General features: G+C 41.6%; 33 protein-coding genes, 5 tRNA genes, 5 rRNA genes and 1 riboswitch (2 of these 44 running past the window's edge). Of the genes, 37 read left to right on the top strand and 6 right to left on the bottom strand.

What is annotated here, in order from left to right:
• Together OSJ91_RS01390 and rrf (OSJ91_RS01395) are read left to right on the top strand one after the other, a co-directional pair.
• Positions 1–1,619, top strand: a 23S ribosomal RNA gene (locus OSJ91_RS01390) (it extends 1,314 nt beyond the left edge of the window).
• Positions 1,620–1,685: 66 nt separating this feature from the next.
• A 5S ribosomal RNA gene (gene rrf / locus OSJ91_RS01395) occupies positions 1,686–1,801 on the top strand.
• Positions 1,802–1,917: 116 nt separating this feature from the next.
• Here the strand turns inward: rrf (OSJ91_RS01395) and OSJ91_RS01400 are convergent.
• A complete protein-coding gene (locus tag OSJ91_RS01400) occupies positions 1,918–2,124 on the bottom strand; it encodes a DUF3951 domain-containing protein (protein ID WP_485890869.1) in 207 nt (68 codons plus the stop codon).
• 539 nt (positions 2,125–2,663) lie between these two features.
• Between OSJ91_RS01400 and OSJ91_RS01405 the strand changes: the two genes are divergently transcribed.
• The 4 genes from OSJ91_RS01405 (at position 2,664) to OSJ91_RS01420 (ending at position 8,616) form a co-directional block, all read left to right on the top strand.
• A 16S ribosomal RNA gene (locus tag OSJ91_RS01405) occupies positions 2,664–4,214 on the top strand.
• Positions 4,215–4,389: 175 nt separating this feature from the next.
• A 23S ribosomal RNA gene (locus OSJ91_RS01410) occupies positions 4,390–7,322 on the top strand.
• A 66-nt stretch (positions 7,323–7,388) separates the two neighbouring features.
• Positions 7,389–7,504: ribosomal RNA gene (gene rrf / locus OSJ91_RS01415) — 5S ribosomal RNA — on the top strand.
• The 16S, 23S and 5S rRNA genes sit together here, the layout of an rRNA operon.
• A gap of 272 nt (positions 7,505–7,776) precedes the next feature.
• Entirely contained in the window at positions 7,777–8,616 is an 840-nt protein-coding gene (locus OSJ91_RS01420; protein ID WP_350300942.1) for a tyrosine-type recombinase/integrase, read from the top strand.
• Between the two features lie 198 nt (positions 8,617–8,814).
• On the opposite strand, the gene OSJ91_RS01425 is transcribed toward OSJ91_RS01420, so the two are convergent.
• Positions 8,815–11,943 carry an efflux RND transporter permease subunit gene (locus tag OSJ91_RS01425; RefSeq protein WP_485890870.1) on the bottom strand — a complete coding sequence of 1,043 codons (3,129 nt, stop codon included), beginning with the start codon at positions 11,941–11,943 and terminating at the stop codon, positions 8,815–8,817.
• A gap of 189 nt (positions 11,944–12,132) precedes the next feature.
• On the opposite strand from OSJ91_RS01425, the gene OSJ91_RS01430 reads away from it, so the two are divergent.
• From OSJ91_RS01430 to OSJ91_RS01450, 5 genes are all read left to right on the top strand, one after another.
• Positions 12,133–13,011, top strand: coding sequence for a TetR/AcrR family transcriptional regulator (locus tag OSJ91_RS01430; protein WP_485890871.1), 879 nt, complete (start codon positions 12,133–12,135; stop codon positions 13,009–13,011).
• Positions 13,012–13,140: 129 nt separating this feature from the next.
• Positions 13,141–14,034 carry a diacylglycerol/lipid kinase family protein gene (locus tag OSJ91_RS01435; protein WP_485890872.1) on the top strand — a complete coding sequence of 298 codons (894 nt, stop codon included), beginning with the start codon at positions 13,141–13,143 and terminating at the stop codon, positions 14,032–14,034.
• A 129-nt stretch (positions 14,035–14,163) separates the two neighbouring features.
• A complete protein-coding gene (locus OSJ91_RS01440; RefSeq protein WP_485890873.1) occupies positions 14,164–14,826 on the top strand; it encodes a hypothetical protein in 663 nt (220 codons plus the stop codon).
• Positions 14,827–14,840: 14 nt separating this feature from the next.
• Positions 14,841–16,100 (top strand): efflux RND transporter periplasmic adaptor subunit, encoded by a 1,260-nt coding sequence (locus tag OSJ91_RS01445; protein ID WP_350300947.1) that lies wholly within the window; start codon positions 14,841–14,843, stop codon positions 16,098–16,100.
• Positions 16,101–16,301: 201 nt separating this feature from the next.
• A riboswitch (cyclic di-AMP (ydaO/yuaA leader) is annotated at positions 16,302–16,449 on the top strand.
• Positions 16,450–16,622: 173 nt separating this feature from the next.
• Positions 16,623–17,882, top strand: coding sequence for a cation:dicarboxylate symporter family transporter (locus OSJ91_RS01450; RefSeq protein WP_350300948.1), 1,260 nt, complete (start codon positions 16,623–16,625; stop codon positions 17,880–17,882).
• Between the two features lie 59 nt (positions 17,883–17,941).
• On the opposite strand, the gene OSJ91_RS01455 is transcribed toward OSJ91_RS01450, so the two are convergent.
• Positions 17,942–18,685 carry a class I SAM-dependent methyltransferase gene (locus OSJ91_RS01455; RefSeq protein ID WP_350300949.1) on the bottom strand — a complete coding sequence of 248 codons (744 nt, stop codon included), beginning with the start codon at positions 18,683–18,685 and terminating at the stop codon, positions 17,942–17,944.
• A gap of 214 nt (positions 18,686–18,899) precedes the next feature.
• Here OSJ91_RS01455 and OSJ91_RS01460 point away from each other — a divergent pair, with 214 nt between their 5' ends.
• The 3 genes from OSJ91_RS01460 to OSJ91_RS01470 all read left to right on the top strand — a co-directional run bounded on the left by OSJ91_RS01460 (position 18,900) and on the right by OSJ91_RS01470 (position 22,881).
• Positions 18,900–19,682, top strand: a complete 783-nt coding sequence (locus tag OSJ91_RS01460; RefSeq protein ID WP_485890874.1) for a hypothetical protein — start codon at positions 18,900–18,902, stop codon at positions 19,680–19,682.
• Positions 19,683–20,263: 581 nt separating this feature from the next.
• Positions 20,264–21,346, top strand: a complete 1,083-nt coding sequence (locus OSJ91_RS01465) for a D-alanine--D-alanine ligase (RefSeq protein WP_350300951.1) — start codon at positions 20,264–20,266, stop codon at positions 21,344–21,346.
• Positions 21,347–21,498: 152 nt separating this feature from the next.
• On the top strand, positions 21,499–22,881 hold the full coding sequence (locus OSJ91_RS01470; RefSeq protein WP_485890875.1) for a UDP-N-acetylmuramoyl-tripeptide--D-alanyl-D-alanine ligase: 1,383 nt from the start codon (positions 21,499–21,501) through the stop codon (positions 22,879–22,881).
• 51 nt (positions 22,882–22,932) lie between these two features.
• Here the strand turns inward: OSJ91_RS01470 and OSJ91_RS01475 are convergent, their stop codons facing one another.
• Positions 22,933–24,084: a PP2C family protein-serine/threonine phosphatase gene (locus OSJ91_RS01475; protein ID WP_485890876.1), complete on the bottom strand. Its 1,152-nt coding sequence runs from the start codon at positions 24,082–24,084 to the stop codon at positions 22,933–22,935.
• A gap of 1,341 nt (positions 24,085–25,425) precedes the next feature.
• On the opposite strand from OSJ91_RS01475, the gene cshA reads away from it, so the two are divergent.
• From cshA to OSJ91_RS01490, 3 genes are all read left to right on the top strand, one after another.
• On the top strand, positions 25,426–26,925 hold the full coding sequence (gene cshA / locus OSJ91_RS01480) for a degradosome RNA helicase CshA (protein WP_241594484.1): 1,500 nt from the start codon (positions 25,426–25,428) through the stop codon (positions 26,923–26,925).
• 212 nt (positions 26,926–27,137) lie between these two features.
• On the top strand, positions 27,138–27,611 hold the full coding sequence (locus OSJ91_RS01485) for a PH domain-containing protein (protein ID WP_402843700.1): 474 nt from the start codon (positions 27,138–27,140) through the stop codon (positions 27,609–27,611).
• The gene (locus OSJ91_RS01490; RefSeq protein WP_350300955.1) at positions 27,604–29,067 is read left to right on the top strand and encodes a PH domain-containing protein; all 1,464 of its coding nucleotides are present in this window, start codon (positions 27,604–27,606) and stop codon (positions 29,065–29,067) included. Before OSJ91_RS01485 ends, OSJ91_RS01490 begins: the two co-directional genes overlap by 8 nt.
• A 26-nt stretch (positions 29,068–29,093) precedes the next feature.
• Here OSJ91_RS01490 and OSJ91_RS01495 read toward each other — a convergent pair whose 3' ends face one another.
• A complete protein-coding gene (locus tag OSJ91_RS01495) occupies positions 29,094–29,684 on the bottom strand; it encodes a rhomboid family intramembrane serine protease (protein WP_485890877.1) in 591 nt (196 codons plus the stop codon).
• Between the two features lie 108 nt (positions 29,685–29,792).
• Between OSJ91_RS01495 and acpS the strand changes: the two genes are divergently transcribed.
• From acpS to OSJ91_RS01565, 14 genes are all read left to right on the top strand, one after another.
• Entirely contained in the window at positions 29,793–30,143 is a 351-nt protein-coding gene (gene acpS, locus OSJ91_RS01500) for a holo-ACP synthase (RefSeq protein WP_137020603.1), read from the top strand.
• 243 nt (positions 30,144–30,386) lie between these two features.
• Complete coding sequence (locus OSJ91_RS01505; protein ID WP_350300957.1) at positions 30,387–31,391, top strand: LolA family protein; 1,005 nt, start codon at positions 30,387–30,389, stop codon at positions 31,389–31,391.
• A 242-nt stretch (positions 31,392–31,633) separates the two neighbouring features.
• Positions 31,634–32,797, top strand: a complete 1,164-nt coding sequence (gene alr, locus OSJ91_RS01510; RefSeq protein ID WP_350302763.1) for an alanine racemase — start codon at positions 31,634–31,636, stop codon at positions 32,795–32,797.
• Between the two features lie 162 nt (positions 32,798–32,959).
• A complete protein-coding gene (locus OSJ91_RS01515) occupies positions 32,960–33,241 on the top strand; it encodes a CopG family ribbon-helix-helix protein (protein ID WP_034306380.1) in 282 nt (93 codons plus the stop codon).
• Between the two features lie 7 nt (positions 33,242–33,248).
• A complete protein-coding gene (locus OSJ91_RS01520) occupies positions 33,249–33,599 on the top strand; it encodes a type II toxin-antitoxin system PemK/MazF family toxin (protein WP_034306610.1) in 351 nt (116 codons plus the stop codon).
• A 410-nt stretch (positions 33,600–34,009) separates the two neighbouring features.
• Entirely contained in the window at positions 34,010–34,837 is an 828-nt protein-coding gene (locus OSJ91_RS01525) for an RsbT co-antagonist protein RsbRA (RefSeq protein WP_137020605.1), read from the top strand.
• 2 nt (positions 34,838–34,839) lie between these two features.
• Positions 34,840–35,196 carry an STAS domain-containing protein gene (locus OSJ91_RS01530; protein WP_106028506.1) on the top strand — a complete coding sequence of 119 codons (357 nt, stop codon included), beginning with the start codon at positions 34,840–34,842 and terminating at the stop codon, positions 35,194–35,196.
• A 3-nt stretch (positions 35,197–35,199) separates the two neighbouring features.
• Positions 35,200–35,601: an anti-sigma regulatory factor gene (locus OSJ91_RS01535; protein ID WP_101225983.1), complete on the top strand. Its 402-nt coding sequence runs from the start codon at positions 35,200–35,202 to the stop codon at positions 35,599–35,601.
• A gap of 9 nt (positions 35,602–35,610) precedes the next feature.
• A complete protein-coding gene (locus OSJ91_RS01540; protein WP_350300958.1) occupies positions 35,611–36,621 on the top strand; it encodes a PP2C family protein-serine/threonine phosphatase in 1,011 nt (336 codons plus the stop codon).
• Positions 36,622–36,680: 59 nt separating this feature from the next.
• Positions 36,681–37,013 carry an anti-sigma factor antagonist gene (locus OSJ91_RS01545; protein WP_101225981.1) on the top strand — a complete coding sequence of 111 codons (333 nt, stop codon included), beginning with the start codon at positions 36,681–36,683 and terminating at the stop codon, positions 37,011–37,013.
• Positions 37,010–37,483, top strand: a complete 474-nt coding sequence (gene rsbW, locus OSJ91_RS01550) for an anti-sigma B factor RsbW (protein ID WP_034306366.1) — start codon at positions 37,010–37,012, stop codon at positions 37,481–37,483. Before OSJ91_RS01545 ends, rsbW begins: the two co-directional genes overlap by 4 nt.
• On the top strand, positions 37,461–38,249 hold the full coding sequence (sigB, locus tag OSJ91_RS01555; protein ID WP_101225980.1) for an RNA polymerase sigma factor SigB: 789 nt from the start codon (positions 37,461–37,463) through the stop codon (positions 38,247–38,249). The genes rsbW and sigB overlap by 23 nt, the downstream gene beginning before the upstream one ends.
• The gene (locus OSJ91_RS01560; RefSeq protein ID WP_241663201.1) at positions 38,246–38,857 is read left to right on the top strand and encodes a PP2C family serine/threonine-protein phosphatase; all 612 of its coding nucleotides are present in this window, start codon (positions 38,246–38,248) and stop codon (positions 38,855–38,857) included. The genes sigB and OSJ91_RS01560 overlap by 4 nt, the downstream gene beginning before the upstream one ends.
• 92 nt (positions 38,858–38,949) lie before the next feature.
• On the top strand, positions 38,950–41,133 hold the full coding sequence (locus OSJ91_RS01565) for a Tex family protein (protein ID WP_350300959.1): 2,184 nt from the start codon (positions 38,950–38,952) through the stop codon (positions 41,131–41,133).
• A 58-nt stretch (positions 41,134–41,191) separates the two neighbouring features.
• On the opposite strand, the gene cmpA is transcribed toward OSJ91_RS01565, so the two are convergent.
• Positions 41,192–41,311: a cortex morphogenetic protein CmpA gene (gene cmpA, locus OSJ91_RS01570; RefSeq protein ID WP_089364909.1), complete on the bottom strand. Its 120-nt coding sequence runs from the start codon at positions 41,309–41,311 to the stop codon at positions 41,192–41,194.
• Positions 41,312–41,394: 83 nt separating this feature from the next.
• Here cmpA and OSJ91_RS01575 point away from each other — a divergent pair, with 83 nt between their 5' ends.
• From OSJ91_RS01575 to OSJ91_RS01600, 6 genes are all read left to right on the top strand, one after another.
• A complete protein-coding gene (locus OSJ91_RS01575) occupies positions 41,395–41,859 on the top strand; it encodes a SprT family protein (RefSeq protein WP_101225978.1) in 465 nt (154 codons plus the stop codon).
• A gap of 147 nt (positions 41,860–42,006) precedes the next feature.
• A tRNA-Asn gene (locus tag OSJ91_RS01580) sits at positions 42,007–42,081 on the top strand.
• Positions 42,082–42,088: 7 nt separating this feature from the next.
• Positions 42,089–42,179 (top strand) — tRNA-Ser (locus OSJ91_RS01585).
• A gap of 17 nt (positions 42,180–42,196) precedes the next feature.
• Positions 42,197–42,268 (top strand) — tRNA-Glu (locus tag OSJ91_RS01590).
• Positions 42,269–42,293: 25 nt separating this feature from the next.
• A tRNA-Asp gene (locus OSJ91_RS01595) sits at positions 42,294–42,369 on the top strand.
• A 78-nt stretch (positions 42,370–42,447) separates the two neighbouring features.
• Positions 42,448–42,500 (top strand) — tRNA-Gln (locus OSJ91_RS01600) (it continues 22 nt past the right edge of the window).

Here is a 42,500-nt window from a genome sequence, read left to right on the forward strand (position 1 = left end):
GAAAGAAGGGTGAGAATCCCTTCCACCGAATGCCTAAGGTTTCCTGAGGAAGGCTCGTCCGCTCAGGGTTAGTCGGGACCTAAGCCGAGGCCGAAAGGCGTAGGCGATGGACAACAGGTTGATATTCCTGTACCACCTATACATCGTTTGAACGATGGGGGGACGCAGAAGGATAGGGTAAGCGCGCTGTTGGATATGCGCGTCCAAGCAGTTAGGCCGGAAACGAGGCAAATCCCGTTTCCATTAAGGCGGAGCTGTGATGGCGAGGGAAATATAGTACCGAAGTTCCTGATTCCACGCTGCCAAGAAAAGCCTCTAGTGAGATGTAAGGTGCCCGTACCGCAAACCGACACAGGTAGGCGAGGAGAGAATCCTAAGGTGTGCGAGAGAACTCTCGTTAAGGAACTCGGCAAAATGACCCCGTAACTTCGGGAGAAGGGGTGCTTTTTAGGGTGAATAGCCCAGAAAAGCCGCAGTGAATAGGCCCAGGCGACTGTTTAGCAAAAACACAGGTCTCTGCGAAGCCGCAAGGCGAAGTATAGGGGCTGACACCTGCCCGGTGCTGGAAGGTTAAGGGGAGAGGTTAGCGTAAGCGAAGCTTTGAACCGAAGCCCCAGTAAACGGCGGCCGTAACTATAACGGTCCTAAGGTAGCGAAATTCCTTGTCGGGTAAGTTCCGACCCGCACGAAAGGTGTAACGATCTGGGCACTGTCTCAACGAGAGACTCGGTGAAATTATAGTACCTGTGAAGATGCAGGTTACCCGCGACAGGACGGAAAGACCCCGTGGAGCTTTACTGCAGCCTGATATTGAATTTTGGTACAGCTTGTACAGGATAGGTAGGAGCCTGAGAAGCCGGAGCGCCAGCTTCGGTGGAGGCGTTGGTGGGATACTACCCTGGCTGTATTGAAATTCTAACCCGCGCCCCTTATCGGGGTGGGAGACAGTGTCAGGTGGGCAGTTTGACTGGGGCGGTCGCCTCCTAAAGAGTAACGGAGGCGCCCAAAGGTTCCCTCAGAATGGTTGGAAATCATTCGTAGAGTGTAAAGGCACAAGGGAGCTTGACTGCGAGACCTACAAGTCGAGCAGGGACGAAAGTCGGGCTTAGTGATCCGGTGGTTCCGCATGGAAGGGCCATCGCTCAACGGATAAAAGCTACCCCGGGGATAACAGGCTTATCTCCCCCAAGAGTCCACATCGACGGGGAGGTTTGGCACCTCGATGTCGGCTCATCGCATCCTGGGGCTGTAGTCGGTCCCAAGGGTTGGGCTGTTCGCCCATTAAAGCGGTACGCGAGCTGGGTTCAGAACGTCGTGAGACAGTTCGGTCCCTATCCGTCGCGGGCGCAGGAAATTTGAGAGGAGCTGTCCTTAGTACGAGAGGACCGGGATGGACGCACCGCTGGTGTACCAGTTGTCTTGCCAAAGGCATAGCTGGGTAGCTACGTGCGGACGGGATAAGTGCTGAAAGCATCTAAGCATGAAGCCCCCCTCAAGATGAGATTTCCCATGGCGCAAGCTAGTAAGATCCCTGAAAGATGATCAGGTTGATAGGTCAGAGGTGGAAGCATGGTGACATGTGGAGCTGACTGATACTAATAGATCGAGGACTTAACCAACGCTTTAAAAAAATGAAATACCTTCTTATTATTATCTAGTTTTGAAGGAACAACGTTCCTTTCATGTTTGGTGGCGATAGCGAAGAGGTCACACCCGTTCCCATTCCGAACACGGCAGTTAAGCTCTTCAGCGCCGATGGTAGTTGGGGGTTTCCCCCTGTGAGAGTAGGACGCCGCCAAGCCATTTCAAAAGATCCGCCATCCGGCTGGTCTTTTTTTGTTTTCATAAGGTCACGAAAAAAAGATGGCTGTTTTCGCATACAGTGTTGCTTTCTTGAACACATAATTAAAGACTGCTTTAAACGGTCTTGTCGTTATTTGATTTCTCTTCATATTGAATGTGATGATTTGTATCCTGTATTGGGTTTATATCGTCATGTTTAATTCCCATTGTGATGTCATCATAAGGTGTGTATCTATTTGAAGGTGCTGATTTCTTTTTAATCAGCCGATAACAAACAAAGCATATTACAGAAATAACAAATAAAGTATAAGCATATGCCATTTAATCACTCCTTAAAAAGACTACTTACTACTTTATCTCACTATATCCTCTAATATTCCTTTGTTCAAAACCAACAAACTTTACGAAAACAGCTCAAAAGATAAAAAGCATTAAGGCTTTGTCGGGATGCCTTCAGCTCTGTCCGACTACCTTGAAACCAATCTTGATCTATCTTTGAGAAAAGGAATTATTTATTGTGAAATGTGTTGACTTTATGGTGGGAAAGGATTAATATAAATAAGCACCAACTAAGACAAACGAAAAACTTCATCGCTGATTGCTGAAAGAAATAATAACTATTGACTTCTTACTATGAAAATGATAAGATGAAATGGTCGCTGAAAAACACAGCGATTTAAAATAAGTTAAAAACTTCGCAGAAGTTGACAACTAATCAATAAGATGTTATGATGAATAAACAGCCGTTCGTTAAGAACGATTGTGAAATTGCTCTTTGAAAACTGAACAAAACAAAGCGCCAACGTTAAATTTTAAGTGAGCACACACTATTAAAAAAGCAAATGAGCAAGTCAAACATTTCTTCGGAGAGTTTGATCCTGGCTCAGGACGAACGCTGGCGGCGTGCCTAATACATGCAAGTCGAGCGAATCGACGGGAGCTTGCTCCCTGAGATTAGCGGCGGACGGGTGAGTAACACGTGGGCAACCTGCCTATAAGACTGGGATAACTTCGGGAAACCGGAGCTAATACCGGATACGTTCTTTTCTCGCATGAGAGAAGATGGAAAGACGGTTTACGCTGTCACTTATAGATGGGCCCGCGGCGCATTAGCTAGTTGGTGAGGTAATGGCTCACCAAGGCGACGATGCGTAGCCGACCTGAGAGGGTGATCGGCCACACTGGGACTGAGACACGGCCCAGACTCCTACGGGAGGCAGCAGTAGGGAATCTTCCGCAATGGACGAAAGTCTGACGGAGCAACGCCGCGTGAACGAAGAAGGCCTTCGGGTCGTAAAGTTCTGTTGTTAGGGAAGAACAAGTACCAGAGTAACTGCTGGTACCTTGACGGTACCTAACCAGAAAGCCACGGCTAACTACGTGCCAGCAGCCGCGGTAATACGTAGGTGGCAAGCGTTGTCCGGAATTATTGGGCGTAAAGCGCGCGCAGGTGGTTCCTTAAGTCTGATGTGAAAGCCCACGGCTCAACCGTGGAGGGTCATTGGAAACTGGGGGACTTGAGTGCAGAAGAGGAAAGTGGAATTCCAAGTGTAGCGGTGAAATGCGTAGAGATTTGGAGGAACACCAGTGGCGAAGGCGACTTTCTGGTCTGTAACTGACACTGAGGCGCGAAAGCGTGGGGAGCAAACAGGATTAGATACCCTGGTAGTCCACGCCGTAAACGATGAGTGCTAAGTGTTAGAGGGTTTCCGCCCTTTAGTGCTGCAGCTAACGCATTAAGCACTCCGCCTGGGGAGTACGGCCGCAAGGCTGAAACTCAAAGGAATTGACGGGGGCCCGCACAAGCGGTGGAGCATGTGGTTTAATTCGAAGCAACGCGAAGAACCTTACCAGGTCTTGACATCCTCTGACAACCCTAGAGATAGGGCTTTCCCCTTCGGGGGACAGAGTGACAGGTGGTGCATGGTTGTCGTCAGCTCGTGTCGTGAGATGTTGGGTTAAGTCCCGCAACGAGCGCAACCCTTGATCTTAGTTGCCAGCATTCAGTTGGGCACTCTAAGGTGACTGCCGGTGACAAACCGGAGGAAGGTGGGGATGACGTCAAATCATCATGCCCCTTATGACCTGGGCTACACACGTGCTACAATGGATGGTACAAAGGGCTGCAAACCTGCGAAGGTAAGCGAATCCCATAAAGCCATTCTCAGTTCGGATTGCAGGCTGCAACTCGCCTGCATGAAGCCGGAATCGCTAGTAATCGCGGATCAGCATGCCGCGGTGAATACGTTCCCGGGCCTTGTACACACCGCCCGTCACACCACGAGAGTTTGTAACACCCGAAGTCGGTGAGGTAACCTTCATGGAGCCAGCCGCCTAAGGTGGGACAGATGATTGGGGTGAAGTCGTAACAAGGTAGCCGTATCGGAAGGTGCGGCTGGATCACCTCCTTTCTAAGGATAATTACGAGAGCGCTTTTGTTTTGTTCAGTTTTGAATGAGTAATTCATTCAAATAGGAAGGACAGTCATCACGATGTGATGGATTCTTTCTGCTTTGTTCCTTGAAAACTAGATAATAGATAGAAGGCAATTAATTTTTTTCAAAGCATCTGTAAGATCTTTTTAACGGTTAAGTTAGAAAGGGCGCACGGTGGATGCCTTGGCACTAGGAGCCGATGAAGGACGGGACTAACACCGATATGCTTCGGGGAGCTGTAAGTAAGCTTTGATCCGGAGATTTCCGAATGGGGAAACCCACTGTTCGTAATGGAACAGTATCTTTACCTGAATACATAGGGTACTGAAGGCAGACCCGGGGAACTGAAACATCTAAGTACCCGGAGGAAGAGAAAGCAAACGCGATTTCCTGAGTAGCGGCGAGCGAAACGGAATTAGCCCAAACCAAGAGGCTTGCCTCTTGGGGTTGTAGGACACTCAACATGGAGTTACAAAGGAACGGGGTAAATGAAGCGATCTGGAAAGATCCGTCGAAGAAGGTAAAAACCCTGTAGTTGAAACTTCGTTCCCTCCTGAGTGGATCCTGAGTACGGCGGGACACGAGAAATCCCGTCGGAAGCAGGGAGGACCATCTCCCAAGGCTAAATACTCCCTAGTGACCGATAGTGAACCAGTACCGTGAGGGAAAGGTGAAAAGCACCCCGGAAGGGGAGTGAAATAGATCCTGAAACCGTGTGCCTACAAGTAGTCAAAGCCCGTTAATGGGTAATGGCGTGCCTTTTGTAGAATGAACCGGCGAGTTACGATTTCATGCGAGGTTAAGTTGATAAGACGGAGCCGCAGCGAAAGCGAGTCTGAATAGGGCGAATGAGTATGAGGTCGTAGACCCGAAACCAGGTGATCTACCCATGTCCAGGGTGAAGTTCAGGTAACACTGAATGGAGGCCCGAACCCACGCACGTTGAAAAGTGCGGGGATGAGGTGTGGGTAGCGGAGAAATTCCAATCGAACCTGGAGATAGCTGGTTCTCTCCGAAATAGCTTTAGGGCTAGCCTCAAGATGAGAGTATTGGAGGTAGAGCACTGATTGGACTAGGGGCCCCCAACGGGTTACCGAATTCAGTCAAACTCCGAATGCCAAATACTTATTCTTGGGAGTCAGACTGCGAGTGATAAGATCCGTAGTCGAAAGGGAAACAGCCCAGACCACCAGCTAAGGTCCCAAAGTATACGTTAAGTGGAAAAGGATGTGGAGTTGCTTAGACAACCAGGATGTTGGCTTAGAAGCAGCCACCATTTAAAGAGTGCGTAATAGCTCACTGGTCGAGTGACTCCGCGCCGAAAATGTACCGGGGCTAAACGTATCACCGAAGCTGTGGATTGACACCGTATGGTGTCGATGGTAGGAGAGCGTTCTAAGGGCGTTGAAGTCAGACCGGAAGGACTGGTGGAGCGCTTAGAAGTGAGAATGCCGGTATGAGTAGCGAAAGAAGGGTGAGAATCCCTTCCACCGAATGCCTAAGGTTTCCTGAGGAAGGCTCGTCCGCTCAGGGTTAGTCGGGACCTAAGCCGAGGCCGAAAGGCGTAGGCGATGGACAACAGGTTGATATTCCTGTACCACCTATACATCGTTTGAACGATGGGGGGACGCAGAAGGATAGGGTAAGCGCGCTGTTGGATATGCGCGTCCAAGCAGTTAGGCCGGAAACGAGGCAAATCCCGTTTCCATTAAGGCGGAGCTGTGATGGCGAGGGAAATATAGTACCGAAGTTCCTGATTCCACGCTGCCAAGAAAAGCCTCTAGTGAGATGTAAGGTGCCCGTACCGCAAACCGACACAGGTAGGCGAGGAGAGAATCCTAAGGTGTGCGAGAGAACTCTCGTTAAGGAACTCGGCAAAATGACCCCGTAACTTCGGGAGAAGGGGTGCTTTTTAGGGTGAATAGCCCAGAAAAGCCGCAGTGAATAGGCCCAGGCGACTGTTTAGCAAAAACACAGGTCTCTGCGAAGCCGCAAGGCGAAGTATAGGGGCTGACACCTGCCCGGTGCTGGAAGGTTAAGGGGAGAGGTTAGCGTAAGCGAAGCTTTGAACCGAAGCCCCAGTAAACGGCGGCCGTAACTATAACGGTCCTAAGGTAGCGAAATTCCTTGTCGGGTAAGTTCCGACCCGCACGAAAGGTGTAACGATCTGGGCACTGTCTCAACGAGAGACTCGGTGAAATTATAGTACCTGTGAAGATGCAGGTTACCCGCGACAGGACGGAAAGACCCCGTGGAGCTTTACTGCAGCCTGATATTGAATTTTGGTACAGCTTGTACAGGATAGGTAGGAGCCTGAGAAGCCGGAGCGCCAGCTTCGGTGGAGGCGTTGGTGGGATACTACCCTGGCTGTATTGAAATTCTAACCCGCGCCCCTTATCGGGGTGGGAGACAGTGTCAGGTGGGCAGTTTGACTGGGGCGGTCGCCTCCTAAAGAGTAACGGAGGCGCCCAAAGGTTCCCTCAGAATGGTTGGAAATCATTCGTAGAGTGTAAAGGCACAAGGGAGCTTGACTGCGAGACCTACAAGTCGAGCAGGGACGAAAGTCGGGCTTAGTGATCCGGTGGTTCCGCATGGAAGGGCCATCGCTCAACGGATAAAAGCTACCCCGGGGATAACAGGCTTATCTCCCCCAAGAGTCCACATCGACGGGGAGGTTTGGCACCTCGATGTCGGCTCATCGCATCCTGGGGCTGTAGTCGGTCCCAAGGGTTGGGCTGTTCGCCCATTAAAGCGGTACGCGAGCTGGGTTCAGAACGTCGTGAGACAGTTCGGTCCCTATCCGTCGCGGGCGCAGGAAATTTGAGAGGAGCTGTCCTTAGTACGAGAGGACCGGGATGGACGCACCGCTGGTGTACCAGTTGTCTTGCCAAAGGCATAGCTGGGTAGCTACGTGCGGACGGGATAAGTGCTGAAAGCATCTAAGCATGAAGCCCCCCTCAAGATGAGATTTCCCATGGCGCAAGCTAGTAAGATCCCTGAAAGATGATCAGGTTGATAGGTCAGAGGTGGAAGCATGGTGACATGTGGAGCTGACTGATACTAATAGATCGAGGACTTAACCAACGCTTTAAAAAAATGAAATACCTTCTTATTATTATCTAGTTTTGAAGGAACAACGTTCCTTTCATGTTTGGTGGCGATAGCGAAGAGGTCACACCCGTTCCCATTCCGAACACGGCAGTTAAGCTCTTCAGCGCCGATGGTAGTTGGGGGTTTCCCCCTGTGAGAGTAGGACGCCGCCAAGCCATTTCAAAAGATCCGCCATCCGGCTGGTCTTTTTTTGCCGTTGTCAATCCTTAAGTATATAAAATTAAATCTGTTAAAAAGTAGAGAAGTAAAAAGGACAGGAAGGTTATATGCAGTATACATGGTAGGGCATACTATGGATGCATATTAATTTTTACTTCTATCTGCATTATCCATATCTGATTAAGACAAAGGGACAGAATTCTTCGTTTCTATAGGGATATATGTTAAACTTAACATAGTTCTGAAACTGTCATTGGGGGAATAGCCGATGGATACCTCTGCTAAAGATGAAATGATTTTTTCGTTTGCTGAATGGTTGAGAGACCAAGGCAAATCAGCTAATACGATCAAAACGTATACTGGTGTCCTTTCACAGTTTTGTGACCAGACACAAAAGATATTGATGGAGATTCATTCTGAAGATGTTCAGGGTTATCTTGATTATTTGGAAAATTGCAAGAAAAGCCCAGGAACTATCGAAAAACACTATATCGCCTTAAATGTTTTCTTTAAATTTTTAGGTAAACCGCAAGTGATGCTTTCTGTGGAACGTAAGGTTAAGGAGCACAAGCTTGAGGTACCTGAAACTTTAAGCATAAATGAACAGCAGATCCTGTTAAGAGATATAGAAGCAGAAGGAAATCTAAGAAACATTGCCATCGTCTACCTTTTGTTACATACAGGAATCCGTGTCTCCGAATTATGTGACTTAAATGGCCGCGACGTCATCATGGAAACAGAACGAAATTATATACTTGTCAGGAACGCAAAAGGTGAAATCGATAGATCCGTTCCACTTACAATATCGGCTATACAGCATGTACAAAATTATCTTTGTTCTTTAAAAGATAAAGCAGATCCGTTATTCATCTCAAGCTATAATCAAAGGATCACTCCGAGGTCAGTTCAATATATATTAAAAAAATACAATGTGCATCCACATAAACTGAGACATACCTTTTGCCAAAGGTTAGTGGATAATGGAATAGATATACAAACGATATCCAAGCTTGCCGGTCATAAAGATTTAAACGTAACGAAGCGTTATCTAAAAGAAAAATCGCTGGACCTGGCAAATGCGATAGACCAAACTTTCACCAAACATTAATCCATATAAATTAAAAGGGAAAGCGAGCTCTTTCCCTTTTTTGTTAATATAAGATTTTAAAACAAACGAATTTCCTTGGAAATGACGAACAGGACGTGACGTTGGGGCCTGTTCAGTTGTATTTATAAGAGCATATTGCATTGTTGAATCAAGAAAGAGGGGATTCCTAATATAAGGAATCCCCTCTTTTTTAATTCTTTACTTAACTGTTTTTTTCTTCTTTTTACCTATTTTCATTATGACTTCATATACTACCGGTACTATTACAAGTGTTAGCAATGTAGAACTCACAAGTCCGCCAATAACGGTAATTCCCAAACCTTGTGATATTAATCCACTGCCTTCTGCACCGATTGCCAGAGGTATTAAAGCGCCGATTGTGGCAAGGGCAGTCATCAGGATTGGGCGTAGACGGGTGGCTCCTGCCTCGAGTAAAGCTTCCCTGGTAGATAGCCCTGATTCTTCATTCTTGATAACACGGTCCACTAATACGATGGCATTGGTTACAACGATACCAATAAGCATCAGGACACCCATCATTGCCGAAACGCTGATGGTCTCACCTGCAACGAATAGCCCTGCCAATGCCCCGATTACCGTAAATGGTAAGGAGAAGAGAATGGCTATTGGTGCTAAACCACCATGGAAAGTAACGACTAGGACAAAGTATACGATAGCAACGGCCGCTAACATAGCGATACCAAGTTGAGTGAATGATTCTTGGATATCTTCAGTCACTCCGCCATAGTCTATAGTGACACTTGCCGGAAGGTCCAATTTTTCAACTTCCTTTTGTACATCTGCTGTTACTGCTGCCACATCATCCGTTTTGATAGTTGCAGACACGTCGGCATAAATTTTTCCATCGCGGCGGCTGATTGTATCGGAAGCTTTGCCTTCTTCGATTTTCACAAGCTCTTTCAATGGGATTTCCATTCCCATTGGAGAAGAAATTTTCGTATTCTCAAGATCTTTTTTGTCTTCGAATGTCGTTTCTTTTGTCTCGACATATACTTTGACTTCTTCTCCATCTTTCTTAATGGTAGTTAAAGCATCATCTTTATTCGTATTGGCAATGGACATGCCGATTTGTGCAGCTGTCAGTCCAAGGTCACTTAGCTTTTCTTGGTCTGCAACTAGAGTATATTGCTCATAAGCATCGGAAAGACTTGTATCTACATCTTTTAAATCTTTATTTTTCTTCATGATATTTTGAATATCGTCAATTACCGGTTCAATATCTTTTTGTGTATTTCCGTAAACAAATAGAGTGGTTTCGTTGCTTGATGTTGACGTGAATTCTTGTTGTTTCCATGTTCCAGGTGAATCAAGTTCAGTTAAATCTTTTATGACGGTTTCTTTTTTGTCCCCGAAATTTTCGGTGTCTTCATCATAGAGTACATAGAAGAGAGCCGAGTTACTCGAGCCGCCCATCATGCCGCCCATCATGCTTTCACCAAGTGTGTATTGAACGGTCTTCACATCGTTTTTATCCATAAAGTATTTTTCTACTTTTTCTGTTTGCTTTTCAATATCCTCTTTTAACTCTCCAGGTGCGGGAGTGTATGTGACGATAATCGTTTTTTCTTCATCTGCAGGCATGAAGCTGACACCGATGCTTGGGATCAGGAATAAGCTGCCGACCAATAATACAATGGCTGTACCGAAAGTGATTAACTTATGGTTTAACGACCAATCCAGTGCTTTTCGGTAGAATGCTGATAGTTTGCTTGGTTTTTCTTCATGTGATTTTAATTCTTTTTTAGATAGTCCCTTTTTAAATAAAGAGTCTGCCATTGCCGGAACAAGAGTGATGGCGATTATTAATGAAGCGACTAATGCAAACACCATTGTTAAGGCAAATGGCATGAATAGTTCCCCGACAGGTCCTGTAACGCTTGCTAAAGGCAGGTATACGGCTACAGTAACAATTGTCGATGAAAGGATAGGGATAAACATTTCCTTAGTGGCTGATCGTATTAATTCGCCGCCTTTTAATTGTTCGCCTTTTAAAGCCATTCTTCTATAAATATTTTCAATGACGACAATGGAGTCATCGACGACTCGGCCAATGGCAACCGTCATTGCCCCAAGTGTCATGACATTCAAGGAAATATCCATTTGTTTGAGCACCAAAAGCGCTGCTAACAGGGATAATGGAATCGAAATGACGGAAATGAGAGTCGTTTTAAAGTTCCTAAGGAACAGCATGATAACAATGACGGCAAACAGACAGCCGAAGAGTGCCTTGCTGATCATGGTTTCAACAGAATCTTTAATCGGTTTAGCTTGATCGAGCGTAGTGTGTACACTTACGCCTTTAAACTCCTCTTTGAAATTAGATGCTTCTTCGTTTACTTCGTCTACGATTGCAACTGTATCGGCATCAGGCGATCTTGTAACCTGGATTCCAATCGATTCGCTACCGTTTGTTCTTGAAATCGATTCAGCCTTACCGGTGATTTTAACATCGGCAATGTCTGATAATTTGACATTTTGCAGTTGGGCAGGACCTGTTGCCATATCAGGAGTTGATTGATTGGTTTCCGGTCCGGTTTGTGATGGCGTTCCTGTTTGAGAGCCGCCGGTTAAAGGTATCTTTATATTTTTCAGGTCTTTTAATGTGGAGATGTTTCCATCCACAACGATCGTTTTTTCTTTATCATCAAAGTTATATATGCCAAGCGGCATGTTGACGTTTGCGGCCTGGATAACCTTCTTTACGGTTTCTTCATCGAGCCCGTATTGAGCCATCTTTTCCTCGTCGAATACAAGGCTGCCTTCATTTACTTGTTGTCCGGAAATTGATACGGATGTCACGCCGTCAATCCCTTCAAGTTTAGGCACCAACACCTCTTCGACGTTTTTTGTAAGAGCTGGTAAATCAGAACCCTTATCTGTTACACTGAGGGCGACGACAGGAAAAGCGTTTAATTCTAATTTAGAGACGCTTGGGGCATCCACACCCTCAGGCAGTTCTAATTTCTCTAAAGCTTCTTTCACTTCTTTTACAGCGTCGTCCATATCCGTATCATAATCATATTGTAATTGGACGGAAGAGGCATTAGCCATGGACGAAGAACTGACTAATTCTACTCCTGGCAAATTTGTTACTTTCTGCTCAATCTGGTCCGTGAGTTTATCTGCTACTTCTTCAGGTGCAGCTCCAGGATATACAGTGGAGATGCTTATTAAAGGAGTCGAGATGCTTGGAATGGTTTCTTGTTTCATGTTTAAACCTGAGTATAAACCAGCTGCAACGATGATGATCGTAAGCAACCAAATTGCCAATTTATTCTTTAATGAAAATTTAATTATTGAATTCAAGCTTGTACCCTCCATACATAAAATTGTGACTAATCGGTCACAAGCTCAAATATATAGTATATGGATTATGATTGCAACAGATAATATTCGTTAGCGTTAACGTTGTGATTTCAAGGGTTTTGGGATACAATTTGGAAGATGTGACCCACTGGTCACCAACGGATAATTTTAAGAGATAGGATGAATTTGATGAAAGAAAAAAATAAGATGATCATAGATAAGTCTGTAGAACTTTTCGCGGAGAAAGGCTATCATGCCACTTCCGTTCAGGAAATTGCTGAAAAATGTGGGATAGCAAAGGGGTCTTTTTATAATCATTTTAAGTCGAAGGAAGAATTACTGGTCTCCATTTTTAAATTTTATTATGAAGCGTTGACCGACTCATTGCTTGATCTTGAACTGGATGCTTCGTTGTCCAGTAAAGACAAGTTCATGAGGCAAATCACTGTTCACATTGAGCATATGACGGGAAATACCAACTTGATTCAAATGATGATGCAGGAACAAATGGTCCATATCAGCAAAGAACTAGATAGATTTTTACATTATATCCATGAAGAGGGCTTGATTTGGTTCAAGCGTAAAATCACTGAGTTATACCCGGGACTTTCGGTTGATTTTTTGCCGGATTGCACCATAATTTTGGATTCCCTTTTCAAAGGATATATCGGAATATTGATCAGGAAACAAAATGCTTTCGATGTGGAATTGTTACCTAGCTTCATATTGAACCGGATGGATTCAATTATCGCAAGCCTGCAGAACATGGAAGATCCATTATTGAAACAATTTCCCCTACCAGGATGCTCGATGCGGGATATGAGCCCAAAAGAGGAAATCCATTCGATCATCGTCAGGATGCTGGAAGTGGAAACACGTAAAGAAGAGGGCATGGATACACGTAAAAATACGGAAGCTTTAAAGGCGATCCAGGAAGAATTTTCAAAAGTTAGGCCAAGCCCCATCATCTTGGAAAGTCTTTTGTTATTTTTGGAAAAAAATGATAAAAGAAGTCCCTTGTCTTCAAAACTTATCTTAATGATGAAGGATTATTTGACAAGTTTATGAAGGCTTATCAGAAAGGGGCGTATAGCCTCTTTTTTTCATGATTCTTAATGAGTTTTAAAAGCGAGGGTTTAGGAAAAGGTAAAAGTGATGGGAAGAAGACAATTCTTTCTATAATATGGGGGCGAAATCATGCGATGGAAAAAGGGAATGCTGATTTATAATGAAAATGCCGGTAATGATAAACTCGAAAGGAATCTTGAGGGTTGTCTTCCAATAATAGCTCCGCATATTGATGAGTTTCTCATTATGAAAACGAAGGAAAAAGGCGATGCATGCCGTTTTTGCTTGGAATATGGTGAAGCCATGGATGTAGTTTTCGTTTTAGGAGGAGATGGAACGGTACATGAGTGTGTAAATGGCCTTTCGCCGCTTCCGAGGCGGCCGCTGTTTGGGATTTTACCTGGAGGGACTTGCAATGACTTCTCCAGAACATTAAAGATTCCTCAAAATGTTCGTCAAGCTGCAGAAGCATTAGTGAATGGCAAGGTTCGTTCAATTGATATTGGCCAGGCCAACAACGATTATTTTTCTAATTTTTGGGGAGTAGGGCTTATTTCAGATGCATCAAGCAATATTGATGAGCAGGAAAAAAACAGGTTTGGAAAGATAGGATATTTATTAAGTGCTGTAAGGACGATTGGCGAGAATGCTCCCTTTTCCTATAAACTAAAATATGATGGGAATGTTATTGAAGGGGAAGCAGTTATGATTTTGGTTTTGAATGGTTGTTTTATCGGCACCAATTTATTGCCCTTTCCCATGATCAGTCCAGATGATGGACTCTTCGGCGTTGCCATCTTGGAAAATGCAAGCCTTGGTGCATTTTTAGAAATAATAGCGATGAAGCGTTCATGGACGCAAAATATGATCTCCGACTCTGGGGTGAATTATTTACAAGCCGATACCCTGACCATTGAAACCAAGAGGCCGCTTGATGTGGATATGGATGGAGAGAACTATAGACGAACTCCTGCACGCATTAAAGTCCTTGCCCAACATTTGTCAGTATTAACTCCAAATTAATATGGCGGATTAAATTTGAATGGGAATGATTATGTGTTTTTTTTGTATATTCATTCCTTATTTCTGCAATTGTTTCCAAAATAAGATAAAATATATGAAGATATATCAATTTTTGCAGGAGGTCCACATATGGTGTACCAGGTCAGATTAATAAAGGGCCTTTTAGAGCCTCATCGGAGTCGTTATCAGCTTCAAAATGCAGAGGCAGTCACAAAGCTTGGATTGAAATTACTATTTTTATATTTTCTTAGTCTTATAGTATTCGCCATTGGGGGATATTTTGGCATTGGTTCAGAATCATTTTCCAAAGAAATCACGAATATGAGTGCCGAAGAATTCGAAGGAGCAAAGTTGCTGATTTTGAGCGGCAACATAATAACAGGCATAATCGACCCTTCCATATACATATTTTTATCAGCTCTATTCTTTTGGATCGTTACAGATATCCCATATATAAAATTAGTCATCGTTCAAATGATTCTTTTTGTCTTGCAATTAGTGGAAAAAATATTTCTGATTCCTCTATTCGTTTTAATGGATATAGGCAGCGATGCCAATCCTTTTTCGTTGGGGATCATCAGTCAGTATTTTCTCAGAAGTGATTATTTCATTCACTTTTTCAGCGAAATCACCATTTTTCAATTTCTTATTATTGCTTTGCAATATTTTTATTTAAAGGAGTTTTCAGAACGAAGTAATTATTTGGTCCTTTTAATGATTGTTCTATTGTATCTGGCCACATGGTTTGTTAAAGCCTTTTTAGCATACATCCAAGTTGGCGTATTTGTATAAGGCGGGTGAAATGAATGAGCGGGAAATGGAAAATGGCGGCGGTCTCCATTGCGTCGGTAGTGTTAATAACCGTTAATTTATACCTTATTGAAAAAAAAGAAAGCAAAGTGGAACGAACTGTTTTCGTTGAAAACTGGACAAAGGTAAAAAAAGATACAATTACGGATACTATTCAAACAAATGGGGTAATTAAACCTGTAGAAGAGTATGATATTTATTTTGACACCAAGAAAAATGATTTTAAGAAATTCCTTGTTAAAGAAGGCGATGCGATTACGGCTGGCTCCTCGTTGTTTGAGTATACGACGACTGAACTTGATGCTCTTAAAGCGAATATAGAAGCGGAGAAAACGGAAGCTGAGGGAGAAATTGCAGGGATTGAGGAATACATAGGGAAGTTGAGGTCTTATCAAGGGAACCTGACCAGTAACCCTGAAAAAGCAGCCATTGATGAATCGGTGGAAAAAAACTTGAAAATTGATATAACAACAAGTTCCTCAGATCTTATTAAAAGTAACATTGAGCAAGAAATGTACAAGCAGGAACTGGAAAAAAACAGCTTGAATGAAAAAGTGAAAATGCTTGACGCTAAATTAAGTTCAATTGAGGGTCAGTCCGGTGCGATCATGTCGACGAGTGAGGCTGATGGTGTAGTTAAAAATATCAATAAAAACCTGAATAACCCCATTATATCCATTGTTTCGACAAATATGGCAATTGAAGGGGATTTCACCGAAGAGGAAATGAAAAAGGCTGAAGTGGGCATGACTATAAAAGCAAGTTCCTCTGATTCAAAAACGGCATTGAAAGGGAAGATAGGCCGCATCCATTCCTATCCCGCTGAAGAGCCGTCATTAAAAAAAGATAACAGATTTCCATTTCAGGCACTAATCGAATCGGAAGGTGAAGAAACGGAAGCTTTGTTGGTGGGATCCAAAGTGAACCTTACTGTAATAACCAATGAGAAAGCAGGTGTACCCTCCATTCCTATAGAGGCGGTACAATACCATAAACAGCCTTATGTTTACAAATTGACTAAAAAAGGCTATGTGGATAAACATTACATTACAAAAGGGCTTAAGGCTGAAGGGATGCAAGAAATCATAAAGGGACCGTCGGTGGGTGACGTCATCCTAATGGAGCCGGATGTGGCGAAGAACCATTCTTATTTTATTACCCCAATCCAATTTGAAAAAGTGAAAGCGGCAACTTATAAAAAATTCACCTCTAGGGAAAAAGTAAGATATCTGTTGCTTGGCATTTTGGAAAAATAACCGCTTCTTACATCAAGAGAGGTGATGTCAAATTAGTTCTTAATTATATATCAATATAACTTATATGATTAAAAATCGGGAAGAGTAATTATAGATACAATAGTCTTTAATGCAGAATATTCAGACATATTTAAAGATTTTTTCTAGAACTAATGCGAATTAATATTTACAGATTATCATTTTTAGTATAATATTTTATTATAAGTTAACTCGCTTAATCTTATTCCAAGAACGGGGGACCCATTTTTGTGGATTTTATCCGCTAGGGGTGAATTCAGAAATGAAAGGGCATTTGTGTTTCCAATTCCTAACCCGACAGCTAACCTCGTCAGCGTCTTTAAGGGAACATGTGTGAATATTCACGCCAATAAGAAATCGACACATGAAGTGTCTTTTTTTTCGGCGTAAAGACAGAGTTTTTCAAAAAAAGAAAAATTACTTTCTTTTTATTAGTATCTTGTTTCCCTTACCGAGACAAAAATGTTTTTGCATCAAAGACTTTATGGAAGGTGAGGAAAGTAAATGAAGAAATTTAAATTAAGTTTAGCTAGCCAAATTTTTATTGGTTTAATTCTAGGGATTATCGTTGGTGCCATTTTTTATGGTAATGAGTCGGCCCAAAGCTTTTTACAGCCATTCGGAGACATTTTCCTACGAATGATTAAAATGATCGTAGTGCCGATCATCGTATCCAGCCTTATCGTTGCAGTTGCCGGTGTAGGTGATTTGAAAGCGGTAGGTAAACTAGGTGCTAAATCATTATCATACTTTGTTGTTGTAACTATGATAGCGATTGCTGTTGGTTTAATTTCAGCGAATATTATCCAGCCTGGTGCTGGTGTGAATATGGATAAACTGGAACAAACTGATATCTCCACATATGTTGATACAGCAGAAACTAAGCAGCATGAATCGTTCGTAGATACACTCGTGCACATCGTACCATCCAATCCAGTTAAAGCAATGGTAGAAGGCGATATGCTAGCGATCATTTTCTTCTCCGTGTTGTTTGGACTTAGTATTGCGGCCATCGGTGAAAAAGGTAAACCAGTATTCCGTTTCTTCCAAGGTGTAGCTGAAGGAATGTTCTACCTGACTAACATGGTCATGAAATTCGCTCCTATCGGTGTATTTGCATTAATCGGTGTGACTATCTCCAAGTTCGGTTTGGAATCTTTAATTCCGTTAGGAAAGTTAGCGCTTTCTGTTTACGGAACAATGATTTTCTTTGTAATTGTCATCCTGGGTCTTATTGCAAAATTTGTAGGATTCAATATCTTTACATTGATTAAACTTCTAAAAGAAGAATTGATTCTTGCTTTCTCTACTGCAAGTTCTGAAGCGGTTCTTCCGAAAATCATGGAAAAAATGGAGAAAGCGGGATGTCCGAAACATATTGCTACATTTGTTATCCCGACTGGATACTCTTTTAACCTTGATGGTTCTACATTATACCAAGCGTTAGCAGCTATCTTCATTGCTCAAATGTACGGAATCGATTTAAGCGTGTATGAGCAAATTACGCTGATGCTAGTGTTAATGATCACATCCAAAGGGATTGCTGGTGTACCAGGTGTATCTTTCGTAGTTCTTTTAGCGACATTGGGAACTGTCGGTATTCCTATTGAAGGTCTAGCATTTATTGCCGGTATCGACCGTATTCTTGATATGGGACGTACAGTAGTAAACGTTATCGGTAATTCACTTGCGGCAATCGTTATCTCTAAATGGGAAGGTCAATTCAACCCTCCTTCCAAAAAAGAATTAGAACAAGTTTCTTAATACAAAAAATCCAGAGTGACATTTCACTCTGGATTTTTTTTGAATTAAAAAGTTCTACCTTATTTTTGGACGATCCAGAAGCGGCAATCGGAAGAGAAAGCGATGACATCATCGTTTTCATGGAATAATTCACTTCGATAAAAGCTTTCGATGACTGTAAACCGTGCTTCCTCCAGGCACTCAAGGACTTCAAGTTTAGTTGGGATATGGAGGTAAGTATCTTCCTGAAGCGTCTTTCCGGATGTGAAAATATCCCCAAATTCATAAAGCCTCTCATCTTGTTTACCAACACACCAAATCATTTCCTCTTGCTCCCAGAAGTTCAGGTAATTTTCGTTTTTATCACGGTCATGTGTTGTGAAAATGAAGAGTCCTTCAGGTTTTAAAATACGGTTGATTTCTTTTAAAGCCAATGTGCGGTTTTTTCGCTGGGGAATTTGCATTAAACCATTAAAAGCGAAGATGGCTTTATCGAATGATGTGTCGTTGAAAGGGAGGTCGGTTGCATCGCCAAGGAAAAAGGGTATGTCCAGGTTATATTCATGCCCTATTTTTTCGGCTTCATTAAGCATGGCAGGAGTCAGGTCGATTCCCGTTAGATTTTGGAATCCTTTTTTATATAGAGCGAAGGTGGTTCTTCCTGTACCGCATCCGATATCAAGGATTGCATCTTTCCGATTTAAATATTTTTCGAATGCATAATTCTCTGATTGCCACAGACCTAATTTTTTAGTTGCATCAGCATAAACGGAAGCGGCTCCATGAAAAGAATTAATGATAAAACCTTTTTCAATTTTATCCATGATTTAATCCTCCAAATCTTCATTCTTACTATAATATGGATATTTCTAGTTTGTCGAGTGTGTTCCTTAACATATTGGTTAATATGGAGTACATGTTTCGCATTATTCACATGGTGCTGATGATGATTAATATTGGGGGCTATATAACTTACGTGAAAACCCAAAAGTTTGGTAAAATAACATTATTGATTAAGAGCTCGGAGGGGGTCAGGTTATGAAGAATGATAGCAATGATATCTTATATATGTATATGCAGGCTTCCGAACGGTTTGTCCTTTTCAATGGACTCAATTTTCGTGAATTCGTCTATTCGCTGCCATATACATTGGATTCCATCTTATTATTGAAACATGAATTCAATGGCGGGGAATACAATTTGAATGTCCTGCTAGAGAGTGCTTCATCTGAAGATATTGCGAAGCTAGTTAAAGAAAATGTCCGGGCATATGGAGATTTCTGTTGGATCGATTTTGAAGAAAGAGAAGGGTTGGATGAATTGGATGGAAGGGAAATAGCGGAACTATTATATTTAGGGCACGCAAAAACTCATCTGGATCCTCCGTTTTTCCGTAAATTGAATAATCAATTTGTGTACCTTGCCCAGGATGATGGCTGGTTCAATAAAATTTATTTTCGTTCTCTTTCGACATATTATAAGATGTTAGGAGGCCTGATTCCACTAAAGCTGGAGCTTTTAAAAGTAGAGAGGAATTGGCTTGGAATCAGAAAGAAAAGAGAGCTGACGGCGATTCCGGCAGAAATCATTTCTTCCTTGGCTCATATCCTGGCAGAGGGGCTCGTTTTTTCCTTTCGGCATGTTAAGTATACAAGAACGAAAATTGAGATACCGGCATGGGTCGTAGGGGATTATTTAAACATGGATGAAATGCATGATGACTTTTCAGGTAAAGATATTAAAGAGCCGGATGCCTTTATTATCTTCAATCGAAAAGAAAGGGTATGGGAAAGCGTTATTAAAAATACATCATTCTCCTGATTATCCAAACTTCCGAGGTTCGTGGAATGGATTATTTGACACCCTTGAATTTTTTTAGGTGTAAGACTTACCATCTCATGCATAAAAGATAAGAGAGGGCGACGCACAGGATGTGGCTGTTTTATCCTATGTTCCCCTGAATAGTAATCATTGGAAAAGCATCAATGATGGAAGTTTCGCTTTACCCCGCATTAACAGGCTGTAAGGGAAGCGGTGGCAAATGTAATGAAAAAGAAATGTGGTGGGCCAACAGCCTGTAAACACCCGATTGCGACGCACAGGATGTGCTAGCACAGGAGTTGCCACAGGATGTGGCGGTTTAACCTGTGTTCCGCTTATGGTAACTAATTGGAAAAGCGCCAATGATGGAAGTTTCGCTTTACCCCGCATTAACAGGCTGTAAGGGAAGCGGTGGCAAATGTAATGAAAAAGAAATGTGGTGGGCCAACAGCCTGTAAACGCCCGATTGGCTCAACTAACCATCATTGGAAAAGCGCCAATGATGGAAGTTTCGCTTTAACCATTTTAGTGTAAAGTGATACAATGAACATGGTTAAAAGAATATTGGAGGGTAATAACTCATGAAAACTAAACTTGGTTTGCTTTATGGTGGAAAATCTGCGGAGCATGAGGTTTCTATGCAGACGGCTTTAGCGGTCATTAAAGCTCTCGATTTAGCAAAGTTTGATATATATCCGATTTACATAACAAAAGAGGGTTCATGGATTAATGGACCGAAGTTAACAGGACCTGCCGAGAGTGTGGATGCATTGACATTTTCATCGGATAAATCGAGCTCGCCCCTTGCCTTGCAGGCACATTCAACTGAAGAAAATAGTGAATCAACAGGGTATGACGTAATTTTCCCATTGCTTCACGGACCAAATGGAGAAGATGGGACCGTGCAAGGGATGCTGGAACTATTGAACCTTCCTTATGTAGGGAATGGCGTATTGGCTTCATCAGCAGGAATGGATAAGGTCATCATGAAAAACATTTTTGCCCAGGCGGGACTTCCTCAAGTCAAATACACTTGGTTCATTCGTTCTGAATGGGAGAAGAATACTGAAAGTGCCATTAAAAAGGTAGCGGATGAATTGGGTTACCCTTGTTTTGTCAAACCTGCCAATTTAGGCTCCAGTGTCGGTATCAGCAAATGTAATGATGCTGATGAACTGGAAAAAGCGGTAGCGGAAGCTTTCCAATTCGATCGGAAGGTCATCATTGAAGAAGGGGTCGTAGCTCGTGAACTCGAGTTTGGAATACTTGGTAATGATGAACCGTCTTGTTCGGTGGCAGGCGAAATCATCCCTAAGAAAGATTTTGCCTTCTATGATTATTCAGCAAAATATGTTGACGGTAATTCTGCAATGGTCATTCCAGCGGAAATAACGGAAAGCGAGTATGCAGCTTTATCCGAAATGGCCATTACTGCCTTTAAGTCATTGGATTGCTCTGGATTGGTTCGCGCTGATTTCTTCTTAACGAATGAGGGGCAAATCTATATTAATGAAGTGAATACAATGCCTGGGTTTACTCCTTTCAGCATGTTTCCGTTATTGTGGAAGCACACAGGTGTCGACTATCCAGCGTTAATTGAAAAACTCGTGAAACTTGCCTTGGAACGTCATCAGGAAAAACAACAAATCAAATATACAGTTTGATCATGCAAGTAATGTATCAGTAAACTCCACAATCCATCAAGCATTGATTTGATGGATTCCAATCAGCAGGAACCGGTGCGATTTAAACTGGTTTCTGCTTCGTTTGGTTAATGGAGATCGATTAACGGTTCGATGAATGTAGGAGGAACAAAATGATAAAGAGAACGTTAAAACAAGTACATGAAATGGCAGAGGGATTGAATGATATCAGTCCATTCCAGTCCGAAGGAATTAATGGGGTTACCATCGATTCAAGAACGGTTAAGGAAGGATGTTTGTTCATTCCGCTTATGGGTGAGCAGGTTGACGGCCATCAGTATGTCAAGCAAGCTTTAGAGCAAGGAGCTGCGGCTTCTTTTTGGCAAAGGGATGTTCCGAATCCTCCTGACGAGTTACCGATAATCATTGTCGAAAATACCGAGAAAGCACTTCAGCAATTGGCGCGTTCTTACCGTCAGCAGTTGAATATAAAAGTCATTGGGATAACAGGCAGCAACGGTAAGACGACTACGAAGGATATGACGGCTGCGCTGTTGGCCACTACCTATAAAGTTCATAAAACAAATGGGAACTTCAATAATCATTTAGGGTTGCCACTAACAGTGCTTTCTATGGCAGAGGATACTGAAGCGGCTGTGTTGGAAATGGGAATGAGCAGCCGCGGTGAAATCGAGTTCTTATCCAAAATGGCAAAGCCTGATGTTGCGATCATTACCAATATCGGTGAATCACACCTATTGGATTTAGGATCACGAGAGGAAATCGCGAATGCGAAGTTGGAAATTGTCGAAGGTTTGGCGAAAGATGGAACGCTGATATATCATGGTGATGAACCATTGCTCCGTAATCGGATCAAAAAGGATTTTCCTGATTTAAACGTAATATCTTTTGGACGTACGGAACAAAATGATTTATATCCACAGGCTATTAACCAAGGGGCAGACAGTACCACGTTTACAATCGCAAGCGGTGATAAGGAAACCAATTATGAGATACCCGTTTTAGGCAATCATAATGTTCTTAATGCGTTGGCAGCAATCTTGGTTGCTAAAGAATTCAATGTGGATGATTCAGCGATCCGTAAAGGTCTGTCGACCATTCAATTAACGAATATGAGGATGGAATTGGTCGAGGGCGCGAAAGGGCAGAAAATCATCAATGATGCGTATAATGCCAGCCCAACTTCAGTTAAGGCAGCAGTGGAGTTGGTTGAGGGCTTATCTGGATTCGAAAAAAAGATACTTGTATTGGGAGACATGTTGGAGTTAGGGCCACAGGAAAAAGACTTTCATTTGAAAATTGGTGAATTGATTTCCAGTGAGCGGATCGATAAGATCTTCACATATGGTCCTTTAGCCGAGTTTATTGCCAAGGGAGCGAGCAAGGCGTTTTCATCGGAGCAGGTTCGTCCTTTTCAAGATAAGCAGAAGCTTATAGACGAACTGAAATCGTCCACACAGGAAAATGACATCATACTTGTTAAAGCTTCTAGGGGCATGAAGCTGGAGGAAGTCGTTCAAGCTCTGCAAAAATAAAAAAAATAGAAAAGGCCGTTTCTTTTTTTGAAACGGCCCTTTTTATCGTGCTTAAAAAAGTGTCCCGGCAATAATGCAGATGTCATCGTTAATGACTGAATGCCTCATCCTTGAGACCAGTAGCTCCTGAAGAAGGTCTTGTGTATCGAGATGGACATTTTCGATGAATTCCCTTTCGATATGGTCAGATCGGTCAATGGCGGAAGGTAGGGGCGTTTTAGAGAGTCCATCTGTATAGATGATGAAACGGCTTCCAGGTTCATACTGAAAGACTATTTTTTGAATGGGCAATTCGGGAATCAGTCCGTTTGGGGTGGCTCCTTCGTTCAAATTGAGAATTTGATTGGTACATGGGGAATACAAAAAAGCTGAAGGAAGTCCGTAATTCACATATTCGATGAGCCGATCCTTTGTATTCACGTATGCGATGAAGGCAGTAATGCGAGCATGGTTTTTGTTTTCCCGATTAACTCCTTGAAATAAATCCTGCATTAGTTTATCCAGTTCCTTTGTTATGAAAATGGGGTCTTTTACACGTTTGATAAGGTCGGGGATCAATGTGCGTATGGACATGTTTATAAGTGCTGTATGAATGCCCTTTTCGAATACATCGATCATTATGAAGCCGTATATCCTGTCATCAACCTCCGTCCAGTAAAATAAATCCCCTGCCAGTTCACTTGAAGGCTGGGAAAGGCCTTTGACCTCTATATCTTCATTATTGATCGACAAAGGTAAACCTGAAAGTTGAATGCCCTTTGCAATTCTCAGGCTCCTTGCTGATTTTTGGTGTATCATTTCAAGCTCTTGCCCCTTCATTTTTGCCGAAAATAGTTGCATGCTGATGTTTCGGAGTGACTTTAATTTAATCCTGACTTCCACTGAATCGGCAGGGACCGCCATGGTTTCATAAAAGGTCTTTTCTGGTAAGGCCGGAGGGGTCTCCATTCCTGAAGTGCGTTTGTAAATGAATAAGATAGGGATTTCGTGAGATTCTGCCAAGGCGAACAAAGAAGTTTGCTGCCAAGAGTCTTTTGATATGTGTAAAGGTAAAACAAATAATGATTTCATTAAGTCTGTTGAATTCTTGAATAGATGACTTTGATTGAGTGGATCTTCCAAAAAGGTGACTTTCTTATTCATTTTCTTTAAGATTCGACCAAAATCCTTACATAAAGGAACATCTATTGTGAATATGTTCATATAACCCCCTGTTATTTTGTTGATAGGTCAATCATACTGCATTTAGACTTATTTGCTATAATTTTTAAGCAAAAAGATGGAATTTTCAAAAATTAAATGCTCCCATATACCTGTAAATTCAATGAGAATTCATGATAAGTCCTTTTCTTTCCAACGGGGTAACCGTGGAAGGGTGTTCATCATTAAAACTAATCCTTCCTGAAAAAGGGTTGTTGAAACTATTTGATTTAAACACATATCATATATAAATGGATAATCGTTTTATGAAAAATTTAAATGGATACAGTAAGCCGGCAAGAGGCTGGAATGCTCTCATAACGAACCATGATTTTAACAGGACTAGATTCCTGTTTTGTGAAATCCCCCTAACTGGATTTCTGAAACCACTGGAACGTTTTTCAAACTCGCTTTCTTCGAATTTGTCTAAGTTTGAATCCACTTACGATTAAATGGATATAGTAAAATGGTGATCCTATTGATGAAATATTCAGTCCATGTGTTTTTTTAAACGTATTGAATGAACGAGCCATATTCTTACTCAAAAGTGTCACGGCTGCATATTTAACAGGAAGAAATGACTAATTTCTTCATTTTTGAAACGGTCTAAAGTTTTTAGTAACTCTGAATGGAGCGATATCCTTTATTGCATTAACAGTTTGAAAATGGTAATATGAGATATGAGTTTAAATGTCTTATCATTGATGATTATTTAAAATTTAATCAGGTTGAGGCAACAAAATTGTATGTTCTTACATGTTTCATGAGTTCATTCTTGAGATTATTTTAGATTTAATAGGCCTCGCGTCTGGTCATATATAAAAGCTGCTTCTCTTGGCGGCTTTAGTAGCTATTAGGGAATCAAGCCGCATTTTAGCGCTTTTCCACTTCTGCAAATCCTCAACGCACCGGGCCTGTTTTGTATAAGAATCTTGGCTCTCGTCAAGTTTTGTTCATACAGCCTTTTTAAGTCTGATGAATAATAGGTGCAGCAGCCCTCACCTGAATAAAACGGTGAAACATCCGTTTATGCTACTTTTAATTTTCCATATTGAATTTAATTTTGGTTACATGTACTTTTAAAAAGATGAGCGTATGTTAATGATAAGTCTACACGTGCGCGAAGTTAAAAATGCCAGTGAATGTCCGTACTGGTATATTTCCTTTTTAAAAAATCATATTGAGTTCATTTGAACTAAAAGGCAGACATACTTTTAGGTGATAATGATAAACTTTCTATAAGAGATAAAGTAGAACATCCGTCATGATGATGAGGATTTGAACTAAACATCTGTGCATGATATGCACGTGTAAATTTACGATATAAAAAGGAGTACGAAAACATTGACATTGTTTAGCGAATTAGGATTAGATAGAACGTCCATGAAATCAATAGAAAAAATGGGATTTGAGGAAGCGAGCCCGATTCAATCCCAAACGATACCTCTAGCACTTGAAGGTAAAGATATCATCGGTCAAGCGCAAACAGGAACAGGTAAAACAGCAGCATTCGGTATTCCATTGATGGAAAACATCGATATTAATAACGAAAACGTGCAAGGGATCGTCATTGCACCTACACGTGAGCTAGCCATTCAAGTTTCCGAGGAGCTTTTCAAGCTTGGTTACGGAAAACGCGCTCGTGTACTTGCGGTTTATGGTGGACAAGATATCGACCGTCAAATCCGTGCATTAAAGAAAAAACCACATATTATCGTTGGTACGCCTGGTCGTCTTTTAGACCATATCAAACGTAAAAATATCAAATTAGGCGGAGTTCATACTGTAGTACTTGATGAAGCTGATGAAATGCTTAACATGGGATTCATTGAGGATATCGAATCGATCCTTTCAACGGTTCCTGATGAAAGGCAAACATTGCTTTTCTCAGCTACAATGCCTGATCCAATCCGTAAAATTGCAGAAAGATTCATGCAGGAACCCGTTCTTGTACGTGTAAAAGCAAAAGAAATGACAGTGGATCGTATCGAACAATATTACTTGGAGTTAAAAGAAAGTGAAAAATTCGATACACTTGCACGCCTTTTCGATATTCAAACACCGGATCTTGCGATCGTCTTCGGACGTACGAAACGCCGTGTAGATGAATTGGCATCTGCATTGAATATCCGCGGTTATATGGCTGAAGGCATTCATGGTGACCTTAGCCAGGCAAAACGCCTTTCTGTATTGAAAAAGTTCAAAGACCGCAGCATCGATGTGCTCGTTGCTACTGATGTTGCTGCACGTGGACTTGATATTTCAGGCGTTACTCACGTATACAACTTTGATATCCCTCAAGATCCGGAAAGCTACGTTCACCGTATTGGACGTACAGGACGTGCGGGTAAACATGGTATAGCCATTACGTTTGTAACACCAAGAGAAAGAGGCCAACTGCATGCAGTTGAACATACAACGAAAAAACGCATGGAGAAACTTAAGACTCCTACGTTAACTGAAGCGTTGGAAGGTCAACAAAAAGCAGTAACGGAAAAAATCCTTAATACAATCGAGAATGAGGATTTAACTTTATACCTTGGTCAAGCGGAAGAGTTATTGCAAAAACATAGCGCAGCGGATTTAGTTGCAGCCATGCTTAAATCGATGACAAAAGAACCGGATCAAACGCCTATCAAGTTAACGGAAGAATCTCCATCTCCAATGCGTCGCAATCGCGGAGGAAGCGGATCTTCTGGCAACAGACAGCGCAATGGCCGCAGTTCATCAGGCAGAAAAGATTACGGTAGCGGATCAGGGAAACGCCCGAGCACGAACCGTAAATCGAATGGTTACGGGAACCGTAGCACGAGCCAAAAAAGAGAAAAAACGAATAAGATTTAATTGAATTGGAAATGCCGCTCATTTGAGCGGCATTTTTTTATGTGCATCTCCAATGCTATGGTATCCGAATGGTAAAGGTTTTTAGTGGAATGCTCAAACCCTTTGTTTGAAAAGGGGTTAATTTCCAGCATTTAATTATAGTATAATGGATGAAAGCAAGGATGGATGATGATGATTCAATTAGCATTACCTGTCCGGAAGAGGAGAAGCACATGGAACCTGAAAATCGTATATCGAATAAGGCCTTGACCGTATGGAAAATCAGTGGTCTTATAAGCTGTTCAATAACCTGGATTATAAGCATCGCTGTACTCGTGCTTACAATCATTTTTGATTGGACATATTGGGTGTTTGGAGCGTTGATCATAATTTCGATAATCCAATCCTATCTGGCCATCTTTCTGATTCCATCGGTGAAATGGAAGAGGTGGCGTTACGAAGTAAGAAATACTGAAATTGATATCCAAAGTGGTATTTTCGTCATTAAAAGAACACTCATACCCATGATAAGGGTCCAGCATGTTGAAACGAAGCAAGGGCCATTATTAAGAAAATACGATTTAGCCTCCGTTGAAATTTCCACTGCAGCGACCCTTCATGTTATTCCTGCCTTGGACCTTGCAGAGGCAGATGAATTGCGGCATTATATTTCGAGAATGGCAAGTGTGGAGGAAGAAGATGTCTGATCCTAAAAGGCTTCACCCCATAGCTGTATTGCTTAACATCATTAAATCGATTAAGGAGTTAGTCATCCCTTTTTTATTAGTGGTCGTCATTCCTGGGAAGAATGAAGGAATTCCTGGATGGATACAACCGCTGGTCATTGCCATTATTATACTTTTACTGATAGGCATTGCATTCCTTCAATGGTTACGTTTTACATATCGCATAGAAGAGGGCGAATTCAGAATTGAGTCCGGGGTATTCGTAAGGAAGAAACGGTATATAAAGTTTGACCGGATCCATAGCATAGATATATCAGAGGGCATCATCCAGAGGATATTCAGCCTGGTGAAGCTGAATATTGAAACGGCAGGCGGGTCTCAGGCCGATGCCGTATTATCAGCCATAAGCAAAAGTGATGCGGAACGAATCAATGCTTTTATAAGTGAGGAAAAAAAAGCGAAACATCCTTTTGATAAGGATAAAGAAGAAGTTGCGAATAAAGAATATGCAGCTAAATCGTCTTCCGTTTTTAAGCAGACTTTGCCGCAGCTATTCGTTATGGCTGCCACTTCGGGAGCGGTAGGTGTCTTCCTATCTGGGGCAATCGCTTTTATTTCACAGTTCGATGAAATGATACCTTTTGAGAGGATATTTAAGGATTATGAAGAGTTTATTGAAATGGGGACAATCATACTGACCTTGTTTGCCCTGGTGGCTTTACTGGTTGTTTATGTACTGGCCACATTAAGTATGGTAATTAAATATGCTTCCTTTACCGTGTTAAAAACGGATGAGGAAATCGTTATTTCCAGAGGGCTTCTCGAGAAAAGGCAGCTGACAATCCCTATCCATAAAATTCAAGGTATCCGGATCATGGAGAATTTGATTCGAAAGCCATTGGGATTGGCGACGGTTTATATTGAGTATGCGGGCGGCAGTTTGGAAGATAAAGATAGTCTATCCATCATGCTGTTCCCTTTAATCAGGAAGAGGCATTTACATGAAAAAATCCTGGAAATTTTACCGGTTTATGAAACAACCACTGAGATGACACCGATACCTAAGCGTGCACTTTCGCGGTATGTGTTTCGTAAGTTTCTGTACCTCATCCCGATCATCGGTGCCTTGGTATGGTTTTTCAGACCTTGGGGTTATCTTTCCCTTTTGCTTGTACCGTTGGCGATTTTTTGGGCTTACATGCAATATAGAGATGCAGGCTGGAGCATAGATGGAAATTTGTTGCTATTGAGCAGCCGTTTTTTCTCGAAGCAAACATTGATCATGCAGAGAAGCAGAATTCAATCAATCACATATAAAAAAAGTTGGTTTCAAAATCGAAAAGAATTAGCAACGATTTCAGCATCGGTCAAATCAGGAATCACCTCCCGGGTCGGCATGGTTGCTGATGTGGAAGAAAAGGATTGCCTAATAATTAAATCATGGTATTTACCTAAAAAAGCAGTCGACTCCCAATGATTGAAAGGAAGAGTCGGCTGTTTGTCCTACCATTTTTTTCTTAAATATAATGGAGCTGTTAAAAAGCCGGTTGCCAGTCCAGCCAAATGACCGATAACGTTGATCTGCGGTTGAATGAAGGTCATGATGACGGCAATTCCGGTCAGTGTATATACTGTATTTCTTTCGTTGTTCGTAAAATTGGTTTTATTGAAAAGTACAAGATATAGAAAGAATCCGAGTAAACCAAAAATTGCTCCGCTAGCACCTACGTGGTTATATGTCAGTGGGTTAATTAGAAATGTTGCGATATTGGCAAGGATACCTGTCGATAAAAAGAATATTGAAAACTTGACGGTTCCAAGTAATTTCTCTAGGAATGGACCGAAGATGGCAAGTGAGAATCCGTTAAACAGTAAATGTGTAAACGTGCTATGTAGAAAGATGGGGGTGATCAAACGCCACCATTGTCCATCAGCGATGTATAAGTTCACACCTGCGCCATAATAAAAGAGTACATTGCCGGGAAATATGGGGAAGAGGACAAGAACGAATACAATCATCATAATTAGAATGAGCACAGTAACAGCTCGATATGAATTTGCGTATTCGCGGAAGCCTTCTGTTCTTGTAAACATAAATTCCTCCTTATTAGCGTTTTTAATTAAATACAATATTATCATTTTCAGGTAAAAGAGTCCTCCTAATGATATGCAGCTTATTAAATTAATAGAAGAGGTGTCAAAGTGATTAAAGGTATAGGCGTGGACATTACTGAGTTGGATAGAATGGAAACACTGATTAATCGGCAACCCCGTTTAAAGGAGCGTATATTAACAGAAAGGGAAATCTTGATTTTCGAAAAGTTAAATGGAAGAAGGAAGGTCGAGTATTTTGCAGGGCGTTTTGCGGCAAAGGAGGCTTTTTCAAAAGCAAACGGTACAGGGATCGGTAAGCACTTATCCTTTTTGGATATTGAAATCATATCGGATGATAAAGGAAAGCCGATGATTTCAAAGCCGTTTTCTGAAGGGGTCCATCTTTCGATTAGCCACAGCAGGGATTATGCGGTTGCTCAAGTCGTAATTGAAGGGTGAATGGAGTTTTGTCCAATCGGGTCATAAACCTTTAGGTTGTCTCATATACATTTAGTGCTATAGGGAGACAAGGCCCGGTAAAAGGTACATGGCAGAGTAGGTGCTCTCGAAAAGTTTTTAGCCGGATCGAGAATGGGTCCGTGTCTAAAATACCGAGGAATCTAAGACATCAGTCGAGCCAATGTCCGGATCCTGCCTTTTCCTCTCCCTTTTACGTTCAAATGACAAAAAGGGGTTGAAAAGATGAAGAAGATGGTAATGCTTTTTGCAGGGATCATGCTCTTGCTTGCTCTTTCTGCTTGCGGCCAAAAATCACAGAGTGACGTAGTGAGTGAATTGAATGAGAAGCTTGGCGAAATGAAGGGATATAAGGCTAACGCGAAGATGACATTGAAGATGGGGACGGAACCTCAAGTTTATAATGTGGAGATTTGGCATAAGGACCCTTCTTTTTACCGCGTAAATCTGAAAAATGAAGAGAAGGATCAAAGCCAGATGATTTTGAAAAATGATGATGGTGTATATGTTCTGACGCCAGCTTTGAATAAAAGCTTTAAATTTCAAAGCGAGTGGCCGGAGAACAGCAGTCAGGCCTATTTGTTCGAGTCGTTGGTGAAAGACATTACGGAAGATAAAAGTGCGACATATAAAGAAACGGATAAACATTATGTCTTTGAAACGAAAACACGCTACCAAAACAATAAGATGTTGCCATATCAAGAGATTACTATAAACAAAAAGGATTTATCCCCAGTCAGTGTAAAAGTCATGGACCCTGATAAGACCGCATTGGTACTAGTTGAATTCTCGAAAGTTAAGTTCGATACGACTTTTGATAAAGATTCATTTGATATGAAGAAAAACATGACAAGTGCACAACTTGAAGCACCCGTTATGGCAGAAGTCCAAAATGAAGGATTTGCAGTGAAATACCCTGAGAATATTGGTGATATGAATTTAACGGAAGAAAAAGAAATTACGACTGAAAAGGGAGAACGTGTCGTTTTGACCTATGAGGGTACAAAAAGTTTTACATTAGTTCAGGAAAAAGCTGAGGTAGTTCAAACTTCCGTTTCGACGAATGTGAATGGAGAACCGGTTGATTTAGGTTATACTGTCGGGGCAATGACAGGAAATACGATTGCATGGACTTTTGAAGGTGTCGATTATATGCTTGCATCAAAGGATTTGACACAGGAAGAGATGATAGAAGTCGCCCGTTCGGTTGGGGAAGAACCAGTCAAATAGGATTACATAACAAGCTGATGTTTCCCGTCTCCTTACGAAGGTTTCTTCTGGGTAGGATAGGCGGGGAAGCAGCTTGTTGACATTTTTAATCCTTCCAACTGATTTAGGCTGGCAGCTGGGAAATTAGAATCAAGGTGAAAAAGCACTTTATCTTTCTGTCGGTTGGTTATAGAATGTTCCTATAATGTAACGAAAACTTCGTTACTGGGAAGAATCTTAATGTGAGTGTAGGAAAGAAGGAAATGGTCTTGGAGACGAAAATATTTCATCGAGATACGTGGGCAGAAGTAAATTTGGATAAAATTTTTGAAAATATCTCTTCCATGAAACAAAGACTGGGAAATGGCGTTAGTCTTTTCGCTGTCGTTAAAGCGAATGCATATGGCCATGGGGACTATGAAGTGGCCAAAACGGCGCTTGAAGCGGGGGCGGATTTTTTAAGTGTCGCTTTTTTGGATGAGGCTCTTGCCTTACGAAAAAAGGGAATATTGGCTCCGATCCTTGTACTTGGGGCATCAAGGCCTGAAAGCGCAGCACTTGCTGCCAAGTATGGGATTTCCGTAACGGTTTTTGATGTAGCATGGTTGGAAAAGGCAAAGGATTTGTTGAAACCGGGACAAGTTTTGCAAATCCATGTAAAAGTGGATAGCGGCATGGGTAGAATCGGCATTCGTGATAAAGGTCAACTCATGAAAGTGGAAAATTTGCTTGAGAGGGAAGCTTGTTTCAATTTCCAAGGGATATTCACTCATTTCGCGACGGCGGATGAAATGAAGACCGACTATTATGAAAAGCAGCTTGCTACATTTAAAGGGATGCTTTCCGTAATGACTGGAAAGCCTGAATATATTCATGCAGCCAATAGTGCAGCTTCTTTAAGATTCACCGATCCTGAATGGAATGCAATAAGAATGGGGATTTCCATGTATGGATTGAGTCCTTCCGTGGAAATGAAGCCGATTTTGCCATACCCATTAAAACAGGCTATATCGTTGAGAACGAAGATGGTCGCGGTTAAACAGCTTGCTAAGGGTGAAAGCGTTAGTTATGGAGCGACATATACGGCTGAAGGTGATGAATGGATCGGGACTTTGCCAATAGGTTATGCTGACGGCTGGATCCGTAAGCTGCAAGGTCAGGAAGTTCTTGTGGATGGAAAAAGAGTACCCATAGTCGGGAGGATTTGCATGGATCAATGCATGATCAAGCTGCCTGGACCATACCCTGTAGGAACAGAGGTCACACTGATGGGGAATGATGGGGATGAATCGATTACTGTCGATGAGATAGCGGCAAAACTGGAAACGATCAACTATGAGATAACATGTATGATAGGAGCAAGAGTGCCCCGTGTTTATATAAAAGACAATCAGGTGAAACATGTACGCAACTTCATTTTGGAATGACCGGATTGTAAAAAAATCCTAAGATTGTGAATAAGATTTCCTTTATTATGCTGATAATAGGATTGAGAATAGAATATACTCTTTGCAGATAGGCATTTTAATGGTAATATTGAAAAGGATATATACAATAAAGGTGTGTAGTGATGGTGGAGGTGTATGTTTGTGTCTGAATCCAGCGCAACAAGAGAGATATTAATTCGATTACCTCAAAATTTTTTAACAGAGTTAGATGGGTATGCGAGTGAGGAAAATGTGAATCGCAGTGAATTTATTTATCGTGCCACAAAAATGTATCTTCGCGAACGTAAAAAGAAAGAGTTTCGTGAATCGATGAAACGCGGTTATATTGAAATGGCGGCCATTAACTTAACGATTGCTTCTGAAGCCTTCCAGGCTGAATTCGAGGCTGGTCATTGCGTTGAACGATTAGTTAGCGGAGGCTGAGCCATTGATTGTTGTTAAGCGTGGTGACGTATACTTCGCAGACCTTTCCCCGGTAGTTGGTTCAGAGCAGGGGGGGACCCGTCCGGTACTAATTTTACAAAACGATATTGGTAATCGCTTTAGTCCGACTGTGATCGTGGCAGCCATTACAGCTCAAATTCAAAAAGCGAAATTGCCTACACATGTTGAGATTAATGCAAAAAAGTACGGATTCGAGCGGGATTCCGTCATTTTATTAGAACAGATCCGGACAATTGATAAGCAGCGTTTAACTGATAAAATTACGCATCTTGACGAACCGATGATGCAAAAAGTCAATGAAGCTTTGCAAATTAGTTTAGGCCTCATTGAGTTTTAAAGAAAATTTTTCCCGTTAAACCGGGCGTTATTATAATACAAATCATTCTTGATATTATTTAGATGGCACGATCCCTGCAACTGTGGGGATCGTGTTTTTTTGTCAAATAACATTAACATATCCAAAAAGTATACAGCAGGAAATATGAAAAATTTGACGAATAAAAACATTATACAGTTAGATATTGGATGGAACGTCATTGTTTTTTATAGTATCTCCCTAACTTTTCAGTAATTGATGTTTTTCTTGCCTGAATTTCGGGTATATAGTTATTTTGTAAATACCTAAAAAAAGCAAAAGTTAGTGGGGAAACTCAAAGGAAATCCAAATGGAAATAACATTACAGTTAGTTAACATCCTTGTGACGTAGACAGGGAAACAAGGCAATTGTGTTAGAATGGGAGGATATTATGAATCAATTGGTTTACGATTTTATTAAGCAAAATCAAGATTACATCCTTACTGAGTGGATGGGCATCATGAAGGAAAGTACGGACGAAAGATTAATTAAAGTCGTTTCAGATCGAATGTTCACGCAAACGAGCAGTGAATTTATAGATATGATCATCACGAACGTTGATAGTAAAAACAAGGAATTCACATTGAAGCTTTCAGATTTTGCCGAGAAAGTCGTCCAATTGGGATGGCCTCTCACTTTCGTCAATGAAGGACTTCATAAATTCACGTTGATTGTCATTAATGGAATGGTGGAAAAGGGTCTGGTTACTCCTGAAAACCAAGTCAATCTTGTTAACCATTTGGATAAATGGGCCACACCGATAAATAATGAAATAGTCAATATATATACCCAAACTTGGGAAAGAACTGTTTCCATGCAAAAAATAGCGTTGCAAGAACTATCGGCACCGCTAATTCCTGTATTGGAAGGAATAACGGTAATGCCGTTGATTGGTACGATTGATACGGAACGTGCCAAACAGATAATGGAAAACCTGTTGACCGGCGTTGTTAAGCATAGATCTGAAGTAGTTCTTATTGATATAACGGGTGTGCCGGTCGTGGATACCATGGTTGCCCACCATATCATTCAAGCGGCGGAAGCAGTCCGGTTAGTGGGCGCGAAATGTATACTCTGCGGAATCCGCCCTGAAATTGCTCAAACCATCGTTAATCTTGGAATTAATTTAAATGAAGTGATTACAAAAAATACATTGAAAAAAGGGATAGAAGTTGCGTTGGAATTAACGAGCCGTAAGATCGTAAAGGTGGAGGGATAAGTATGAGGATTCCGATATTAAAGCTTTATGACTGCTTGTTAGTCTCTATACAGTGGGAATTGGATGATGTGACAGCCCTTCAATTTCAAGAGGATTTACTGCATAAGATTCATGAAACAAGCGCGAATGGCGTTGTTATAGATATCACCTCAATAGATTTTATTGATTCTTTTATCGCAAAGGTATTGGGCGATGTCTTTAGCATGTCTAAGCTTATGGGGGCCAAAGTTGTAATTACGGGGATCCAGCCTGCTGTTGCAATAACATTAATTGAACTGGGAATTAGTCTCGATGATGTTCTGACAGCATTAGACTTAGAGAAAGGCCTGGAGAAATTACAACAGGAATTGGGGGAATAAAGAATGGAGTTCCAATCCTGCGTAAAAATCATAAATGAATGGGACATCGTAGCTGCAAGGCAGCTCGGAAGAAATGTCGCTAAAGAGTTGGGATTCGGTACTGTAGACCAGGCCAGGATCACAACGGCCATTAGCGAATTGGCCCGAAACATATACCTATATGCTGGACAAGGCAGTGTTAGCATAGAAAAGTTAAATATAAATGGGAAGTCAGGATTGAAAATCATTGCAGAGGACCAAGGGCCGGGAATTGAGGATATCCGCAGAGTCATGGAAGATGGATATACCACCTCGGGGGGGCTGGGTGCAGGTCTTCCTGGAGCCAAACGTTTAATGGATGACTTTGATATTGATTCGATACCAGGTGAAGGGACTAAGATCATCGCTACGAAATGGCTCCGTTAGGGGGGGAATATGGATATTAGGGAGAACATGGAGAAAAAGTATCATGAGGCGCTTTCTACTTATCTTAAAGACCAAAATGAGCAGGCACTCTACCAAGGACAAAAGATTAGCCGCCTACATATCAAATACAATATATCTCCAGAAGAAATCATCAGTATGCATAAAAATAACTTAATGGAACTTTACCCGGACTTACCGGGGAAAGTATTGGATTCTTTCGATTTTCTGCTGGAAGTCATGATGGGCTACGGCATTGCATACCGTGAACATCAAAGCCTTAGACATCAACAGCAGGAACTGAAAACGGAAATCGAGATCGCGGCAAACGTTCAACATACTCTTTTGGAAACGGAAATTCCTGATATCAAAGCTCTTGAAATTGGAGCGATCAGTGTTCCGGCGAGACAGATGAACGGAGATTACTATCACTTCGTCCAAGATGAAAATGATCGTATAGGAGTAGGGATAGCAGATGTCATAGGAAAAGGGATTCCTGCTGCATTGTGCATGTCGATGATCAAATATGCGATGGACAGTCTTCCTGAGCATCGACATGAACCGAATAGTGTGCTTGAGAGTTTGAACCGTGTTGTGGAGCATAATGTGGATCCAAGCATGTTCATAACCATGTTCTATGGTTTATATGATCCGCATGACAGGCAATTTTCCTATGCTTCAGCCGGACATGAACCTGGCTTTTACTATGATGCCGCAACAGGTACTTTCAGCGATTTGGATGCAAAGGGCTTGCTGCTTGGAGTTGATAAAAAAACAAGGTATCGCCAATATGAAAAAACGGTGAATCGTGGAGACATGATCATTTTATTATCCGATGGAGTAACGGAGTGCCGGACGTATGATGGGTTCATAGAAAGGGAAACACTTATCGGTTTCATTAAAAAAAATATGCATTTGCAAGCCCAGGAAATGGTGAATAATATATTTAAACAATTGGAGAAAATGCAGAACTTCCAACTGAGGGATGATTTTACATTAATAATTTTAAAATCAAATGTTTAGTATTGTTTCTGCTGGGTATAGATATAGGAATGAAGAGGATTTGAAGAGGTGGGTCAAGGATGAATATAACTGTAGATGTTAATGAATTAAATACTGAATTTGTTGTAAAACTAAAAGGTGAAATCGATGCCTATACTGCACCGAAATTAAGGGAATCACTATTTCCAATTTCAGAGCAGGATAATGTTTCGATTACGATTGATTTAACTGAAGTCTCTTATATGGATAGTACGGGACTTGGGGTATTTGTCGGTGCTTTCAAAAGCGTAAGGGCACATAATGGCGAATTCACACTAGTTGGCTTATCAGAAAGGTTACGACGTTTATTTGATATAACAGGTCTTGCAGATATCATTGATATAAAAAGTGGTACAGAGGGTGGGTTAGAATGAGTCAAGTATATGATTACATCGAAATGAAAATACCTGCAAAACCAGAATTCATCGGTGTCATTCGTTTAACGCTTTCTGGGATAGGAAGCCGGATGGGATTTGCGTATGATGAAATTGAGGATTTGAAAATCGCTACGAGTGAGGCTTGTACAAATGCGGTACAGCATGCATATAAGGATTCTGAAAAAGGTGAAGTGAAAGTAAGTTTTGGCCTTTATCCTGACCGTCTGGAGGTCATGGTTTCCGATAGTGGCAAGAGCTGTAATTTCGAAGAAGTTCGTCAAGGACTCGGTCCATACGAAAATGGACAAAAAGTCGAACTTTTGAGAGAAGGAGGCTTGGGTCTTTACCTTATTGAAACTTTGATGGATGATGTTAAAATTCATCAGCATGATGGGGTTACAGTATTTATGACTAAGTTTTTAGAAGGAGAGCAGGTGGAGATGGATGCAAAAACAGTCTCAACCTAATCAGGCACAAAGAGAACAGGTAAATGAATGGATTAGAGCTTACCAGCAGAATCAAGATGATGAAGCACAGAGTAATCTAGTCATCCATTATAAAAGTTTAGTTGAAACAATCGCCCGCAAGTATGCGAAAGGGAAATCATTTCAGGAGGATATCTCCCAAGTCGGCATGATTGGTTTATTAGGTGCCATTCGACGATATGATGAATCTTTCGGTAAGAGCTTTGAGGCATTTGCCGTCCCTACTATAATCGGCGAAATCAAAAGGTTCCTTCGTGACAAAACATGGAGTGTCCATGTGCCAAGGAGAATTAAGGAACTTGGTCCGAAAATCAGGGTGACTGTCGAGGAATTGACGACAACTCTGCATCGTTCACCAAGAATAGATGAAATAGCCGATAGTATAGGCGTGACTGAAGAAGAAGTTTTAGAAGCGATGGAAATGGGAAAAAGCTATCAAGCTTTATCTGTGGATCATTCTATTGAGGCGGATTCTGATGGCGGTACTGTCACATTGCTTGATATATTCGGGAATGTCGATGAAGGTTTTGAAAAGGTCAATCAGCGGCTGGTGCTTGAAAAGGTGCTGCATGTTCTGAGTGACCGTGAAAAGATGATCATTCAACATACTTATTTAGAGAATTTAAGCCAGAAAGAAGCTGGCGATAAACTGGGGATTTCCCAAATGCATGTTTCAAGGCTCCAACGCCGCGCGATCAAGAAACTTCAAGAAGCCATTAATGCTGAAAACTCGGAGTTAATTCAGTGATCAAAGATATTCTGAGGGGAGAAAAAATAGAAGTCCTTGTCTCTCAATCGTCTAAAAACGGGATGGTTTATTGTGGTGATGATTACTTCTTTCTTCATACGAAAGAATACTTTGTGTGTGTCCTGGCAGATGGTCTAGGCAGCGGTAAAAATGCTTATGATTCCTCCCATGCCGTCATCGAGGAAGTAAAACGTAATCATGAGTTGGATGTAGAATCATTAATGGCGGTATGTAACCAGGTTTTGGTCGATAAGCGGGGGGCGGCCGTTTCGATTTTGAAGATATTTTATGATAAGAATGAATTTGTATACAGTTCAGTGGGTAACATCCGCTTTTTCCTGTATAATCCAAGCGACGATAAACTCGTTTACCCTTTACCTGTTACAGGGTATTTATCCGGAAGGAAACAAACATACAGGACGCAGAGCTACAAATATGAACCAAATGCAAAATTCATTCTTCATTCCGATGGTTTAGAACTTAAGGGAGCTAAATCTTTTTTAAAAAGGCTGGTCCCTATCGATAAGAACGCACAATGTATATTAAAAAGCAGTCCATTAACTGCAGATGATACAACTTTCATTTTAGGAAGCTTACTTTCGCCATAATTCGGAAGTGAGCTTTTTTGTATTGAATTCGCAACTTCATCACTCATTTGCTAGACTATACTTATTAGATCAAAAGGTTGGAGGTAAACATAATGATCGTTGTAGAAGATACATTGAAAGAACTGATTAAACAAATATCCAATGAGCTAACTTTGAAAAATCATCAAGTCCAAAACGTCATACAGATGCTGCAAGAAGGGAACACTGTCCCTTTTATCGCACGGTATAGAAAAGAAATGACGGGTTCACTTGATGAAGTTCAGATTCGTTCCATCATGGAAAGGTGGAATTATCTTGAAAACCTTGGCCAGAGGAAAGCGGAAGTTACGCGTTCAATTGGTGAACAGGGAAAATTGACGGAAGAATTAACGAAACAAATCGAGAAGGCAACAAAACTGCAGGAAGTCGAGGATTTATACAGGCCATTCAAGCAAAAAAGGAGAACGAAAGCGACAGTCGCTAAAGAAAAGGGTCTTGAACCACTGGCCAATTGGCTTCTGGAATGTCCAATGCATGCCAGTGTCAGTGAAAAAGCTGCAGAATTCATATCGGCAGAAAAAGAAGTTTCTTCTATTGAAGAGGCAATTGCAGGAGCGCAGGATATCATAGCTGAACATATTTCCGATGATGCAGAATTAAGGAAGTGGATAAGGGCTGAAATTTTCAAAGCCGGAAAAATGGTTTCAACTGTGAAAAATGAAGAGAAGGACGAGAAAAAAATCTTCGAAATGTACTATGAATACGAGGAGCCGGTTCAAAGAATCGTACCGCATCGTGTGTTGGCGCTGAATAGAGGTGAAAAGGAAGAGGTTCTGCGGATCTCCATTCAGCCCCGGACTGAAATCATCATTGGTCATCTTGAACGGAAAATCATTAAAAATAACAAATCTGAAGCCCAAGTTGTTCTTAAATCTGCGATTGAGGATGGACTTAAGCGTTTGATCATGCCTTCTGTAGAACGGGAAATCAGAAAAGAGCTGACGGAAAAAGCTGAGGATCAAGCTATCCATATTTTCTCTGAAAACCTGAGGAACCTGCTCTTGCAGCCTCCGCTTAAAGGAAAAGTGGTCCTCGCCCTAGATCCGGCATATCGGACTGGCTGTAAGTTGGCTGTCATTGATGAAACCGGAAAGGTACTCGATATCAGTGTGATCTACCCGCATCCTCCTGCTGCGAAACTTAATGCTGCCCGTGAAAAAACGATCGAAATACTTCAGCGGTTCTCGGTTGAAATCGTGGCAATCGGCAATGGTACGGCATCACGTGAATCAGAGCAATTCATCGCAGATATTTTGAAAGAAGTGAAAGGGAATATATCATATATAATTGTAAATGAAGCGGGTGCCAGTGTGTATTCAGCCTCGGATATCGCCCGTGAAGAGTTTCCAGATCTTCAGGTAGAACAGAGAAGCGCCGTTTCAATAGGAAGAAGGCTTCAGGATCCCCTTGCTGAACTTGTTAAAATTGATCCGCAATCCGTGGGGGTGGGTCAATATCAACATGATGTGTCCCAGAAAAAGTTAACGGAATCCCTCACCTTTGTAGTAGAAACAGCTGTTAACCAGGTGGGGGTGAATGTCAATACCGCTTCATCGTCACTTTTGCAATATGTAGCTGGTTTATCAAAATCGGTTGCTCAAAATATTGTGAAGAAAAGGGAAGTGGAAGGAAAGTTTTCAAGCAGGAAGGAATTAAAGAAGATTCCCCGGCTTGGTGCCAAAACTTATGAACAATGTATAGGGTTCTTACGTATCATTAATGGAGATGAGCCTTTAGATCAAACCGCGATACATCCTGAGAACTACAGTGCCGTGAATAAATTATTAAAGAAAATGGGATTCACATCTGATGATTTAGGCAGTGATGTCCTAAATGAAGAATTAGGCAAACTAAATCCGGCTGATTTGGCCGATGAATTGGCAATTGGGGAAATTACGATTAAAGATATCATAGATGATTTGATGAAACCGGGAAGAGATCCTCGGGATGAATTATCAAAACCACTGCTTAAGCAGGATGTACTAAAAATGGAGGATCTGCAAACTGGGATGGAATTACAAGGTACAGTGAGGAATGTTGTGGATTTCGGTGCGTTTGTGGATATTGGTGTTAAACAGGATGGACTGGTTCATATTTCTAAACTGAGCAACAGGTTTGTAAAACACCCATTGGATGTAGTGGCCGTTGGGGATGTTGTGACGGTTTGGGTCGAACTGGTTGACTCGCAAAAACAAAGGGTATCTTTAACGATGCTCGAGCCAAAGGATCAAAACTAGCCTATGGTAAGCTCCTTCTATAATAGAAGGGGTTTTTTTATATGGAACAAAGTTGAATTTATAACCGGAGGCTTTCTTTCTTTTGATAAAAAAACCAACATTGATTCAACATCTTCACTTGATAATAATCCTTTTCATAAAAGGCTTTGCGGATTTGATTCTGGAACCAATTAGGCATAGCTTTTCCTCCCTTAGTTTCCTATTGTATTATTAGTCTATGTTATAATGGGTTGTCATGTTACCAAGGAAAGGGAGGGGGAAATGGATAATCGGCAATTGCAAAAACTTGTTGAAGAAATATCGTTGAAAGACTTTGAAAAGGCCTTTAGACATCAAGCCAGTTTTAATCCACGTCTCCGAACAACAGGAGGTCGATATTTGCTCCGTTCACACAATATAGAAATCAATAAGAAGTATCTTGATGAACGCGGTGTGGAAGAAATGATTGGAATCATTAAGCATGAATTGTGCCATTATCATCTGCACATCGAGAAAAAAGGGTACCAGCATCGTGATGCGGACTTTAAGCAATTACTCAAAAAAGTGGGGGCGCCGAGATTTTGCGAACCGCTGCCATCTAACCAATTAAAGAAAAAGATGAATACTATCCAATATAAATGTGAAGACTGTCAGCAGGTGTATATAAGAAAAAAGCGAATCGACACTACCCGTTTCGTTTGTGGTAAATGTCGTGGAACATTGATTTACCAAGGGTTTAAGGAGTAAAAAACAAAAATATAAAAAATCATAAAAGAACCCTTGACTTTAAGTTGCAACCTCTTTATAATCATAAGAGTCGACAAGATAACAACTTGTTCTTAACGACAAACACTAAGGTCCTTGAGCGTGAAAAAGGAACCCAATTTTCATTATTCCGCAGTAGCTCAGTGGTAGAGCATTCGGCTGTTAACCGAACGGTCGTAGGTTCGAGTCCTACCTGCGGAGCCATTTTTTTGGGGAAGTACTCAAGAGGCTGAAGAGGCGCCCCTGCTAAGGGTGTAGGTCGCGTAAGCGGCGCGAGGGTTCAAATCCCTCCTTCTCCGCCAGCTGCATATTTTATCAAGGCCCATTGGTCAAGCGGTTAAGACACCGCCCTTTCACGGCGGTAACACGGGTTCGAATCCCGTATGGGTCACTTTCTTATATATAATCATAATACTGGTCCCGTGGTGTAGCGGTTAACATGCCTGCCTGTCACGCAGGAGATCGCGGGTTCGATTCCCGTCGGGACCGCCATTTTTTTAAAAAAACACTTGTTAAAATAATATTATTGTGATATAATATTATCCTGGCTGTTAATTAGTATTCGATTATTGGGCTATAGCCAAGCGGTAAGGCAACGGATTTTGATTCCGTCATGCGAAGGT

This window comes from Bacillus sp. T-10(2022), from assembly GCF_056502895.1.

What these genes read in the sequence shown, in the direction of transcription:
- alr (WP_350302763.1), top strand. Translation starts at nt 31,634, where the DNA reads ATGGTCTTGGAGACGAAAATATTTCATCGAGATACGTGGGCAGAAGTA.
- OSJ91_RS01440 (WP_485890873.1), top strand. Translation starts at nt 14,164, where the DNA reads ATGGTGTACCAGGTCAGATTAATAAAGGGCCTTTTAGAGCCTCATCGG.
- OSJ91_RS01445 (WP_350300947.1), top strand. Translation starts at nt 14,841, where the DNA reads ATGAGCGGGAAATGGAAAATGGCGGCGGTCTCCATTGCGTCGGTAGTG.
- OSJ91_RS01530 (WP_106028506.1), top strand. Translation starts at nt 34,840, where the DNA reads ATGAGGATTCCGATATTAAAGCTTTATGACTGCTTGTTAGTCTCTATA.
- OSJ91_RS01435 (WP_485890872.1), top strand. Translation starts at nt 13,141, where the DNA reads ATGCGATGGAAAAAGGGAATGCTGATTTATAATGAAAATGCCGGTAAT.
- OSJ91_RS01565 (WP_350300959.1), top strand. Translation starts at nt 38,950, where the DNA reads ATGATCGTTGTAGAAGATACATTGAAAGAACTGATTAAACAAATATCC.
- cmpA (WP_089364909.1), bottom strand. Translation starts at nt 41,311, where the DNA reads ATGCCTAATTGGTTCCAGAATCAAATCCGCAAAGCCTTTTATGAAAAG.
- OSJ91_RS01450 (WP_350300948.1), top strand. Translation starts at nt 16,623, where the DNA reads ATGAAGAAATTTAAATTAAGTTTAGCTAGCCAAATTTTTATTGGTTTA.
- OSJ91_RS01490 (WP_350300955.1), top strand. Translation starts at nt 27,604, where the DNA reads ATGTCTGATCCTAAAAGGCTTCACCCCATAGCTGTATTGCTTAACATC.
- OSJ91_RS01525 (WP_137020605.1), top strand. Translation starts at nt 34,010, where the DNA reads ATGAATCAATTGGTTTACGATTTTATTAAGCAAAATCAAGATTACATC.
- OSJ91_RS01505 (WP_350300957.1), top strand. Translation starts at nt 30,387, where the DNA reads ATGAAGAAGATGGTAATGCTTTTTGCAGGGATCATGCTCTTGCTTGCT.
- rsbW (WP_034306366.1), top strand. Translation starts at nt 37,010, where the DNA reads ATGAGTCAAGTATATGATTACATCGAAATGAAAATACCTGCAAAACCA.
- OSJ91_RS01400 (WP_485890869.1), bottom strand. Translation starts at nt 2,124, where the DNA reads ATGGCATATGCTTATACTTTATTTGTTATTTCTGTAATATGCTTTGTT.
- OSJ91_RS01465 (WP_350300951.1), top strand. Translation starts at nt 20,264, where the DNA reads ATGAAAACTAAACTTGGTTTGCTTTATGGTGGAAAATCTGCGGAGCAT.
- OSJ91_RS01545 (WP_101225981.1), top strand. Translation starts at nt 36,681, where the DNA reads ATGAATATAACTGTAGATGTTAATGAATTAAATACTGAATTTGTTGTA.
- OSJ91_RS01535 (WP_101225983.1), top strand. Translation starts at nt 35,200, where the DNA reads ATGGAGTTCCAATCCTGCGTAAAAATCATAAATGAATGGGACATCGTA.
- OSJ91_RS01495 (WP_485890877.1), bottom strand. Translation starts at nt 29,684, where the DNA reads ATGTTTACAAGAACAGAAGGCTTCCGCGAATACGCAAATTCATATCGA.
- sigB (WP_101225980.1), top strand. Translation starts at nt 37,461, where the DNA reads ATGCAAAAACAGTCTCAACCTAATCAGGCACAAAGAGAACAGGTAAAT.
- OSJ91_RS01460 (WP_485890874.1), top strand. Translation starts at nt 18,900, where the DNA reads ATGAAGAATGATAGCAATGATATCTTATATATGTATATGCAGGCTTCC.
- OSJ91_RS01430 (WP_485890871.1), top strand. Translation starts at nt 12,133, where the DNA reads ATGAAAGAAAAAAATAAGATGATCATAGATAAGTCTGTAGAACTTTTC.
- OSJ91_RS01575 (WP_101225978.1), top strand. Translation starts at nt 41,395, where the DNA reads ATGGATAATCGGCAATTGCAAAAACTTGTTGAAGAAATATCGTTGAAA.
- OSJ91_RS01485 (WP_402843700.1), top strand. Translation starts at nt 27,138, where the DNA reads ATGGAACCTGAAAATCGTATATCGAATAAGGCCTTGACCGTATGGAAA.
- OSJ91_RS01540 (WP_350300958.1), top strand. Translation starts at nt 35,611, where the DNA reads ATGGATATTAGGGAGAACATGGAGAAAAAGTATCATGAGGCGCTTTCT.
- OSJ91_RS01420 (WP_350300942.1), top strand. Translation starts at nt 7,777, where the DNA reads ATGGATACCTCTGCTAAAGATGAAATGATTTTTTCGTTTGCTGAATGG.
- OSJ91_RS01470 (WP_485890875.1), top strand. Translation starts at nt 21,499, where the DNA reads ATGATAAAGAGAACGTTAAAACAAGTACATGAAATGGCAGAGGGATTG.
- OSJ91_RS01475 (WP_485890876.1), bottom strand. Translation starts at nt 24,084, where the DNA reads ATGAACATATTCACAATAGATGTTCCTTTATGTAAGGATTTTGGTCGA.
- OSJ91_RS01455 (WP_350300949.1), bottom strand. Translation starts at nt 18,685, where the DNA reads ATGGATAAAATTGAAAAAGGTTTTATCATTAATTCTTTTCATGGAGCC.